Below are 55,404 nucleotides of genomic sequence, written 5' to 3'. Positions count from 1 at the left end.
CGTCCAGGTCACCTTCTACGTCCACATCGTGACGGCCTCACTGGCGCTGCTGGTGGGCCCGTTCCAGTTCTCCACCGCGCTGCGCCGCCGGTCCCCCGCCGTGCACCGCTGGACCGGCCGGGTCTACCTCCTCGCGGTCGCGGCCTCCCCGCCTACCGCCTCACCACCGCCCCGGACAGGCCCTAGCCGATGCGGGTGGGGGTGTCGAGCAGGGGGTGGCCGGTGGTGGTGAGGAGGGCGGTGAGGTCGGTGGGGCTGAGGGTGTGGGGCGCGCGGAGGTAGAGCTCGTCGACGGTGGTGTCGGGGAGGGGGTGGGGCTGGAGGGAGAGGATGGCGACGTGCCGGTCGGCGAGGGCGGTGTGGACGCGGGCCAGGTCGGCGGGGGAGCTGCGGGCGGCGGTGCGGACGCGCCACAGGGTGGTCGGCGGCGCGGGGGCGTGGGGGTGGTGGCGCTGGGACCACCAGGTGTGGAACAGGGCGGTGGCGAGGAGGACGAGGGCGGAGGCGGCGAGGACCACCGGGCCGTCGGGGCCGTTGACGACGATCTTGGCGACCAGGTCGGCCGCGGTGACCGAGACGAAGACGGCGGCGAGTTCGACGGAGTCGCGGCGCCAGCGGTGGGTTCTGGCGCCGCGCCGTCGGGCCCGGGGGAGGGTGGGCGTCGGTTGCGGCGTCTGGTGCTCCGGGTGCTCGGTGTGCTCCATGACAGCACCTTGCCCGTGCGGTGTTTCCGCTCCACGAACCCGCCGTGACCTGGTGGTTAAGGTCTTCGGGCCCGCGTTACGGCTGCAGCTCCGCGGCCGTCGCCTTGACCTCGGCGAGCAGGAGTTCCAGGTCGGCCTCGGTGGTGTCGGCGTTGAGCAGGCAGGCCCGGAGCATCTCGCGCTCGCCGAGGCGAGCCCCGGTGACGAAGACCCGGCCACGCCGCTGGACGGCGACCGGGAGCTCGCGGTTGAGGGCGTCGAGGGCGGCCTCGTCGTGCCCGGGGGTGCGGTGGCGGAACGCGACGATGGAGGTCTGCACCTCGGCCAGCAGCTCCAACTCGGCGTCGGCCTCGATCAGTTCGCCGAGGCGGCGGGCCAGGGCGGTGCAGCGGGCGATGTCGCGGGCGATGCCGTCGCGGCCCTTGTGGGCGATGGTGGCCCAGACCTTGAGCGCGCGGAACGGGCGGGTCTGCTCGGTGCCGTACTCGGAGAACCAGCCGAGCGCGCCGGCCGCCTCGTCGCGCAGGTAGGACGGGACGAGGCTGAAGGTGCCGCGCAGCTCCTCGGTGTCGCGCACCAGCGCGCAGCCGCAGTCGACCGGGACGCCCAGCCACTTGTGCGGGTCGAGGGCGAGGGAGTCGGCGCGCTCCAGACCCGCGTAGCGGTGGGCGATGGCCGGGTCGAGGACGCCGAAGGCCCCGTACGCGCCGTCGACGTGCAGCCACAGGCGCTGCTCGGCGCAGAGGTCGGCGATCGGGCCGAAGTCGTCGACCGTGCCGGTGCCGACGGTGCCGGCCGAGGCGACGACCAGGAAGGGCAGCAGTCCGGCGGCCCGGTCGCGCTCGACGGCGGCCCGCAGCCCGGCGGGGTCGAGGCGTCCGTCGGGGCCGGTGGCGACGGTGCGCAGGTGCCGGCTGCCGAGGCCGAGGAGCTCGACGGCCTTGCGGACGCAGGAGTGGGTCTCACCGGTGACGTAGCCGACCAGCGGCGGCAGGCCGGCCAGGCCGTCCTCGCGGACGTCCCACCCGGCCCGGCGGGCGGCGCGGTTCCGGGCGGCGGCCAGGCAGACGATGGTGGCCATCGAGGTGCCGGAGGTGAGCAGCCCGCCGCCGGCCGGGTGCGGGAAGCCCACCAGTTCGGCGATCCAGCGGACCACGGCGCGCTCCAGGTGGACATCGGCGTGGTCGCCGCCGGCCGAGCTGGGGTTCATCGCGGAGGCGGCGAGGGTGGCGAGGACTCCGGCGGGGGCGGGGGCGGAGTTGACCCAGCCGAAGAAGCGGGGGTGGCCGTTGCCCATCGGGTGGGGCAGGACGTCCCGCCCGATGGCGGTGAGGAGGTCGGCGAGCGGGCGGCCGTCGGCGGGCAGCGGCGCGTCGAGCAGGGCGTTGCGGGCGGCGGCGTCCATCGGCTGCCAGACCGGGCGCCCGGGCAGTTCGGCGAGGTAGTCGGAGACGAGGTCGGCGGCGGTGTGCGCGGCGGCGCGGAAGTCCTCGGTGGTCATGAAGGCGGTTCTCCAGGGGGCGGGGGAGGCGCGGCGTCCTCGGCGCACCCTGATCCGCCCGATCCTACGGAGAGGGCCCGCGCCGTGCGGCGCGGGCCCTCCAGGTGAGACGGCGGCTCGGTCCGGGTCGGACGGTGAGCAGTCCGGGTCGGACGGCCGGGTCAGTCCAGCGAGCTGGACAGGCCACTGGCGGAGCGGCAGTAGCCCTGCATCTCCTTGTTGCCGATCTTGGCGCAGAGCCGCCCGGCCGCGCCGCCGTCGGTGTAGTTGACCGTGTAGTAGCTGACCAGGCCCTCGGCACAGGCCTTGCGCTGCCAGCCGTCGGCGGCGGTGGCGCACTGCTGGGCGGCCCAGTCCTCGCGGTCGAGGTTGTACTTCATCGTCCGGGAGCCGACGCCGCGGCTGCAGTCGACCGCCCCGCCGTTGGCCTTGCCGTTGAGGCACCACTTGAGGGCGTCGGCGTAGACCTCGGGGTGGTTCGGGTAGTCGTGCGAGGAGAGGTAGAAGGTCGGGGCGTAGAAGTAGCACGCGGACTGGAACAGGGACGGCTGGTCCTTGCACGGGTACAGCGGGTCCTGGGCGAGCTTGTCGGCGGGCAGGTTCGCCTTGGCCTTCTCGTCCTCCTCGTCCGGGCCGAAGAGCTGCATGAACAGCCCCTCGGAGCAGCGGATCCGGTTCTGGTCGCTGGGGAACTTGTTGCACAGCTCGCGCGCCTTGGCGACGTCCTGCTTGGCGACGAACATGGTGCCGTGGCCGACGCCGTGGATGCACGGGCCGGCGTTCTTGGGCGCGCAGAGCTTGAGCAGGTCCACCTCGGGCTGGGCGGAGGCGTTGAGCATCTCCTCGACCGCGCCGTGCAGGTAGCCGGCCGCGCAGGTCTCGTGGGGGAAGGAGATGACCTTCTGGAAGTCCTCGTTGAAGCGCTTGACCGCCGCGTGGCCGAGCTCGTGCGCGATCGGGTGGCAGAAGCGCACGGTGTACGGCTTCTCCTTGGTGATCCTGTCGAGGTCGGCGAGCGCGACGCCGGGGTCGGTGGCGTCCATCTCGGCCATCAGCTTGTTGCGCAGCGTCGAGCGGGTCCACACCGCCGGGTCGCCGGTCGGGGTGGCGCCCGCGGCCGCCGGCGCGACGGCGGGGGCGGCGCCGGTGGTCGCGGCGCCGGCCGGGGTCGTCGCCGCGGTGGCCGCGGGCGACCAGTCGGTGACGGCGACCGACCCGAGGCCCAGGACGCCCAGGAGCAGGGCGGTGAGAATCGCGAATAGTCGCGGCTGCATGAGGTGATCCCCCGGCGGATCGAGGTGGACGGTTCGCTCCCATCCTGACGGGACGGTGGCGGGAATCCGCGTTTTCGCCCGCCATTCGGGAGGTGTCGGCGACGCTATCGCACGGTCCGACGCCCGGGCGCGGCGGGTTGGTTCCGGAAGATCACCCGAACGGCGTAGCGGCGCCGGGCCGCCGCGCCGTCCGGGGAGTGCCGCGAAGTACCGGGGCGACCGTCAGAGATCCAGCGTCACCTGGTACTCCGTCAGCCAGGTGTCCAGGTCGAGCGCGAGGTCGACGGCCAGCCGGACGGACTGCGGGTCGGTGTCCGGGGAGAGCGCGTCGGCCAGGCGCCGCCGGTCGAGCAGGTCGAGCGCCGGGGACGTCCGCTGGGCGGCGAGCTGGGCGAGTTCGGCCTGCAGCAGCGCCGGGTAGTGCGGGTCCGCGGTGACCGGGTACGGGCTCTTCACCCGGTCGGCGACGGCGTCCGGCAGCATGTCCCGGACGGCGGCGCGCAGCAGGCTCTTCTCCCGGCCGTCGAAGTGCTTCATCGCCCACGGGGTGTTGAAGACGTACTGGACCAGCCGGTGGTCGCAGAACGGCACCCGCACCTCCAGGCCGTTGGCCATGCTCATCCGGTCCTTGCGGTCGAGCAGGATGCAGACGAAGCGGGTCAGGTGGAGGTACGAGATCTCGCGCATCCGCCGTTCCAGCGGGTCGGCGTCCGGCAGGTGCGGGACTTCGGCGAGCGCCTCGTGGTAGCGGGCCCGCCGGTAGCCCGCCAGGTCGAGCCTGCCGAGCAGGCCGGCGTCGAGGATCTGTTCCCGTGGGCCGGCGCCCTCGCCGCCGATGCCGGTCAGCGAGACCGCCCAGGGGAAGTCGTCGGCGGCGATCGCCCGCGGGTCGTGGAACCAGCGGTAGCCGCCGAACAGCTCGTCCGCGGACTCGCCCGACAGGGCGACGGTGGACTGGCGGCGCACGCCCCGGAAGAGCAGCAGCAGCGAGATGTCCATGTCGCCGATACCGCCGGGCAGGTCCCGGGCGCGCAGGACGGTGGCGCGCTGGGCGAGGTCGCCGAGCTCGGCGGAGTCCAGTTCGATCACGGTGTGGTCGGCGCCGACGTGCTCGGCGAGCAGCCGGGCGTACGGGCCGTCCTGGGTCGGCCGGACCGCGTCGGCGTGGAAGTTCTCGCTCTGGCCGGTGAAGTCGACGGCGAAGGAGCGCACCGGACCGGCGCCCGCGTCGCGCAGCACCCGGGCGGCGAGGGCGGTGACGGCGCTGGAGTCCAGGCCGCCGGAGAGCAGGGAGCAGAGCGGGACGTCCGCGTCGAGCTGGCGGTGGACGATGTCCTCCAGCAGGGCCCGGACGGTGGCGACGGTGGCCTCCAGGGTGTCGGTGTGCTCGCGCGCCTCCAGCGCCCAGTAGCGGCGCATCGACAGGCCCTCGCGGCGGACCCGGACGACGTGCCCGGGCCGGACCTCGGCGATGCCCCGGTAGGGGGTGACCCCCGGGGTACGGCTGTAGGAGAACAGTTCGCGCAGCCCGTCCAGGTCGACCACCGGGCGCACCGCGGGGTGGGCGAGGATGGCCTTCACCTCGGAGCCGAAGATCACGCCGTCCGGGGTGGGGTGGTAGTGCAGGGGCTTGACGCCCATCCGGTCGCGGACCAGCAGCAGCTCCTCGCTGCGGGCGTCCCAGATCGCGAAGGCGAACATGCCGTTCAGCCGCTCGGCCAGCTGCTCGCCCCACTCCAGGTAGGCGTGCAGGACGACCTCGGTGTCGCTGCGGGTGCGGAAGCGGTGGCCGACCGCCTCCAGTTCCGCGCGCAGCTCGCGGTGGTTGTAGACCTCGCCGCTGTAGGTGAGCGCGGCCAGCAGCCGGCCGTCGTGTTCGACGGTCATCGGCTGGACGCCGCCCTTGACGTCGATCACCGCGAGGCGGCGGTGGCCGAGGGCGGCGTGTTGCTCCAGGTGGACGCCGCCGGCGTCCGGGCCGCGGCAGATCTGGGTGGCCGTCATCGCGTCGAGGACGGCGCGTTCGGCGGTGAGGTCGCGGTCGTAGGCGACCCATCCGGTGATCCCGCACATCAGCAAGCCTCCGGTCTTCCGCTACGTATGCGGAAAGTCACGCTACGTGTGGAGGGGCGCGGCTACAAGGGTGCGGCGGGAAGGGGGCGCGAGAGGTCGGGGAGGCGCGAGTGGCTGATCGTGTGAACTGAAAGTCGTAAAGTCTGCCCGAATCCGGGCAGGATCTTTGAGTCCGGCGGCCGATGCGGCCTAGGCTCCTGTCTCGTGCCGAGCTCACCCCACCCTCACGACGACCTCCTCGCCCACCTCACCCGGACCAGCCCGCTCGGGCCCCGGGAGGCGGCGCGGGTCGTGGCAGAGGTGCTGGCGTACTTCTCCGAGACCACCGAGGAGTACGTCCGCCGCCGCCACGGCGAGCTCCAGGCACGCGGACTGACGAACGAACGGATCTTCGCCCGGCTCGCCGAGGAACTCCCCGCCCGCCGCGTCGCGGCGCCCGGGCTCTCGGCCCGCCAGCTGCGCCGGATCGTCTACGGCTGAGCGCCGTCGGCGGGTCCGCCCCGCAGGTGCCAGGACGCACGAACAGCCGTCGAGCATTCACCAAGAGGAGCCCACGCATGTGCGGAATCGTGGCCTACATCGGCCCCAAGGACGCGACCCCCTTCCTGCTGGAGGGCCTGGCCCGGCTGGAGTACCGCGGCTACGACTCGGCCGGCGTCGCCGTCACCGGGCGCACCGGCGGGCTCAAGGTCCGCAAGGTCAAGGGCCGGGTCGCCGACCTGGCCGCCGCCGTCCCGGCCCGGTTCAAGGGCGGGATCGGCATCGGGCACACCCGCTGGGCCACCCACGGCGTCCCCAGCGACGCCAACGCCCACCCGCACCTGGACGGCGCCGAGCGGATCGCCGTCGTCCACAACGGCATCATCGAGAACGCCGACGAACTGCGCGCCAAGCTCACCGCCGACGGCGCCGTCTTCCGCTCCGAGACCGACACCGAGGTGCTCTCCCACCTGATCGCCGCGCACGCCGTCGAGGGCGTGGAGCTGGAGGACGCCGTGCGCGCCGCGCTCGGCAAGGTGGTCGGCACCTACGGCATCGCCGTGCTCGACGCCGAACAGCCGGACCGGATCGTGGTCGCCCGCAACGGCAGCCCGATCGTGCTCGGCCTCGGCGAGAAGGAGATGTTCGTCGCCTCCGACGTGTCCGCCCTCGTCCGCTACACCCGCCAGGTCGTCCACCTGGAGGACGGCGAGCTGGCCACCGTCCGCGCCGACGGCTTCCGCACCTTCACCGCCGACGCCCGCACCACGCACCGCCAGCCGTCCACCGTGGACTGGGAGATCGACTCCTACGACACCGGCGGCTACGAGCACTTCCTGCTCAAGGAGATCCACGAGCAGCCCGGCTCGGTCGAGCGCACGCTCAGCGGCCGGCTCGACGAGCGTTTCGCCACCGCCCACCTCGGCGGCCTCAACCTGGACGCCCGCGAACTGCGCGAGATCCGGCGGGTGAAGATCCTCGGCTGCGGATCCGCGTACTACGCCGGTGAGATGGGCGCCCAGCTGATCGAGGAGCTCTCCCGCATCCCCGCGCACAGCGAGCCCGCCTCCGAGTTCCGCTACCGCAACCCGGTGATCGAGGCGGACACCCTGTACATCGCGGTCAGCCAGTCCGGCGAGACCTACGACACGCTGGCCGCCGTCCAGGAGATCAAGCGCAAGGGCGGCCGGGTGCTCGGCGTCGTCAACACCGTGGGCAGCGCCATCGCCCGCGAGTGCGACGGCGGCATCTACCTGCACGCCGGGCCGGAGATCTCCGTCGCCTCCACCAAGGCCTTCACCTCCACCGTGGTCGCCTTCGCGCTGCTGGCCCTGCACTTCGGCCGCATCCACGACCTCTCGCCCGCCGACGGCCGCCGGATCGTCGCGGCCCTGAAGGCCCTGCCGGAGCAGATCCGCGAGGTCCTCGCGCAGGGCGACGCCATCGCCGAACTCGCCGCCCAGTACGCCGAGTCGGCGGGCATGATGTTCATCGGCCGGGTCCGCGGCTACCCGGTCGCCCGGGAGGGCGCGCAGAAGCTCAAGGAGATCTCCTACGTGCACGCCGAGGCCTACCCGGCGAGCGAGCTGAAGCACGGGCCGCTGGCGCTGATCAGCCCCGAACTGCCCACCGTCGCCCTGGTGCCGGACGACGAACTGCTCGACAAGAACCTCACCACGCTCGGCGAGATCAAGGCCCGCTCCGGCCGGGTCATCGCCATCGGCCACCGCCGCCCCGAGGACAAGCTCGCCGACCACTGCATCCTCGTCCCCAAGAGCGAGCCCGAGCTCGACCCGCTGCTCCTCAACATCCCGCTCCAACTCCTCGCCTACCACGCCGCCCTGGCCCTCAAGCGTGACGTCGACAAGCCGCGCAACCTGGCGAAGAGCGTGACGGTGGAGTAAGACTGACCGGCACATGGTGGGTCTAAGCCGCCCGCCGCAAAGCCGCGGCGGCGCCGCCCGGGAGGTCCGGGCGGCGCCGCCTGCGTCACGTGGCGGCCGTCAGCGCGCCGTCTGCGGGACGCGCTGGGCCGGGACGGTGCGCCCGGTCGGGCGGGCGGCGGCCGGGGCGGCGCCCAGGGCGGTGCCCCGGGTCTCCTCGGCCCACAGCACGCACACCAGCAGGCCGACCAGGGTGGTGCCGGCGGCGATGAGCATGGTGGGGCCGGTGCCGAGCCCGGTCAGGGAGAGCGGCAGCAGATAGGTGCCGACGGCCGCGCCGATCCGGCTCACCGAGGTCGCCACCCCCACCGCGGTCGCCCGGATCTCGGTGGGGAAGAGCTCGTTGGGGTAGGTCCAGTCGAGGACGTTGGGCCCGCCGCACAGGAAGGCGTACGCGCACAGCGCGGTCAGGGCGACGGCGGCCGGGGCGGTGGGCCACACGCCCAGCAGCGCCAGCGGGACGGCCATCAGGGCGAAGGACCAGATGATGACGGGGCGTCGGCCGCGGGTGTCGATCAGGCGCAGGGCCGGGTAGCAGCCGAGCAGGAAGACGAGGCTGATCAGCCCGGTGCCCAGGGTCTCCAGCACGGTGCCGCCCGGCATGCCGAAGGAGGAGAGGATCTGCGGGCCGAAGGTCAGCATCGCGAACAGCGGGCCGACCTGGCAGAGGAAGAACAGGCCGCAGAACAGGGTGCGGCGCCGGTAGGGCTGGGTCATCAGCAGGCGCAGCCCGCCGGGGCGGCCGCGCTCGGCCGGGTCGGGCATCAGCTCGCGGCCGTCCACCCGCACGCCGAGGTGCTTCTCGACCACGCGCACCGCGTCGCCGACCCGTCCGTTGGCGGCCAGCCAGCGCGGGGACTCCGGCGAGCCGCGGCGGATCACCAGGAAGACCACGCACAGCACCGTGGAACTCGCGAGCATCCACCGCCAGCTGCCGGGCCCGGCCAGCTCCAGGAACGCGTAGCCCACCACGTAGGCGAGCACGGAGCCGGCGTACCAGGCGACGATCTGCTGGCCGAGCAGCCGCCCGCGCTGCTTGGCGGGCAGCCACTCGGCGAGCAGGGACGTGGCGATCGGGTAGTCGGCGGCCACGGCCATGCCGAGCACGAAGCGCAGCACGGCGATCGCCCACACCGTGTCGACCCAGAAGGAGAGCACCGAGCAGGCGACCATCACGAGCAGGTCGGCGGTGTACATCACCTCCCGGCCGATCCGGTCGGTCAGCACGCCGAAGAGCGCGCCGCCGACGAACATGCCCACCAGGGCGGCGGCGCCGATCAGGCTGACCTCCGCGGTGGACAGGCCGAGGTCCGGGCGCATCCCGATCAGGGCGACGCCGACGATGCTCAGGATGTAGCCGTCGAGCAGCGGCCCACCGGAACAGGCCAGGGCCAGTCTGCGGTGGAAGGCGGTATACGGGGCGTTGTCGATGGTCTGGGACATGTGCTGGGGTCCTCCGGAGCGTACGGCGGCGGGAGGACCCGCTCACCGTGCGCCGGGTAGACGGCAGGGAAGGCGCCGTCCGTGGGACGACGCCATCACCCGGTCACACCGGGCGACCGTCCACGGTTGCCCGGTACGCGTGGGCCGCCACCGGGCCGAAGGTCGGTCGGATTCACGACCAAGGTCCCGAAGCGGACAGGCCCTCGGACCGTGTCGCCACCCCGCCCGCCCAGTCCTGCCGGGCCCTGTCGCCGCCCGGGTGCCCGTCCGCCCGCCGGGCGTGACCCTTCTCACCCGAGGGCCCCCGGGCGCCCCGATCGTGTGGCCGGCGTCACAATCGGGGCCGCGGCGCCCGCGTCCCGCTCCGGGCCCGCGCCCCGGCGTCAGGGCGTCAGGACGATCTTGCCGCTGACGGTGCCGGACTCCGCCAGCCGCAGGGCCTCGGCGGCCCGGGCGAGCGGGATCCGGGCGGCGATGCGGGCGGTGACGTCGCCGCGGTCGACGGCGGCGAACACCTGGGTGAGGTCGGAGCGCAGGCGCGCGCGGAACCGGTCCCGGCCGAGGGCGCGGCCGGCCCAGATGTTGTAGAAGCAGGCGCGGCGGCCGTTCGGCAGGGTGTTCCAGAGCCAGGTGCGGGCGAGGATCTTCAGCACGGGCCACTGCTTGGAGCCGTCGTCGTCGCGGGTGGACGCGCTGCCGTAGGCGACGAGCGTGCCGCCGGGGGCGAGCAGGTGCCAGGAGTCGATCACGCTGCGCCCGCCGACGTGGTCGAAGACGGCGTCCACCCCGCCGGGCGCCAGCTCCCGGACCCGGGCCGCCACGTCCGCGGTGCGGTAGTCGACCGGGACCACGCCGAGCTCCCGCAGGGCCTCGTGGTGCCGGGCGGACGCCGTGCCGATCACCTGCACGCCGGCCGCCCGCGCCAGCTGGACCAGGACGGATCCCACCCCGCCACTCGCGCCGTGCACCAGGATGCGCTGCCCGGCGCGGACCCGGGCCCGGCCGTGCAGCATCTGCCAGGCCGTGATGCCGTTGACCACCACGGTCTCCGCCGCTTCGGCGGTGAGGCCGTCCGGGACGGGCACGGCGTCCTCGGCGTCGACCAGGACGTGGCTGGCCCACCCGCCGACCTTCACCAGCGCTGCCACCCGCTGCCCGACCAGACCCGGGTCGACGCCCTCGCCGGTGGCCAGCACCCGGCCCACCAGGTCGTAGCCGGGAACGAACGGGAACGGCGGCTGGTCGTAGTACCGCCCGCGGCGCATCTGCTGCTCGGCGAACGAGACGCCGCTCGCCTCCATGGCGATCACGAGCTGCCCCCGGCCGGCCGTCGGCACGGCTCCGTGGCGGATCTCCAGGCCCTCCGGGGTCACGATGCCGGGCAGGACGACCTCGACCAGGCGTGCGCTGTCCATGACGCGCTCCTTTTCCGTAGATGGTGTCGCTTCAGTTAGAAGTTATAACCGTCAGGGCGAGTGAGGGTCAAGAGGGAGAGTGATAACCTCTAACGAGACGTTGATGGTGTAGTCGTGAGGGCTGGAGGCGGGCGTGGCCGCGTCGGACGCGAGGACTCCCCGGGAGCGCTACCGCGCCCAGGTGCGGGAAGAGGTCAGGAAGCACGCCTGGGAGCAGATCGCCACGGCGGGGGCCTCGGCCCTGTCCCTCAACGCCATCGCCAAACAGATGGGCCTGAGCGGCCCGGCCCTCTACCGGTACTTCGCCAGTCGCGACGAGCTGATCACCGAGCTCGTCACGGACGCCTACCGCAGCCTCGCCGACACCTTCCGGGCCCGCGCCGCGGCCGGCACCGACCTGGCCGGACTGGTGGACACCCTGCGCCGGTGGGCCCTGGACGACCCCCAGCGCTACTTCCTCGTCTACGGGACCCCGGTGCCCGGCTACCACGCGCCCCAGGAGACCACCCGGATCTCCGGCGAGATCATGGCCGTCATCCTCGACGCCTGCGCCGCCGAGGAGCCGGCCGACGAGTCACCCGGCGCGCCGCCGTCCCCGCTCGACGCCCACCTCGCCGAACACCGGGCCTGGGCCGGACAGCACCCGGCCCCGCCGTCGGCACTCCGCCTGGCCCTCGCCTTCTGGACCCGCCTGCACGGCGTGCTCTCGCTCGAACTCGCGGGCCACTTCACCGGCATGGGGCTCGATCCCGCCGAGCTCTACGCCGCCGAGGCCCGCTCCCTCACCGGTCGCTGACGGCACGACGCGGGCCTGCCGTGCCCGCCCGGGAACTCGGCCCCGGGCGGGCACGGCAGGCGTTTCGTCACGCGTCGGAGTAGCTGAGGTCGCCCACCGTCCAACTGCTCACGTCGCCGATGGCGATGCGGTACATGCCGCCGGTGTGGGGAAGCCCGAAGTCGCCCTGCAGGATCCTCGCCCGGTGGAGGTGCAGGTGCGTGGGCCGGGTGGGTGCCACGGCGGAGGACGGGGCGAAGAGGGCGGCGAAGGGCTTCAAGTGCTGCGAGGTGTGCAGGACTTCCGACACCCGCTCGAACCAGAGGGCCATCGGCGCGAGCCTGCCGGTGATGACCGCTCCGGGTACCACCACGGTCAAGGACATCTGGTTGCTGTGCTCGGACTCCACCATGGCGGCGATGTCAACGAGGAGCTCATCAGAGTTCGACATGCCCCCAGACTATTGCGCCACCGGCGGCTTCGGGGGCCGCGCGTACGGTACGGTCCGCTGGACCTCCGCCGGGCGTCCGCCCGACGCCGCGTCGGACGTCCGGCGCAGACCGTGCGCATGGTCGCGCGCACGGCCGGCGCCTGGTGCCGGGGCCCGGGCCCTGGTGTCCCGGGGGGAACCCCGGGTCAGAGCTTCCACATCTCGGCGTAGGGCGGGATGAGCCGCTCCTGCCGGGAGCCGAAGTCGACGAGGACCGCGATGTCGCTGCCGTCCTCGACGTCGACGACCCGGCCGAGGCCGTGCTTGTCGTGGGTGACCCGGTCGCCCACGGCGAACCGTTTGCGCGGCACGTCGACCGGGGCTTTGAAGGGACTGGTGGGCAGGTGGCGCCGGACTGCCGGTGATTTCGTCATCCCGATCAGTATGCTCCGAAAAACCGTGGAGCGGACCCTTCCGGAGCGCCGGAAGCCCGCCGGGGTGGCGGCGCACCGCCAACCGGCCCGCGCCCGGGTGGCCCACCCGGCCGGAAAAATTCTCCGCCCGGCCCGCGCCTGCCGCGGTCGCGCCAACTGCCCTGGGGCCGCCGCCCGTTGCCGACCGCTCCGGCGGGGCGGCGCCACCCGTGGGGGTGGGGTCCTGGAAACCTGATGCGGAATATCCACCGCGGGGAGCCCGGGCCTGCTACAGTCGATTTAGTTGCAGTAGTGGTTCCCATGAACTTTGTGTGCGCCTGCTGATGTATTGCAGGCGCATTTTTTGTTTTCCGGCTTTTCCCCGGCGGGTGCTCATCGCGGCGACTCGAAGTCCGCATGGTGCGGACCTCGTACAGTCTCTCGAAGGAGATTTTTTTATGGCTACTGGTACCGTGAAGTGGTTCAACGCGGAAAAGGGCTTCGGCTTCATCGAGCAGGAGGACGGCGGCGCTGACGTCTTCGCCCACTACTCGAACATCAACGCCAGCGGTTTCCGCGAGCTGCTCGAGGGCCAGAAGGTCGAGTTCGACGTCACGCAGGGCCAGAAGGGCCCGCAGGCGGAGAACATTCGCCCGCTGTAGTAGGTCTATGCCACGGCACTCGCCATGGCAGCGAGGGGCCCGCACCGCGCACACGCCCGGTGCGGGCCTTTCGGCCGTACCACCCCACCCCCGCCTCCGGCGGCCCCAGGCCGCTCCGGTGGCTCCGGCCCCGCGGTCCGCCGCCGGCCGCCGTTTCCGTGTGAGCCGCACTGCGCCGCCTGTGGACCGGTGCCCGCCCATCGGGCGGCTGCGCCGTCCAGGCCCCGCCCGGCCGCACCGCCCGAGCCCCGCCCGGCACATTCTCCGGCCCGTTTCTTGCGATCTCCGCGCGTCCGCGCAGTGGAGCCTCCCTCGCGACGTGCCGTCTCGAGGAAGGTTCCGTATGAACCGCCCCAATCGTCCCTCGCACCGCACCTCCCCCCGCCGATCCGCCGCTTCCGGCAGGGGTCAGGCGCGCCCCGCCCAGCGGGAGTTCGAACTCCCGGTCAGCTCCACCCCGGCCCTGCCCGCCGTCGAGTCGTTCGACGAACTGGACATGCCCGTGGCCCTGTTGAGGGTGCTGGCCCGCCAGGGCGTCACCTCGCCGTTCCCCATCCAGGCCACCACGCTGCCGAACTCGCTCGCCGGCCGTGACGTGCTCGGCCGGGGCCGGACCGGCTCCGGCAAGACCATCGCCTTCGGCCTGGCAGTCCTGGCCCGTACCGCCGCCCGTACCGCGGGTGGCAAGGCCGCCCCGGGCAGCCCGCTGGCCCTGGTGCTGGTCCCCACCCGGGAGCTCGCGCAGCAGGTCACCGAGGCGCTCACCCCCTACGCGCACGCCGTACGGCTGCGGATGGCGACCGTGGTGGGCGGCGTGTCGATCGGCCGCCAGGGCCAGGTGCTGAACCGGGGCGCCGAGGTCGTGGTGGCCACCCCCGGCCGGTTGAAGGACCTGATCCAGCGCGGCCACTGCCGACTGGACGACGTCAGTGTCGCGGTCCTGGACGAGGCCGACCAGATGGCGGACCTGGGCTTCCTGCCGCAGGTCACCGAACTGCTCGACCAGGTCTCCGCCGACTGCCAGACGCTGCTCTTCTCCGCGACCCTGGACCGCAACGTCGACCGGCTGGTGCACCGCTTCCTCAAGGACCCGGTCACCCACTCGGTGGATCCGTCGGCCGTCGCGGTCACCACCATGGAGCACCACGTGCTGCATGTGCAGAACTACGACAAGAACGAGGTGATCGCCCGGATCGCCGCCCGCGACGGCGGGGTGATCATGTTCACCGACACCCGGGACCGGGCGGACGGGCTGGTCGAGGCCCTGCTCGCGAACGGGGTGAAGGCGGCCGCCCTGCACGGCGGCAAGTCCCAGCCCCAGCGCACCCGCACCCTGGAGCAGTTCCGCACCGGTGAGGTCACCGCGCTCATCGCGACCAACGTCGCCGCCCGGGGCATCCACATCGACGGCCTCGACCTGGTCGTCAACCTGGATCCGCCGATCGACCACAAGGATTACCTGCACCGCGGCGGCCGCACCGCCCGGGCCGGCGAGTCCGGGACCGTCGTCACCCTCGTGCTGCCCAGCCAGCGCCGCCAGATGGCCCGTCTGGCGGCCACCGCGGGCCTCGCCCCCACCGCCACCCGGATCCACTCCGGCGACGACGAACTCGCCCGGCTCACGGGCGCCCGCGTGCCCACCGGCATCCCGGTCTCGATCCCCGACCCCGTCATCGAGCGCCCCCGCCGCCGCCCCAACTCCGCTGCCGGCGGCCGCCGCCGGCCCGCCGCCGCCTCCGGTGCCCGCCACCCGCGCCCGGCGCGGTCCGCCGGCCGGAGCTGATCGGGCGGCTCGGCGGAGGCGTCTTGGCCCGGTCCGGCCCCGCGCTGTCGACAGCGCGGGGCCGGACGCGTGCTCAGGACCGCTTGGGCGGCAGCACGGCCAGGGCGAGGAGGATCACCAGGACGCCGCCGCAGGCGTTCCAGAAACCGTTCTCCAGGTCGCCGATGCCGAGCGAGCGCGGCGACAGCTCGCGGCCCTTCTGGTAGACCCAGAGCACGCCGGTGACCACCGCGACCACGCCGGCCAGGAGCAGGCCCGGGCGGGACCGCACCAGCAGCGCCAGGACCGCGATCGCCGCGGCGACGGCCAGGAGCAGGAACATCGACATGCCGGTCGAGGTGGTGCGGGTGGGCGACATGCCCCGGAACAGGTCGGCGACCGGCACGGACCTCGGATCGCTCTTCGCGTACCAGGGCTGAAACGAGCTGAGCACCAGCCCGGCCGCGCCGGCCAGGGCCAACAAGCTTGCTAGGACGGTTCGCATGGGACGGGACCCCCAGTTTCCTCTTGGTCGTGTCTCTCTTGTCGGCCGATCATCATCCTGATCGGCGCCCCCGCCTGGAGCATGCCATGTCAGGCCCGCCGATCGGTGCCCAACGGTCGGATCAGCGCCACGAGTTGGACGGCGTCCGGTCGTCGGTTGCCGGCGTCCGGCGGGCGCGGAGCCGTCGGGTCAGAAGATCGAGCAGCCGGAGAGGGTGGTGAGGGTGTCCAGGGCGGTGACGGCCGCGACCGAGTTGCCGGCCTGGTCCAGGCGGGGGCCCCAGGCGCAGACCGCGGCCCGCCCGGGCAGTATGGCGAGGACGCCGCCGCCCACGCCGCTCTTGCCCGGCAGCCCGACCCGGAAGGCGAACTCGCCCGCCGCGTCGTAGGTGCCGCAGGTGAGCAGCACGGCGTTGACGCGCTTGGCCTCGCTGCGCGACATCAGCCGGGTGCCGTCGGCGCGCACCCCGTACCGGGCCAGGAAGGAGCCGGCGAGGACCAGGTCCCGGCAGCTGGCGGACACCGCGCAGTGCGCGTAGTAGTGGTCGAGGACGGTCTCGACCGGGTTCTCCAGGTTGCCGTGGCTGGCGATGAAGTGGGCCAGGGCGGCGTTGCGGTGGCCGTGGTCGGCCTCGGACGCGGCCACGACCGGATCGGTGTCGATCAGCGGGTTGCCGGACTCCCGGCGGAGGAACGCGCGGACGGCCCCGGCGGCGTCGCCCGTCATGGTCTGCAGGCGGTCGGTGACCACGAGGGCGCCGGCGTTGATGAACGGGTTGCGCGGGATGCCGTGCTCGCTCTCCAGCTGCACCAGCGAGTTGAAGGGGTTGCCGGACGGCTCCCGCCCCACCCCGCGCCAGACGGTGTCCCCGCCGTGGGCCATGGCCAGCGCCAGGGTGAAGAGCTTCGACACGCTCTGGACGGAGAACGGCCGCTCCCAGTCCCCGATTCCGTACAACTCGCCGTCGACGGTGGCCACCGCCATGCCGAACGCGTCCGGTTCCACCGTGGCGAGGGCCGGGATGTAGTCGGCGACGTGCCCCTGGCCGCTGGTCGCCCGCGCGGCCGCCGTGGCGGCGTCCAGCAGCAGCCGGTAGTCGAGGGTCTCTCCGGCGGGCATATCGTTCAACGCTGTTCCTCCATGAGCACGAGCTTCATCACGATCACGGCCGCGGCGCCGACCGTGACCTGGTCCGATGAGGATTATCCGTGCTCGCGCCGCCGGTGCTGGTCGCGCCCGGATTCGGGTGGGGGCGGGTCGGCGCGCGGCGTGACCGGGGACGTGTCATGACGGGTCGGGGTCGAAGGCCGTCAGCAGGTTGGCGACCAGGGGGTTCCGGTCGTTCCTGCGCCAGGCGACGGCGACCCGGGTGCGGGTGCCGCCGGGGGTGAGGCGGCGGAAGACGATGCCGTCGAGCCGGATGTGCCGGATGCTCGCCGGGGCGAGGGTGACGCCCAGGCCGGCTTTGACGAGGGCGCACATGGTCTGCCATTCGACGGCGTGCTGGGTGATGCGGGGGGCGAAGCCGGCGGCGGTGCACAGGCCGATGATCTGGTCGTGGAGCTGCGGGCCGACCCCGCGGGGGAGGAGGACGAAGGGGGAGTCGGCCAAGTCGGCGAGGTGGACGGTCCGTTGGGGGGCCAGGGGGTGGGCGGTCGGGAGCACCGCCACGAAGGGTTCGGTGAGGACCGTCCGGAAGTCGAGGGCGGGCTCGTCGACGGGAGGCTCCCGGAGCAGTCCGATGTCGATGGCCTGCTCGTGCAGGGCGGCCAGTTGCGGGGCGCTGGTCATCTCGTGGATGTCCAGGTGCACGTCGGGGTACCGGTGCCGGAAGGTCTGCAGCAGGCCGGGCAGGACGGTCAGGGCGAGGGAGGCGGCGAAGCCGATCCGCAGGCGGCCGGCCCGTCCGCTGCCGACGGCCCGGGCGGCGGCGAGTCCGGCGGTGAGGTCGGCGAGGGCCCGCTGGGCGGCGGGCAGCAGTTCGCGGCCGACCGGGGTGAGGGTGACGCCCGCCGGGGTGCGGTGGAACAGCGGGTGGCCGACCTTGTCCTCCAGCCGGCGGATCTGCTGGCTCAGCGGCGGCTGGGCGATGCCCAGGCGGGCGGCCGCGTCGCCGAAGTGGAGTTCCTCGGCGAGCACGAGGAAGGCGTACAGCTGCGGCAGGGGGAGTTCCGGTCGGTCCATACGCCCAGGGATATCAGGTCATGCCGTGGGGTGTATTGGACGTATGGCCGGCGCCTGCCTAGCGTTCGGCGCATGACAGAGCGACGTTCGATTCTCAGCGGTTCGACCTTCGAGGAGCAGATCGGCTACGCCCGCGCCGTGGTCGACGGCGACCGGGTGCACGTGTCCGGGACGACCGGGTTCGACTACACCACGATGACGATCTCCGAGGACGTGGTGGAGCAGGCCGAGCAGTGCCTGCGGAACATCGGGGCCGCGCTGGCGGAGGCGGGCTGCACCTTCGCGGACGTGGTGCGGGTGCGCTACCTGCTGCCGGAGCGGGCCGACTTCGAGCCGTGCTGGCCGGTCCTGCGGCGCTGCTTCGGCGAGGTCAGGCCGGCCGCGACGATGCTGGTGTGCGGCCTGGCCGACCCTCGGATGCGGATCGAGATCGAGGTCGATGCGCGCAGGAGCGACGGGTAGCGGGGTTGCCGATCGCCGGCCCACCCGGGCCAGCCGCAGGCGCACGTGGTCCCGCCGACCGCCGACCGCCGGCTTCCGGGTGCCGGCGGTCTGGTCGTGAAGTGGGCTGCGGTGGGGGCGGTGACCGTGCGTCAGGGGGCGGAGCTCGGCGCCTGGACGGGTGGGCCGGTGAGCAGGGTGCCGTCGTCGGAGTACGGCCAGCCGTTCGGCACGCAGCCGTGCAGGCCCTTGATCTGCTGCATCATCACCGGTGCCGGCGCGCCCGCGCCGGGGCAGTCGACGTGGCCGTACCCGAGGATGTGGCCGACCTCGTGGTTGACGGCGAGCGCGTGGTACAGCTCCGGCTTTCCGGCGTAGAACTCCGACAGCTCCGTCCAGCGCTTGAGGTTGATGACGACCTGGTGGCTCACGCCGCAGTTCACCCAGCCGCCGGTGTCCAGACCGTACTGGCCGCAGATCCGGTCGGTGGTCGCCGGGGTGGCCAGGTAGACGGTGAAGTCCACCGGGTCGGCGGGCATCCGCTGGAAGGACGCGGTGTTGCCGGCGGCCCAGCCGTGCTGGACGTTCCCGAGGATCGCGTCGACCTCGGCGGCGAACTGTCCGGGGCTCTCGGCGAGCCCGTTCTCCGCCCGCACCTTGTAGCGGTACAGGTGCTCGCCGGTGCCGAAGCGGGGCGAGCCGCCGGCGGCCGTGGTGAACTCCATCGGCTTCTGCCGGTCACCCGGGGCCCATGGGTGCCACCACACCAGGCCGGCGGTCACGGCGGCGACCACCACCAGGGCGAGGGCGCCGTGCCAGAGCCGCCGGCGCCGGGATCCGAGGAGGCTCTTCATCGGCCGCCCCCCCGTCGCGAGGCGGACCCTCGTCTCGGTGGCCCGGCCGGGTCGGGCGGACTCGCCGCGTATGGGGGAGTGGGGCGTCAGCGGGGACATGGCGGTGAACAGCTCCTGGACGGGGTGGGGCGGGGTCGAGTGGACGAAAGGCGCCACAGGGAGGAACGGGCGAAAGCGGGCCGCCAGTTCAGACGGCCGCCCGCCGTACCGCCGCGGCCGGTGCGGGTGATCAGGCCCGCGCCCCGGTGAGCCGGTCGGCGGCGCCCCAGTCGGGCGCGCGGCCCGGTCGGTTCCCGGAACCACTCGATGGTGCCATCCGTGCGGCGTGTCCGTGGGCCCCGGGGGTCGGTTCCGCTGCGGTGGTGCACGGTGATCACCGGCCGGGCTTGCCCGTGTCGTCCTACCTCGTCCCACTTCGTGTCAGCTCACCTCACGTCATCGGAGGCACCGCCATGTCCATCACCACCGTTCTCGCCGTCGACGGAATGAGCTGCGGCCACTGCGAGAAGACGGTCAGCGCCGGGTTGGCCGCCCTCCCCGGCGTCACCGGGGTCACCGCCGACGCGCCGACCGGCCGGGTCACGGTGGCCTCGGCGCAGCCGCTCGACGACGCCCTGGTCCGCGGCGCGGTCGACGGGGCGGGCTTCACCCTCGTCGACCGGCGCTGACCCGCGCCGGAACCGGCCACCGGGCCCGTCCGGCCCGGCTTGCCCGCCCGGTCTGCCGGGCCCGCTCCGCCCGCCCGGTCCGCGAACCGGGCGGGCCGGGCTGGGATCAGCCCATGCTCTTCGCGCCGTCCAGGGACTCCCGGATGATGTCGGCGTGGCCCGCGTGCTGGGCGGTCTCGGCGACGACGTGCATCAGCACGCGGCGGGCCGACCACTCGGCGTCGGCCTCGAACCACGGGGCCTTCGGCAGCGGCTGGGTGGCGCCCAGGTCGGGGAGGGCGGCGACCAGGTCGTCGGTGCGGCGGGCCACCTCGGCGTACTCGGCCAGGACGCCGGCGAGCGTCTCGCCGGGCAGCATGCGGAACTCGTCGGCGCGGCGGGCGAGGTCGGCCTCGGTCCAGGCGGTGAAGTCGGGCATCGCCGACGGGCCGTCCACGATGAAGTCCGCCCAGATCCGCTCGACCGAGGTCACGTGCTTGACCAGGCCGCCCAGGCACAGTGCGCTGGCGGTGGTCCGCAGGCCGGCCTGCTCGTCGGTGAGGTCGCGGGTGGTGAAGCGCAGGAAGTGCCGCTGCTTGGCCAGGGCCGTCAGCAGGTCGGCGCGCTCGCCGGTGGCGGTGTGGCTGTTCGGGGTCGTGGTGGCGGTCATGGTGCCGGCCCTTCGTTCGGTTCTTGCTCCTTCGGACAAGGTCCACGCTACGAGCCATTGCGGTCACTTTCCGGCCTGAATTCCGCGAGAATCGGAGTCATGGCGAACACCAGCACCCGGACGCTGCGACTGCTCTCCCTGCTCCAGACCCACCGCTACTGGCCGGGCGAGGAACTGGCCGACCGGCTCGGGGTCTCGATCCGCACCCTGCGCCGCGACATCGACCGGCTGCGCGAACTCGGCTACCCCGTCGAGGCGCAGCGCGGCGTCGACGGCGGCTACCAGCTCGCGGCGGGCGCGGCGCTGCCCCCGCTGGTGATCGACGACGAGGAGGCGGTGGCGCTCGCCGTGGGCCTCCAGGCCGCCGCGGAGAGTCCGGTGGAGGGCGTCGCCGAGGCCTCGGTGCGGGTGCTGGCCAAGGTGGCGCAGGTGATGCCGGCCCGGCTGCGGCGCCGGGTCGAGGCGCTGCGCGCGGTGACCGTACCCGTCGGCGAGGGCGCCGTCGCCGCCCCACCCGTCGATCCGGACCGGCTCACCGTGGTCGCGCTGGCCTGCCGGGACACCGAGCGGCTGCGCTTCTCCTACACCGCCGCCGACGGCCGGCGCGCCGAGCGGCACGTCGAACCGCACCGGCTGGTCTGCCTGTACCGCCGCTGGTACCTGGTCGCCTACGACCTCGACCGGCAGGACTGGCGCACCTTCCGGCTCGACCGGCTCAGCGCACCGCAGGGCAGCGGCGCCCGGTTCGGGCCCCGCGAGCTGCCCGCCGCCGACGCCGCCGAGTTCGTCCGGGCCGGGCTCAACGGTGTGCGCCGCCCCCACCGGGTGGCGGCGCTGGTGGATGCCCCGGCCGCGACCGTGCGGGAACGGGTCGGCCGGTGGGGCGCCGTCGAGGAGGTCGACGCCGGGCGCTGCCGGTTGGAGATGACCGCCGACTCCCTGGAGTGGCCCGCCATGGCGCTCGGCTCGCTCGGCGCGGAATTCCGCGTGCTCGGCCCGCCCGAACTGCTCGCCCTCGTCGAGGAGTGGGGCGAGCGGTTCGGGCGGGCGGCGAGGGGCGGGGTGGCGGAGTAGGACGTCGGACGGCCCGGGGCAGCGCGGGCCGGTGGCGAAGGCGTTCGCGGTGGACACCAGGATGCCCTCGCCCGCGAGGACGGCCGCGACCCGGTCGGGCCGCTGGTGCTCCGCCAGGCCGAGCCACACCAGGTACGAGGCCGGGTGCGCCGTCACGTCCAGACCGGCCAGCGCGGTACGGGCGATGCGCTGGCGGGCGGCGGCGTCCGAACGGCGGTGCCGCTCCAGGCGCGCGACCGTGCCGTCCGCGAGCCAGCCGGTGGCCAGCGCCGTGACCAGCCCGGGTGCGCCCCAGGCCGCTGCGCGCAGGCTGCGGGTCGCGGCCCGCAGCAGGCGCCCGGGCAGCACGACCGGGTCATCCGGCACGCGCCGACCGCGGTGGCCGCCTGCCTGCGGGCCGTCACCCGCGGCATCAACCTGCCGATCGACGAGGGCCTCGCCGTCGAGGCGGCCTGCTTCGCGGCCACCGTGCCCACGGACGGGGTACGGGCGGGGCTCCGGCGCTTCCTCGACCGGCCGGCTGAGGGCCCCGGAGTGTGACGGCAGCCCCCGGGTGAGGCTCAGTCCGCCCGGGGTCGCCCCGCGGAGTGTTCGGCGACGGTGTCGGCGAAGGCGCGGGCCAGCGGGGAGAGGGTGTCCCAGCGGCGGACGGCCCAGCCGGCCGTCAGGACGGGCAGTGCGGGCAGGGGCAGCAACCGCAGGCCGGGGTGGCCGGGGCCCTGCCACTGCGGCAGGGCGGGGACGACGGCGTGGCCGAGGCCGAGTTCGGCCAGGAGGATCGCGGTGTCCCAGTCCGCGACGCTGGTGTCGAAGACCGGCCGGATGCCCGACCTCCCCAGCCAGGAGTCGAGTTGGGAGCGGGACACCGAGTTCTGCGGCAGCCCGATGAGCCGGGTGTTCTGGAGGTCGGCGGGCTCGATGCGTTCCCTGGCCGCCAGGGGGTCGCCGGTGGCGACGGCGAGCACCCAGGGCAGCTCGACGACCGGGCGCTGCTCGATCCCGCGCACCGGGGCGCCGAGCGTGATCCAGGCCAGGTCCACCCGGCCGGCGGTGAGGGCCTCGAAGCAGCTGCGGCTGGAGACCTCGGTCTGGAACTCCAGGCTGACCTGCGGGAAGCGCCGGCGGTAGTCGACGACGGCGGCCGACATGAAGTGCCGGATGCTGGTGGCGCCGGTGGTGATCCGTACGGATCCGCCCTCGCCGCGGGCGAGTTCACCGATGCTGCGCAGCGCGTGGTCGATGCCGCCCAGACCGGTGGCGACGGCCGACTGGAGGAGGCGGCCGGCCTTGGTGGGTGCGACCCCCCGGGGATGGCGCTCGATCAGGGTGAGGCCCAGCTCCCGTTCGAGTCGCTTCACGTGCTGGCTGACCGCGGACTGCGTGCACGACAGGTCGCGGGCCACGGCGCTCAGTGAGCCGGCCCGGCAGACCGCGGCGAAGACGCGGAGGTCGTCGAGAGTCACGATGACCCAAGGTATCGCTTGGAGGTTCCCCAGCAAACCGGTGGATTGACTTGGGTGTTCGGCAGGATCGATCATCGTTGCAGGGCCCAGGGCGGCAACCCGTCCGTTGTCTTCGCCGCGTTCCGGACGCACAGGCGGGGACACGGCGGGTGCCGACCCGCACCGCCTGGCCGGTCGGCCGGGGTGCGGCGGACCACCTCCGGTCCGACGGCCCACTGCCGCCCCCACTGTGGTGGCCGCTCCCGCCCGTACCGGGCTGGGGCTGACCGGAGCGCGCTGCCAGGCCTGTCCGGCGGATCCTGCCGGGCCCAGGGCCTGGCGGCGTTGATCGGTTGTCTACTGCCCGCCGGTCTACTGCCGGTACCGCGACCGCGTCGCCGCTTCGGGCGGCCTCGCGCCGGACCACCGCCTCGCACCACGGAAGAAGACACACGTGATCGCCCTTGCCGTCCTCGGGTCGAATGCCAACGCCGTCCGCGCCGCGGGCAGACTCGCCGCAGTCGGCTACGCGGTCCGCACCTGGGGTGCCGGAGACAGCGGCCCCGCCGGCCACCGCCGCCTCGCCCACCCGACGCCCCGTGCGGCCGCCAGTGGGGCCCATGGGCTGCTGACCTGCATCGAGGAGCCCGACTACCTCCGCGAGGTGCTGACCCACCCCCGCACCGGCGCACTCGACACCATGGAGTTCGGCGCCTGGTGGCTCAACCTGGCCCCGGCCACCAGCGAGACCAACGAGGAACTCCGCCTGCTCGCCCGCGAGTTCTCCCTCGGCTACCGGCACACCCCGCTCCTCGGCGGCTACGGCCACCTGCTGGCGATCGGTCCCGCCGCCCATGACTACCGCGCCCGCGCCTTCTGCGACCCCATCCTCGGAGCCGTCGCGCCGCTGATCCGCCCCGACACGGCGGCCGCCCACCTCGCAGTGGCCGCACTCTCCAGGGCGCTCTCCACCGAATCCGTCCTCGGAGCGCTGGAACTGCAACTGGGCGACGTCGAGACCGCCGTACTGATGTCCGGCCGGAACCCGGCACCGTAGGGCCTGGGCAAGCAGAACAGCCCGCCGGCGGAGCCGGCGGGCTGTCGCGCGGGACCGAAGTCAGCGCGGCTTCTTGAAGCCCAGAGTCGTCGCGTCCTTCCGGGTGTAGATGGTGCCGTCCGTGTCCTTGCTGAAGTCGCCGACCTTGGCGGCCGTGCGAACGCCAGAGGATCGCCATCGCCCACCGGATGCCCACCATCGAAGCGGCGGACACCGTCGCCATGCTCTCGAACGGCACGGCCTCCGCCGCCGGAACGTACGCCGAACTCCTCCACACCCACCCGGGCTTCCAACAGCTGTGCGGGCACTGATGGATGCGGCAGGCCGCCACTGAGCAGTGGCGGCCTGCCGCGGGGCCGCCGGGTGTCAGGGGTTCGTGGTGACGGTGAAGCCCTCGGGCGCGTGGAGGGTGATGGCTCCGGTGTGGTCGATGGTGACCTCGATGGGCAGGCCCGCCACCGTCAGGCCGGTGATCTGCAGGGACTCGTACCCGGCCGGGGCCTGGGCGCGGACGCGCAGGCGGCGGTTGGGTGCGTCGGCCTCCAGGCCCAGCAGGGCCTGCAGGACCTGGACGGAGGCGGCGGCGGCCCAGGCCTGCGGGCGGCAGGACGCCGGGTAGGGGACGGGGCGGGCGTACTGGCTGCGGGGGTAGCCGGCGAACAGCTCGGGGAGGCGGTGGTCGAACGCCGCCGACGCCCGGACCAGGCCGGCCGCCAGCGGCGCGGCGGCGTCGTGCAGGCCGGCGCGGGCGAGGCCGTGGACGGCGATGGCGCTGTCGTGCGGCCAGACCGAACCGGTGTGGTAGCCGAGCGGGTTGAAGCCGGTGGCGTCGGCGTCCAGGGTGCGCAGGCCGAAGCCGCTGTCCATGCCGGGGGCGGTGAGCCGCCGGGCGACCAGGGCGCTCTCCGCCGGGTCGAGCAGGCCGGTGCCGAGGAGGTGGCCCATGTTGGAGGCCATCGAGTCGACCTTGCGCTTGTCCCCGTCGAGGGCGACCACCGGGTACGGGCCGTGCGCGTCCTCGGTCCAGAACCGGTCGCGGAAGCGCTGCCGCAGGTCCTCCGCCCACTGCCGCCAGCGGTCGGCGCCGGGCCGGCCGAAGGCGTCCAGCAGCGCGGCCGCCGCGACGGCCGCCTCGTAGGCGTAGGCCTGGACCTCGCTGAGCGCGATGGGGGCGTCGGCGATCCGGCCGTCGCGGAAGCGGATGCTGTCGGAGGAGTCCTTCCAGCCCTGGTTGGAGAGCCCCTTGCCGGAGCTGTCCACGTACTCCAGGAAGCCGTCGCCGTCCGCGTCGGCGTGGTCCGCGAGCCAGGCGAGGGCGGCCTCGGCGTGCGGCAGCAGCTCCTCGACCTGGTCCTCGGGCATGCCCCAGCGCCAGGCGTCGTGCAGCAGGGTGAGCCAGAGCGGGGTGGCGTCGGCCGTCCCGTAGTAGCAGGGCGGCAGTTGGGAGCCGGCGTCGAGGTGCTGTGCGTCGCGGCGGACCTCGTGGAGGATCTTGCCGGGCTGCTCCTCGGTGGCGGGGTCGACGGCGCGGCCCTGGCGGCGGGCCAGGGTGCGCAGCGTCCCGGCGGCGAGTTCGGTGCCGAGCGGGAGCATCATCCGGGCCGCCCAGAGGGAGTCGCGGCCGAACAGGGTGAGGAACCAGGGGGCCCCGGCGCCGAGGAAGTGGTCGGCGGGCCGCAGCGGGTCGGTGAGCAGGAGCCCGCGCAGGTCGTGGTGGGAGCGGGTGATCCAGTGCGCGAGGTGGTGGTCGCGGCCGGTGACCTCGGGGGTGCGCCAGGGGGCGGCGTCGGCGGGCGGCGCGGGGAAGAGGTCGCCGTCGCGGTGCTCGGCGGTGCATTCCAGGACGGCCTGCCAGCTTTCGCCGGGGGCGAGTTCGAGGTCGAAGCCCAGGGTGCCGGTGCCGCCGTCGGCGGTGAGGTGGTCGGGCGCCGGCCGGACGGTGAGGGCGGCGGCGAGCGGGCCGTCGTGCCAGCGCAGGCCGTTCCCGTCGGCGGTGGGCGGGACGGGCTCACCGGCACGGCCGGCCTTGACGGTGTCCATGGCGGCGAAGTCGCTCTCCGCGCGCAGCTCCAGGCGCAGGCGGGCGGTGCGGCCCCCGGCGTTGCGGACGGTGTAGCGCTCGACGAGGCGCCCGGGCCGCAGTTCCCGGCGGCGCTCCAGGGTGACGGCGGGGTCGGCGGTGAGCTCGGCCAGGCCGCGCAGCACGGTCACGAAGGAGGCCTGCCCGTCCTCGTCGTGCGTGGTGGCGACGGGGGCGTTGGGGAGCCCGGCGACGCAGGCCTCCAGGCGGGAGAGGATCCGGCGGTCGCCGTGGTAGAAGCCGTCCGCACCGCCGCCGATCCGCCCGTCCGGGCGCGAGGCGCAGAAGCTCGGGGCGGCCACGGAGAGCTGGGCGTCGTGCAGGAACGGCTGCAGGTCGATCGCTGACATGGGCTCGACATCCTCGTTTTGGGGCTTGACAGTTGCTTCCACTCGGGCGCAACCTTTCTGCCATTGGAGCGTTCCAAAAACATTAACCCCCCTGGTGGGGCCAATGGAACACCCATTTGGAACGCTCCAAGTTTTGGAGCGCTCCACCGGAAGCGCTCCGCGACGAACGCTCCACGCGAACCACCGATCGAGACCGACCCTGGGACCGCCGCCATGCCTGCAACTCCATCGACCACGCCGAAGGCGGGCGCCTCGGTGACCCTCGAAATGGTCGCCGCCCGCGCCGGCGTGGCCCGCCAGACGGTCTCCAACGCGATCAACTCCCCCGAGCTGCTCCGCCCGCAGACGCTGGAGCGGGTCCAGCGCGCGATCGACGAGCTCGGCTACCGGCCGCACCGCGCCGCGCAGGCGCTGCGCACCAGAGCCAGCAAGCTCATCGGCTACGGCATCCGCTCAAGTCAGGCGGGCGTCCCGACCCCGGTGCTCGACCAGTTCCTGCACTCGCTGTCCGAGGCCGCCGACCAGGCCGGCTACCGGGTGGTGCTGTTCGCCGTGACCCCGGGCGACGACGAGCTCACCGGCTACCAGCAGCTGCTGGACGAGCACGGCGCGGACGGCTTCGTCCTCAGCGGCACCGACCGCGGCGACCGCCGCCAGGGCTGGCTGCACGAGCGCGGCGTCCCGTTCGTCGCCTTCGGCCGGACCTGGTCCGGCCGGGACGTCGGCGACTGGGTCGACGTCGACGGCGCCGCCGGGACCTCCGCCGCCGTGCGCCACCTCGCCGCCCTGGGCCACCGGAAGATCGGCTTCCTCGGCTGGCCCAAGGGCTCCGGCGTCGGTGACGACCGCGCCCGCGGCTGGCAGAGCACCATGCGCGAGCTGGGCCTGCCCACCCGGGGCCGCCGGGTGGAGAGCCCGGACGACCCGGCCAGCGCCGCCGAGGCCGCCGAGCGGCTGCTCGCGGGCGGCGTGACCGCCGTCGTCGCGGCGAGCGACACCCTGGCGCTCGGCTGGTACCAGGCGCTGCGGCACGGCGGCCGCACCCCCGGCGCGGACGCGGCCGTCATCGGCTTCGACGACTCGCCGATCGCCCCCCTGCTCTTCCCCTCGCTGTCCAGCCTCGCCCAGCCGCTCGACGCGGTCGGCCGCGAGTGCATGCGCCTGCTCCTCAACCGGCTGAGCGACACCCGGCGCCCCACCGAGCACGTGCTGCTCGCCCCCGAACTGGTCCTACGCGAAAGCGTGTGACCCGCCGGCCGCGGGGCTGGTCCCGCGTGAACACGTGTGACCCGCCGTCCCCCCGAGCCGGTCCCGCGCCAAGGCGCGTGACCAGCCCCGCCCCGCCGGCCCCCGTCACCTCTCCTGAAAGCACCCCCACCCACCCTCGCAAGGAGATCCCGCATGGCCACCACTCGTACCCTCGCCGCGGCAGTCTGCGCGGCCGCCGTCCTCGGCGCCGCCACCGGCTGCTCCTCCTCCGGCGGCTTCGGTGACTCATCGGCCAAGCAGTCCTCCGGCGGCAACCAGAGCCTGACGGTGCTGATCGCCACCTCCGGCGACGCCGAGACGGCCGCGGTCAAGGCCGCCACCGCCGACTGGGCCAAGCAGACCGGCAACACCGTCACCGTGCAGATCGCCAGCGACATCAACCAGCAGCTCGGCCAGGCCCTGGCCGGCGGCAACCCGCCGGACCTCTTCTACGTCAACTCCGACCAGTTCGCGAACTACGCCAAGGGCGGCTCGCTGTACGCGTACGGCGACCAGATCCCCGACGCCTCGGACTTCTCCGAGCAGCTGCGCAAGGCCTTCACCTACAACGGCAAGCTCACCTGCCTGCCCAAGGACAGCTCCACCCTCGGCCTGGCGATCAACACCGCGCTCTGGCAGCAGGCCGGGCTCACCGAGGCCGACTACCCGACCACCTGGCAGCAGCTCTCCGACGCCGCCGCCAAGCTCACCAAGGACGGCGTGACCGGTCTGGTCACCGCCCCCGACTACCAGCGGCTCGGCGCCCTGATGAGGGAGGCGGGCGGCTGGATCACCAACCCCGAGCAGACCGCGATGACCGCCGACAGCCCGGCCAACAAGCAGGCCCTGGAGTACGTGCAGTCGATGATGAAGGCCGGCTCGGCCAAGTACGTCTCCGAGGTGGACACCGGCTGGGGCGGCGAGGCGCTCGGCAAGGGCAAGGCCGCGATGACCATCGAGGGCAACTGGCTCAAGGGCGCGATGGCCGCCGACTACCCGAGCGTCTCCTACAAGGTGCTCCCGCTGCCCGCCGGCCCGGCCGGCCCGGGCACCCTCGCGTTCAGCAACTGCTGGGGCGTCGCCGCCAAGAGCCAGCACCAGGCCGCCGGCGTCGACCTGGTCAAGCACCTGACGTCGGCCGACCAGCAGCTGGCCTTCGCCAAGGCCTTCGGCGTGATGCCCTCGCGCACCAGCGCGCTGGCCTCGTACGCCGAGAAGTACCCGGAGTCCAAGGGGTGGGTCGACGGCGTCGCCCACGCCCAGGCGCCGGTCACCATCGCGGGCTTCAACAAGGTGCTCACGCAGTTCAACACCGACCTGCAGTCGCTGCGGACCGGCGACCCGGCGACCATCCTGGGCACCCTCCAGCGCAACGGCGAGCAGGCCATAAAGAATGCCCAGTAAGAGCACGGGCAGCGCACCGCGCCGACGGGGCCTTCGTGAGGGGGCCTGGGGCTGGCTGTTCGTCAGCCCCATGGTCCTCGTCCTCGGCCTGTTCCTCGCGCTGCCGATCCTGATGGCGCTGTGGGTGAGCCTGCTGCACTGGGACGGCCAGTCCAACCCGTTCAGCGGCAGCGCGGACTTCGTCGGCCTGGACAACTACCGCAAGCTGTTCACCGAGGACGGGCTGGACCGCACGCTGTTCGCCACCTCGATGCGCAACACCCTGTACTACGTCGTGCTGGTCGTGCCGCTGCAGACGGGGTTGGCGCTCCTGCTCGCCATCATGGTCAACCAGCGGTTGCTGCGCGGCCGGGGCGCCCTGCGCACGGTCTTCTACTTCCCGTCCGTCACCAGCTCGGTCGCGATCTCGACGATCTTCCTCTTCCTGTTCCAGGGCAGCGGCGCCGTCAACCGGCTGCTGGGCTGGTTCGGGGTGAAGGGGCCGAACTGGTTCGCCGATCCGCGCGGCATCGTCTGGATCGTGCTGGGCTGGTTCGGGATCGACCAGCCCGCGCGGACCGGCGCGGCGGCGGGCCACGGCCCCCTGGGGCTGCCCTGGTCGGAGTGGTTCGCCGGCCCCTCGGTGGCGATGTGCACCCTCATCCTGATGGCCGTCTGGACGACCTCCGGCACCTTCATGCTGATCTTCCTCTCCGCCCTGCAGGACATCCCCCGCGAACTGGAGGAGGCCGCCGCGCTGGACGGCGTCAACCGCCGCCAACTGCTGCGCAACGTCACGCTGCCGGCGATCCGGCCGATCCTGTTCCTCGTCCTCACGCTGGGACTGATCTCCACCTGGCAGGTCTTCGACCAGGTCTACGTGATGGGCAAGGGCGCCCCCGGCAACACCACGCTCACGCCCGCCTACCTGTCCTACTCGGCCGGCTTCGACAACTCCGACTACGGGCAGGGCGCCGCCATCGCGTTCGTCCTGCTCGGCCTGATCCTGCTGCTCACAGCGGTGCAACGGTGGGTCCTGCGCGAGCGGGACGGCAGGCCGGGGCGGAGCCGCACGCCCGGTCGGGGCCCGAAGCCCGGCCGGATCCCGAAGGGAGCCCGCCGTGCGGAAGGCTGACCGGTCCACCCAGGAGAAGCCGGTCCTGGCCCGCTTCCCCGCACCCGTGCGGATCCTCGGCTACACGGCCCTGGTCGGGTTCGCGCTGCTCTACCTGCTGCCGTTCGTCCTGCAGTTGGCGACCAGCTTCAAGACCGACCCCGACGCGGCCGCCCACCCGATGTCGCTGCTCCCGGACGGCGGCACGCTCGCCGCGTACCGGCGGCTCTTCGGTTTCGCCGAGGGCGTCGAGAACGTCCCGTTCCTGCGCTGGCTGGGCAACAGCGTGGTGGTGACGGTCCTGGTCACCGCGGGCCGGGTGCTGCTGGACTCGATGGCCGGCTACGCCCTCGCCCGGCTCCGCTTCCCCGGCCGGGGCCTGCTGTTCGGCTTCGTGCTGGCGGTGCTGGCCGTGCCCGGCGTGGTGCTGCTGATCCCGAAGTTCCTGGTGCTGAAGAGCTTCGGCATGTTCGACACCTACAGCGGGATGATCCTGCCGCTGCTCGTCGACGCCGCCGGGATCTTCATCATGAAGCAGTTCTTCGAGTCGGTGCCGCGCGAGATCGAGGAGGCCGCCCGGATCGACGGGGCCGGCGTCCTGCGGATCTTCTGGTCCGTGGTCCTGCCGATGTCGCGCCCGTCGCTGATCACGCTCACCGTGCTCTCCTTCCAGGGCTCCTGGAACGAGTTCACCCACTTCCTGGTGTCCACCCAGTCCAGCGAGCACGACACCCTGACCACCGGTCTGGCGCACTTCGTCTCCGGTGGACTCGGCTCCGGGACGCAGTACCCGCTCAAGCTGACGGCGGCGCTGCTGTCCACCGTCCCCGTGGCGATCCTGTTCTTCTGCTTCCAGCGCCACTTCGTCCGCGGCGCCAACTCGGGCTCGCTCAAGGAGTGAGCCCGGCCCGCACGCCCGACCCCCTGCTGACCCTCTTGGAGAACCACGTGCCCGCCCGTATCGAGGACTACGCGCTGATCGGCGACATGCAGACCGCCGCCCTGGTCGGCAGGGACGGGGCGGTGGACTGGCTGTGCCTGCCCCGCTTCGACTCGCCGGCCGTGTTCGCCGGCCTGCTGGGGACGGACGAGCACGGCTTCTGGCGGATCGCCCCCGGTGTCGCCGCGCCCGCCCACCGGCGGCGCTACCGGGGCGACTCGCTGATCCTGGAACAGGAGTGGGACACCGCCGAGGGCACCGTGCGGGTCGTCGACTTCATGCCGCCGCGCGGCACGGCGGCCCCGCAGCTGATCCGCGTCGTCGAGGGCGTGACGGGCACCGTCCGGATGCGCTCGGCGGTGCGGATGCGCTTCTCGTACGGCCGCGTCGTGCCCTGGGTGCACAAGGTCGCGGACGGCGGGCGGACCCGCACCGTCGCCGTGGCCGGGCCCGACTCGGTCTGGCTGGACGGCGAGGCCGAGACCTACGGGCAGGACCTCACCACCTACGCCGACTTCACCGTCACCGCCGGCGAGCGGATCGCCTTCGCGCTGACCTGGCAGGCCTCCCACCTGGGCGCACCCGAGCAGCCGGACGCCGAGGAGGCGCTGGCCGCCACCGAGGGGTTCTGGCGGGACTGGGTCGCCCAGTGCACCTACCAGGGCCCCTACCGCGAGGCCGTGGTCCGCTCGCTGATCACCCTCAAGGGCCTCACCTACGCGCCCACCGGCGGCATCGTCGCCGCCCCCACCACCTCGCTGCCCGAGGACATCGGCGGCGTCCGGAACTGGGACTACCGCTACACCTGGCTGCGCGACGCCACCATCACCCTCTCCTCCCTCCTGCGCACCGGCTACCGGGACGAGGCCCGCGCCTGGCGCGAGTGGCTGCTGCGGGCCGTCGCCGGTGACCCGGAGAACCTGCAGATCATGTACGGCATCGCCGGCGAGCGGGAGTTGGTGGAGACCGAGCTGGACTGGCTGCCCGGCTACGAGGGCTCCCGGCCCGTCCGGATCGGCAACGGCGCGGCCGGGCAGCTCCAACTGGACGTCTACGGCGAGGTCGTCGAGGCCCTGCACCTGGCCCAGACCACCGGCCTGGCCCGCAACGACCACGCCCACCTGCTCCAACTGCGGCTCATCTCCTGGCTGGAGGAGCACTGGCGCGAGCCGGACGAGGGCATCTGGGAGGTCCGCGGCCCGCGCCGGCACTTCGTCCACTCCAAGGTGATGGCCTGGGTCGCCGTCGACCGGACGGTCAAGCTGCTGGAGCAGACGGCCTGCGAGGGCCCGCTGGAGCGCTGGCGAGCCCTGCGCGACGAGATCCACGAGGACGTCTGCACCCACGGCTACGACCCGGACCGCAACACCTTCACCCAGTCCTACGGCTCATCCGAGCTCGACGCCTCGCTGCTGCTCATCCCCCAGGTCGGCTTCCTGCCGCCGGACGACAAGCGCGTCATCGGCACCGTCGAGGCGATCCAGCGCGAACTGTCCACCGAGGACGGCTTCGTGCTGCGCTACCCCACCACCGGCGGGGTGGACGGCCTGCCGGGCGACGAGGGCGCGTTCCTGGCCTGCTCGTTCTGGCTGGCGGACGCCCTGGCGATGATCGGCCGGGGCGACGAGGCGCGCGAGCTGTTCGACCAGCTGCTGTCCATCCGCAACGACCTCGGGCTGCTGGCGGAGGAGTGGGACCCGCGGCTCAGGCGTCAGGTCGGCAACTTCCCGCAGGCCTTCAGCCACGTCCCGCTGATCGACACCGCCCTGCGGCTCGGCTGACGCGGCGGCGTCGGGGCCAGTGCAGTGGTCCCAGCCGGTCGGATCCGGCCGGGGAGCGGTCAGACCCCCCGGGGCTGTATGAGCGTCGCCGGAAGGTAGCCGGAGGAGACGCCCAGCTGCCAGCCGTGGGCCTGGACGGCCAGCGCGGCCAGGGCGATGGGCAGGACCGGGACGAGGCTTCGGGCGTAGGACGTCGGGGGCGTGCTCTCGCGGTGCCGGACGAGGCGGTCGGCCAGGGCCTGCTCGAAGGCGGCCTGGTCGTCGTCGAGCAGGACACGGAGCAGCTGCTGGTCCGGCGTCAGCCCGCCGACGGCGTCCAGGGCCTGGGCCGCGGCGGCGCGCTCCCCGGCGTCGGGCTTGCGCAGCGGGACCGGGCCGGGTGCGACCCAGGGCGAGATGGCCGTCGCCACGACGTAGAGGTAGGAACAGAGCGCGTCCATCTCGGCGAGGCTCGCCGGATCGGAGGTCGAGTCCAAGTCCGAGTACGGTAGGCCGTCGCGGACCGAGGGCCCGTAGTCGTCCTTCAGCAGTGGGCCGAGCATGCGGTCGCGGTCCCAGACCAGGCCGCTGATCACGCACATCGCGAAGGCGTCGACCCAGGTGGCGGCCGTGGGGGCGAAGTCCACGTCGCCCGCGAAGCGGGTCTCATCACTGGTCAGCGTCTCGCCGATGAACGGGAAGGGCACCTCGAAGTCGCCCTCGGGGAAGCAGCCGAGGGACAGGACGCCGAGTGCGCACTCGGCCGCCGTCTCCAGGATGATGCGGGCGCGGGCGCCGCCGAGCGGACGGTCCTCCAGGGTGAGCGCGCCGACGTGGTCGAGGAGTTCCTCGCCCATCTCCCGGATCGTCTTGATGGTCAGATGGCCGTAGTGGATCAGGTACCAGGAGTTGAGTGCCCGGTCCTGGATGCCGTCCAGCGCGTCGGTGATCCGCTGCTGCACGAGTTCGTGGCACGCCACGTCCATGACCTGATACCGCCTTTCCTTGATCGTCCACTGACGGAAAGCCACGCTACCAGCGACCACTGACAGTCGATCGTGCCTGCCGGGCGAGGGGCTGCGGCCGTGCGGCACCCCTCGCCCGGGCCGGTCAGAACGCCGAGTTGGCGAACCAGTGCGCGAGCAGTTCGTCGTCCCCGCGCACGTCGAGACGGGTGCAGGTGCGGTCGAGCCGGCCGTAGAGGAGCAGCAGCAGATCGGCGGCGCTCCCGCGGACGGTGGCGTCCGCGATCGGGTCCGCGGCGGCGCCGTCCGGGTCGAGCCCGAAGCCGTCGGGCCGCAGGCGGATCAGCCAGTCGCCGCCCCCGCTGCCGCCGTCGGAGGCGTTCGCGTCGGTGCGGGTGAAGCGGATGGTGCGGTCCGGGCCGCGCAGCTCGGCGGTCTTCGGGGCGAAGATCGCGGCGAAGGGCAGGTTGGTGAGGAACTCGTCGACCCCGTCGGCGGCGAGTTCCGGGTCGAACTCCGGGGTGCGCCCGAGCGCGAGCTCCGCGTCGGCGCGGTGCACCAGGGTCTCGAACAGCATCCGCCGCACCCAGAAGCGGGCGTGCTGGTCGGCGCCCCAGGCCCACATCGGGGCGTCGAGGTCGGTCTCCGCGAACGTGGCGCCGGCCTCGGCCGAGGCCTCCGCCAGCCAGGCGGGGTAGCCCTCCGGCCGGGCGGGCAGCCGCAGGTCGACCTCGCGGCTGCGGGGCGGCTGCTGGACCCGCTGCCGGAGCAGGACGGTGAACCAGCGCTGGACGCTGCCGGTGTGGCGGGCCAGGTCCTCCAGGGTCCAGTCGGGACAGCTGGGCACCGGGGTGGTCGGATCGGCGTCCTGCAGCGTGGTGACGAGGCGGGCGGTCTCCGCGGCGACGGCGGCGCCGTGGTCGATGGTGGTCATGGGTGTGCTCGCTAGGGTGTAGGGAGGTTCGGCTGGGGAGCGGGGTCAGGCGACGGGCGGGATCAGGCGAGGGGCTTGTCGACGACGGCCTTGGTGTGGCTGAAGGTCTCGATGGAGTACTCGCCGTGGTAGCGGCCCATGCCGCTCTCGCCGACGCCGCCGAACGGCAGCTCGGGCATGGCCAGATGGGAGACCGGCAGGCCGAAGGAGAGCGCGCCGGAGGAGGTCTCCTCGGTCAGCCGCCGCTTGGTCTGCGGGGACTCGGTGAAGGCGTAGAGGGCGAGCGGCTTGTCGCGCTCGTTGATGAAGGCGATCGCCGCGTCGAGGTCGGGCACGGCGACGACGGGCAGGACCGGGCCGAAGATCTCCGCCTGCATCACGGGGGCCTCGGGGGAGACGTCGGCGAGGACGGTCGGGGCGAGGTAGCGGCTCGCGCGGTCGTGGGTGCCGCCGGTGACGGTCCGGCCGTCGTCGAGCAGTGCGGTGAGCCGGTCGAAGTGGCGCTCGTTGACGATCCGTCCGTACTCGGGGGCGGTCGCCGGGTCCTCGCCGTACAACTCCCGGACGGCGTCGGCCAGTTGGGACTCCAGCGCCTTGGCGCTCGCACCGATGGCGAGGACGTAGTCGGGGGCGACGCAGGTCTGGCCGGCGTTGAGGAACTTGCCCTGGGCGATCCGCCGGGCGGTGACCGCCAGGTCGACGCCGGGTTCGACCACGACCGGGCTCTTGCCGCCGAGCTCCAGGGTGACCGGGGTGAGGTGCCGGGCGGCGGCCGCCATGACGATCCGGCCGACCGCGCCGTTGCCGGTGTAGAAGATGTGGTCGAAGCGCTGCTCCAGCAGCGCGGTGGTCTCCGGGACGGCGCCCTGGACCACCGCGACGGCCTCCGGGCCGAGGTAGCGCGGGAGCAGCCGGGCGATCGCGGCGGAGGTCGCGGGGGCGAGCTCGCTGGGCTTGAGCACGGCCGTGTTCCCGGCGGCCAGCGCGCCCACCAGCGGGGCCAGGGCGAGCTGGAGCGGGTAGTTCCACGGCGCGATGATCAGCACCACGCCGAGCGGGTCGCGCACCACCCGGGCCTCGGCCGGCCGGAAGACCTCGGGCACGGTGGCCGGCCTCGGCTGGAGCCACTGCTCCAGGTGGGCGACGGTGTGGTCGAGTTCGTTGAGGGTGAAGCCGATCTCGGTCCGGTAGGCCTCGGCGGTGCCCTTGCCGAGGTCCGCGCGCAGGGCCGCCAGGAACGCGTCCGACTGCTCGGTGAGCAGCGAGCGCAGGCCTGCCAGCTGGGCCCGGCGCCAGGCGAGCGGCCTGGTCCGGCCGGTGTCGAAGGCGGCGCGCAGCCGGGCGACGGTGACGGCGGCGGGTTCCTGGGCGGCTTCCGCGGCGGGTGTGGCGTCCGGAGCGGCGGGGGTGTGGGTCATGAGGGTCTCGGGGTCCTTCCGGGTGGCTTGAGGCCGTCGATGGTTTATGACCTCAAGCATTCTTGGACGGTAGACCTCAATGGTTGAGGATGTCAAGCAATGTGCCTATGCTCGATACCGTGCACCAGAACCCCCCGCCGGACCCGCCGGCCACGCCGATCGAGCTGATGGATCAGCTCGCCCGGGTGGCCGCGGCCTACTACCGCCACTTCGCCGCCGCCGCGGCGGGGCGCGGACTGACCCTGATGCAGGGCAAGACGCTCAGCCTGCTCACCCGGCCCCGTTCCATGCGCGCCCTCGCCGGGCTGCTCTCCTGCGACGCCTCCAACGTCACCGGCATCGTCGACCGGCTGGAGGGCCGCGACCTGGTCCGCCGCGAGCCCGACCCCGCCGACCGCCGGGTCAAGAACATCGCCCTGACCGACGAGGGCGAGCGGACCGTCCGGTCGATCCGCGCCGACCTGATGTCCGGCCTGACCGCCCTGGAGCAGCTCTCCGACCAGGACCGGACGACCCTGCGCGCGCTGCTGGACCGGGCCTTCCCCGACACGGCCGTCCCGCCGGCCTGACGCCCGCCGACGGCCGGCGGGGCTCAGAGCTTCCCGGCCTCGCGGACCTGGTGGAGGTGGACGAGCACGTCGTAGGCCTTGCCGAGGGCGAGGGTGGGCAGCGGGTCCTTCGTGAACACCGAGCCGGCCTCGTAGAGCGGGCGGACGCCGTCCAGCCAGGCGCGGGCCGCGGGCGGCGCGGTGCGCAGGTCGGCGTAGTAGTCCTGGTGGCGGACCCGGTCGAGGGTGTACTCGCTCATGTCGGGCGTGGCCGGGGGCACGGTGACCTTGTCCCAGGCGTCGCCGAGGGAGGCGGCCATGGTGAGGAAGGACCCCCGGTCGAAGGTGAACCCGATGGAGAGGTAGTCCCGGCCGAACGCGTCGCGCAGGACGGCGCCCTGCGTCCGGGCGTACATCTCGGGATCGCTGGCCAGGTAGCCGACGTGGCCGTTGTGCGCGGAGAGCAGGATCCGGTGGCCGGTGCGGCGCTGCCACCACGCGGTGTTGTCGGCCATGGCCTGGTCGCGGAGGAGTTCCGCGGCGTTCACCGAGGCCGCGTCGTCGAGGTCGAAGGTGGCGAAGGCGAAGGTCTGGGCGATGACGCGGGCGTGCTGCACGGCCCACTCGTACTCCTCACCGCCGTCGCCCCTGGCGGCGGTGACCAGGTCCAGCGCCTGCTGCGCCCTGGTGGCGTTCTGCCGCCGCTCGGCGACCGGCTTCCCCAGGTACGCGATGGTGTCGTCGAGCGGGCGCAGGCCCTCGTACAGCGCGTCGAGGCGCGGCAGAGCCCGCGGGTCGGCCTTCCGCACGTAGGAGACGACCCGGGCGAAGACCTCGTCGCCGAGCCCGGGCGCGCCGACGTCGTCGCCCATGAAGTGGACCGGGTGCTCGGGGTGATGGCGGTTGTACTCGCGCATCCAGCCGATCAGGCTCACGAACTCCTGGCGCTCCCACGGCGAGTGGGCCATTGTCTCCTCGACGATCCGCCGGGGGTCCCCCTCGCCGCCCTGGAGGTACGCGTCGATCCGCAGGCCCGCCGACCAGCTCATCTCCAGGGCGAAGGTGGTGAAGCCCTTCTCCTGGACGAGGTAGCGGAAGACCCGTTCCTTCATGGCGAAGAACTCGTGCGAGCCGTGCGTGGCCTCGCCGAGGCCGACCACCTTGGCGTCCCCGATCATCGCGCCGAGCGCCCGCAGGTCGTCGGTACGGCCGCCGGGCTCGGTCGACCGCAGCGGGTGCGCGGCCCGCTCCAACGCGCGGACCACCGTGTTCTGTCGGTTGTCCGCCGCCGGTGCGGCGGAGGCCGCCGGGGCCAGCAGGGCGGTGGTGACGGCCGCCGCCGTCGCCGCGATCAGCCCGCGTCGGCCGATCCCCTTGCTGTTCGCCATCGTCATGACCACTCCTCATCGTGGGTATCCCGAAAGGTCGGTAAGGGGATCCTCGGTCGAGGCGGGGCCGCGGCGCACTGGGGCCGGCCGCCGGGTTCGCCGGGGGGATAGCCCCCGCTTCGTGCCGGTGCGCCGAGCGGCCGCCGACTGTCGGTGCCGTCGGTTAGGGTGCGGACCGGCGGCCCGGCCACGGCAGGCCGGCGCGAGGTGAGGGGGCGTCATGACGGGCGGTACCGATGGGGTGGGGGACGGCGACGGCATCCGGTGGCTCGCGGACGCCGGGCGGTCCGTCGGCGGCGTGCTGTTCGCCCGCGGGATCCCGCCGCAGGAGCTCGCCCGCCGGATGGGCGCCGACCCGGCCGCGGCGGCCGGGCCGATCAGCGGCACCGAGGTGTGGGACCTCGACATCGAGGTGTACCGCCCGAGCGACGACGGCGACGGCGTGATCCGGGTCGGCGAGTCCGGCGGCTGGTCCTTCGCGGTCGAGTACGGCGACTCCACCGGCGGTGAACTGCTCACCGAGATAGCCCGCGACGGGGTCGAGGTGGTCCACTTCCGCCCGATGCCGGACCACCCGCCGGCGCTGCTCGACTACGCCCGCGACGGCGCCGTGCTGTGCGGGTTCGGCCTCGCCGAGGAGCGCTGGCGCTGGGGCAGGGAGCCCGACCTGCTGGTGCCCGAGCTGGTCGCCGCGGGCGTCCTGGAGCCCGACGGGATCACCCGCCGCCCCGCGGGCGAGCCGCCCGCGGCCGTCCGCCGACGCACCCTCGGTGCCGTCGAGCGCCGGTTCGGGCTGAGCCTGCCCCGGGCCGTCCTCGGCGAGCTGCGGCTGCCCGCCTACGCGGTGCGCGGCACCCCGGGGATGGAACCGCAGGGTCGCTGAGCCCCGGCGCTGGAACCACGGGGCCGCTGAGGCCGGCGGCGGAGCTGCCGGGCCGTCGAGCTGCGGCGGGTCAGGCGGCCCGGTCGAGCGGCTTGACGAGGAAGACGCAGGGATCCTCGACGTCGTGGTCCACCCCCTGCCGGTCCGTGTAGGACCAGCGGTCGACGTAGCGGACCACCGGACGGTACCCGAGCCGGGCGTACAGCGCCGCGGCCCGGGGATTGTCGTGCTCGTCGACGCCGAGACCGATCCGCCCGGCGCCTCCGGCGTGGGCCAGCCGCTCGGCATGACCGATGAGCGCGGTGCCGAAGCCGGTGCCCCGCAGCGGCTCGGCGACGGACAGGCCGTTGATCTCCGGGCAGTGCGGCACGGCGAGTCGGACCTCGGCGGCGGCGCACCCGTTCCAGCGGACCTCGCTGCTTCCGACCGGGATGCCGTCACGCCAGGCGATCAGGTAGGTGCTGCTGCCGGCCGTCTGGCGGGCGAAGCGCTGCGCGTGGAACGACGTCCGGAAGGGCGACGGCAGGTGGGCGTCCAGCAGGGCGACGTCGGCGGAGTGGCACTCGGTGATGAGCATGGTCATCAGGGTCCCGCGCCGGCCGGTCCGACGCCACGGGTTTTGGGCGCGGCGGAAGGTCAGGCCCCCGGGGCCTGTCTCGTTCGGCTCGCCCGGGCCTCCAGGTAGCGCTGCTCGGCGAGGCTGGCGGTGGCCTTCGCGGCGCGGCGGTAGTGCTCGTACGCCCCGGCCGTGTCGCCGGTCTGTTCCAGCAGGTGCGCCCGGACGGACAGCAGCCGGTGATGCCGCGCCATCCGCTCGTCACCGTCCAAGGTGGTCAGCAGGGCCAGCCCGGCCGCCGGGCCCTCGGTCTCGGCGAGTGCGATCGCCCGGTTGAGGGTGACCATCGGGTTGGGCGCGATCCGTTCCAGGATCAGGTAGAGGGCGTGCACCTGCCGCCAGTCGGTCTCCTCGGCGGTGGCCGCGTCGGCGTGCGTGGCGGCGATGGCGGACTGCAACTGGTAGGGCCCCAGCGTTCGGCCGGCCAGCGACTCCTTGACCAGTCCGAGGCCCTCGTCGATCAGCGCGCGGTCCCAGTGCTTGCGGTCCTGCTCGTCCAGCGGCACCAGGTCGCCGGCCGTCGTCGTCCGGGTCTCCCGGCGGGCGTGGGTCAGCAGCATCAGCGCGAGCAGCCCGGTCACCTCACCGTCCTCGGGCAGCTGCGCGTGCACCATCCGGGCCAGCCGGATCGCCTCGTGGGCGAGGTCGGCGCGGTGCAGCTCGGTGCCCGAGGAAGCGGTGTAGCCCTCGTTGAAGATCAGGTAGAGCACGTGCAGGACGACCCGCAGCCGCTCCTCGCGCTCCGCTCCCTCGGGCAGCGCGAACGAGCTGCCGGCCGCCTTGATGCGCTGCTTGGCCCGGCTGATCCGGGCCGCCATCGTGGCCTCCGGGACCAGGAACGCGCGGGCGATCTCGGCGGTGGTCAGGCCGCCGACCGCCCGCAGGGTCAGGGCCGTCTGGGAGGCCGCGGTGAGCGCCGGATGGCAGCACAGGAACAGCAGGACGAGCGTGTCGTCGGTGTCCGGCACGTCCTCGGGCACCACCTCGACGGCCGTCGCCGACTCCCGCTCCCGGCGCGCGTGGTCGCTGCGCAGCTGGTCGATGAGCCGCCGGGACGCGACGGTCACCAGCCACCCGCGCGGGTTGCCCGGCACCCCCTCGGCGGGCCACTGCACGGTGGCGGCGAGGACGGCCTCCTGCACGGCGTCCTCGCACCCCTCGAAGCGGCCGTACCGAGCTACCAGCGTGCCGAGGACCTGCGGCGTGAGCTCACGCAGCAGGTCCTCGAAGCCCCGTGCTGTCATGCCTCCAATTGTCCGTCGGAGAACATGACCTGCCGCACCTCGACACCCAGGCCCTCGATCGCGGCGTCCGGGATCCGCCCCGCCAGTTCGATCGCCCGCTCCTTGTTCTCGCAGTCGATCAGGTAGTAGCCGCCCAGGAACTCCTTGGACTCCAGGAACGGGCCGTCGGTCACCACCGGCTGGCCGTTGCGGACGGTCACCACGGCGGCCTGCGACGGGTCGACCAGGGCCTGCGTGCCGATCAGCTCGCCGGACGCCTTCAGCGCCTCGATGAACGTGCCGTGGCCGGCGCCGATCGCCGCCCTCTCCTCGTCGGTCAGCGCGTCGATCACGGCCGGGTTGATGTGCAGACTGATCAGGAACTTCATCGTGTGCTCCTCGTGGTTCGCGAGCCCGGCTGGGCCCTTCGACCGGCTGGTCCCTTCGACCGGCTGGTCGGAGCCGCCGCCGTCTTCTTGACATCCTCCGCCGGAACGTTCGCATGTTCTTCTCGCAGCGGCGGCATCGCCCGTCAGGTCTCCATGCTTCTGCGGCGGCCACGACGCCGGCTGGGGCCCGGTGAGCACCCGGCGCGCCTGCGTCGCGGACTTCGCGCTGTCCGCCGGCGTCCAGCACTGACCATCAGGCTCCGGCGGCGACCGTCACCGTCACCGTGAAGGTCCGCTGCCCGGGCGGGCAGACCAGCGCCTCGCCGCAGGTGGTGCGGTGCGCGGAGACGTGGGCGGTGCCGGGCGGCCCGGCCAGGAACCCGGCGGTGACCTCGCCGCAGCCGGCCCCCGGGCGGCAGGAGGGGGCGGGGGAGGTGGTGCCGCCGGTGGGGCGCAGGGTCTGCGGCGCGTCGGCGGCGGGAGCGGACCAGTAGGTGCCGGGCAGCTCGATCCGCACGACGGTGCCGGGCGCCACCCGTACGGTCGTGCCGTCGGCGTGCTCGTCGAGCCGCAGCACCGCCGGGCCCGGCGAGGAGCTCGGCGGGGCGCTCGACGGGGTGGCCGGAGGAGCGGTCGGTGGCGGGGACGAGCAGCCCGCCGCCGGGGCGAGCAGGGCGAGCAGGGCGACCGCCGCGCGGGTTCGGGTGGACACGGCTCTCCTTCCGCGGGCAGGTCCTCGGGGCGCGGTGCCGCCGGGGCGGGCCGTGGTGGCCCGCCCCGGCGGCGTCAGGGGCGTGGACGGACGGCCGTCAGGAGACGGTCACGTCGTCGTAGTAGGTGTAGGTCGGGTCGCCCGGGTAGTTGTCGTCCACGTTGGTGAGGGTGAGCGTGTAGCTGTGGCCCGGGGTGACGGTGCCGGAGGCGGACTTCCAGCCGAGGCCGTTGGTGCAGGTCTTGGCGAGCACCGTGGTCGTGGTGTTGGTGGTGTTGTCCTTGAGCGTGGCGGTCGCCCAGTCGTAGGTGACGGTGTCCGGGCAGGTGACGTCGTACCAGAAGGAGACCTTGCTGCTGCCGGTCGGTGCGGTGAAGGTCTGGTTGACCGAGGACGTGGTGGTGGGGTTGGTGGAGCCGACCATCGCGCCGTAGCCGCCGGTGTGCTTGGCGGCGCTGGTGGCGGCGGTGCTGCCGGCGCCGGTCCAGCCGCTCAGGGTGCCGGTCTCGAAGCCGCCGTTGGTGATGCCGCCGCCGCCCGTGCCGTTGACGGTCCAGCCGAAGGAGGCGGAGCCGGTGGCGCCGGTGGTGTCCTTGGCGGTCACGGTGACGCTGGAGGTGCCGGCGGTGGTCGGGGTGCCGCTGATCAGGCCGGAGGCGGAGATGGACAGGCCGGCCGGCAGGCCGCTCGCCGTGTAGCCGAGGGTCTGGCCGGAGGCGCTGTCGGTCGCCGCGACCTGCAGGCTGACGGCCGTACCGGTGGTGCTGGTCTGGGCGCCCGGGTTGGTGACGGTGACGGTGTTGCCGGTCGTGCCGCCGCCGACGATCGGGTGCGACATCTGGCAGCCGCCCGCGCCGCTGTTGAAGTCGTTGGACCAGGTCGACTGCATCGCGAAGTTGCCGGTGGCGAAGCCGACGTTCGCCGAGGCGCCCTGGCCGCTGCTGAGCCAGGCGCACTTGTCGCCGTTCTCGGCGCCGCTGCTGTCCGTCCAGCCGCCGGCCGGGTTCTGGTCGGTGATGGTCTCGGCGTACTCGTGGCCCTCGACGATGGTGACGCCGTCGAGCGTGCCGGCCGAGCCGGCGTTGACGAAGCTCTGGCCGCAGCCGGAGCCCGCGTCGGTCACGTACGGCAGGTTGGTGAACGGCAGTTCGCCGTACGGCGAGGAGACGGCGCCGCCGGTGAGCGTGGTGTCACCGGTGTAGTCGTGCCAGGCGCAGAAGTTGCCGGACGCGGTGTTGAAGCCGTCGGGGGTGGTGCCGGTGGGCGAGACGACGACGTACTGGTTGTTCCGGTTGGCCGCGGCGGTGGTGTTGCCGAAGTGGCCGGACGCCTTGACCGCCTCGGCGCCGATCTGGTTGCCGGTCGCGGAGGCGGGCGCCGCGGCGGAGGTGTCCACCCAGACGCCGGCGAGCGCGCCGCCGGTCGGGTAGGCGACGTGCGCGGAGTTGGCCGGGCAGGTCTGCGAACCCGTCGCGATGCCCTCGCAGTACTGCGTCATGACGCCGGACCAGAGCTCGTTGCCCGCGCCGATGCCCTTGAACAGCTGCTGCAGGCGCGGGGCCATGCCCTTGGCGTCGCCGCTGAGCGTGGTGTTGCCGTTGGCGTCGGTGCCGCTGGTGCCCCATTGGGAGCCCCAGAACACCAGGTAGACGTGCTCCGGTCCGGTGGTCACGCCGATGCTCGGACTGCCTGCGCCGCCACCGTAGTTGAGGTTGTTGGCGGCGGTGAGGTTCGGCGCGGCCTGGTGGCCGCGCAGCGGGACGGCGCCGTGCCGGTACGGGTGGTTCGCCGACGCCGCGGGGGTCGCGGAGCCGTCGGGCTGCGCCTGGGCGGGTGCCGCGGTGAAGCCGGCCGCCGCGAGGGCGAACGCGGCGATGCCGGTGAACGCCGCTCGTCTGGCATGACGGAACGTGGGGGTTCGGCCCATGTGAGGGTTGCCTCTCTCATGCCGACCACCCGGGAGCCGGTGGGCGCCGGGTGGTCGTGAAGGACAGGGAGAGGCCGGAGGCGGTGGGGATGCCTGGGTGACCCGCCGCACAACGGATCACCGGGGGGAAACAGGCCCGCCTCGGCCGCCGAAAGCAAAGCAGTCGCCGGAGAAGTGGGTCAACGGGCCTGACGGTAAAGGGATTCGCCCGGAGTCCCGCGTAATGGAAAAGCCCCCATGTGGCAGGGGTCGCCGGTGGGGGCGTTCAATGTCCGCACACTGTATGGAGGTTCTCGTTCACCGTATGAACCGCCGTGGCCGAAAAAGAATTTGACGGTGAGAAACAGGTAAGACTTTAGCGGCCGGCCGGGGACGCGCACAAGCGCCGGCCTCACGGGATCCGGGATGCTCCGTACGCTACCTCGTGGATCGGCGTCGACACGCTTTCGTGGGGCGTGGGGCCTCGGATCTCCGGGCTTTGACGGTCGGCGGCCGCTCCCCGGTGTCCGGGGAGCGGCCGCCGACCGTATGTGATTGAACCTCAATTGCCGTACGGCGAGTTCTGATTCAAGCGGTGAGTGCGGCGGAGCGCAGCCGGGCGGCGGATCGGGACAGCAGGAACGCCGCGAGCAGGGTGGGGCAGAAGCCGACCGCGCAGGCGACGAGGATGGCGAGCGGGGTCAGGCCGGTCGGGGACATGGCGAGGACGAGGCAGGCCAGCGGCGTGACCAGGACGGGGGAGAGGAGGAGCAGGGTCGCCCGCTTCTTCTCCCGACGGGTCCACTGCGCGGACCTCGCGACCCTGGTCGCGGCGATGACGGCGGCGGCCAGCGCGAGCGCGGGCCCGACGGCGGGGATGAGCAGGAGGGGCATCGCGAGCACCGCGAAGACCAGGGTGAGGGTGGTGCGGCCGCCGCTCTCCGGCTCGGGCCGGGCCCGGACGCCCTCCTCGTCGAGCGCGGCGTCGGCGATCCGGCGGGGGCTGCCCAGCTGCTCCAGGACCTGCCGGACGGTGGCCTCGTCGGCGAGGTCGCACGAGGCCAGCGAGATCTCGACGTGCTCGCGCAGGTCCGCCAGCAGTTCGCGGCGGCGCTCCTCGGGCAGCGGGGCGGTGTAGCGGGCGACCGCGTCCAGGTGGGCGCGGACCAGGGGGTGGGCGGTGGGCTCGTTCACGGGTTCTCTCCCGGGGCCAGGACGTGGTCGACGGTTTCGCGGAAGGCGGGCCACAGCGTGGTGAACTCCTCCAGCGCGCTGCGGCCGGCGTCGGTGAGGGTGTAGTAGCGGCGGGACGGGCCGCTGGCCGAGTCGCGCAGGAAGGTGTCGGCGAGGCCGGCCCGGCGCAGCCGGGACAGCAGCGGGTAGATGGTGCCCTGGCTGGTCGCCAGCATCGGGAACCGGCCGAGTTCCTGCAGCAGCTCCACCCCGTAGCGGGGGCCGTCTCGCAGCAGTGCCAGGACGCAGTACTCCAGCACGCCCTTGCGCAGCTGCGTCGCCACCGGCCCGTCGGCCGTACCGGCGTCGCCGTCGTGGTGTGTCATGCCAGGTACCATGCAATGCAAGATAGCATGCGACACCAGATAGCTGGGCGGCATCGAGTCCCCGGGTGCGGCGCCCGCACTCCGGCCGACGGCCGTCTCGCGTGACGGCGCCTCGTTGCGGGCCTCGTTGCGGGTCTCAGTGCGGGGCCTCGGCACGGGCCGCGCCACGGCTCCGCGCGGCCGTCGGCCGGTTGATCCCTCACCCGGACGGCGGGTGGCAGCCCGAGCGGCGCACGCCCCCCGACCGGGGCTTCCGGCGGGCGTGCCCGCGCTGCCGCCCCTAGGGTCGGTGGTGCGCTGACGGTGCCGAGCGCCGGGGCGTACGCGGCCCCGCCGTCCGCCGGGGCGCGCCCGGCAACCCGAGAGCCGGCAACCCGAGAGGTGGACCGCACCATGCACACCGTCGTTCGCGGCGTCGGCGCGCTCGGCGTGACCGCGCTGCTGCTCGCCTCCGCCACCAGCTGCCAGGGCGACGGCCAGGCCACCGCCGAGGCCGCGCCGACCTCCCCGGCCGCGGCCGGCTCGGCGAGCGGACTGGCCGCCCAGCAGCTCGACTGGCACGCCTGCCCGGCCCCCGGCCCCGCCCAGGGCGGTGGCGCCGCCGCGCCCGCCGCGAACTGGCAGTGCGCCACCCTGAAGGCACCGCTCGACCACGCCCAGCCGGACGGCAAGGCCATCGGCCTGGCCCTGATCCGGAGCCGGGCCACGGACGAGCAGCACCGGATCGGCTCGCTGCTGTTCAACTTCGGCGGCCCCGGCGCCTCCGGCGTCGCCACGCTGCCCGCGCTCGCCGCCACCTACGCCTCCCTCAACACCCGCTACGACCTGGTGAGTTTCGACCCGCGCGGAGTCGGCGCCAGCGACGGGGTGATCTGCCTGGACGACAAGGCGATGGACGCCAACGCCGCCGCCGACGGCACCCCCCAGACCCCTGCCGGGGTGAAGACGCTGGACGAGAACAACGCGCAGTTCACCGCCGCCTGCGAGCACCACTCCGGCCCGGTGCTGCCCTACGTGGACACCGAGAGCGCCGCCAGGGACATGGACCTGATGCGGCAGGTGCTCGGCGACCAGAAGCTCTTCTACTTCGGCATCAGCTACGGCACCCAGCTGGGCGGCGTCTACGCGCACCTCTTCCCGCAGCACGTCGGCCGGGTCGTGCTGGACTCCGTCGTCGACCCGACGAAGGACCCGCAGCAGTCCGCGCTCGGCCAGGCCCAGGGCTTCCAGCTCGCCCTGGAGGACTTCATGAAGGCCTGCGCGACCAAGGACGCCGGCTGCCCGACCGGCAGCGGCGGCGCCCAGGGCACCGCGACGATCACCGCGCTGCTGCAGAAGCTGGAGCAGTCGCCGCTGCCCACCAGCGACGGCCGGCAGCTCACCGAGAGTCTGGCCCTCAACGGCATCGCCGGCGCCCTGTACAGCCAGGACACCTGGCCCGTCCTGGCCGCCGGGCTCACCGAGGCGATGCAGCAGGGCACCGGCAACACGCTGCTCCAGCTCTCCGACGGGCTCCTCGGGCGCAACCAGCAGGGGCAGTACACCAACCTGAACGCCGCCAACCGGGCGATCAGCTGCGTGGACTCCCGGCAGCGCTACTCCGACCAGGACGTCCAACAGCAGCTGCCGCAGTTCCGGACCGCCTCCCCGGTGTTCGGGCCCTTCTCCGCCTGGGGGCTGACCGGCTGCACCGGCTGGCCGGTGCCGGGCAAGACCGACCACCCGGAGGTCGCCGCCGCCGGCGCGGCCCCGATCCTGGTGGTCGGCACCACCGGCGACCCGGCCACCCCGGTCGAGGGCGCCCACGCGATGGCGCAGCAGCTCGGCCCGGGCGTCGGTGTCACCGTCACCCTCCAGGGCGAGGGCCACGGCGGCTACAACACCGGCAACCCGTGCCTGAAGCGGACCGTGGACGCCTACCTGCTGAACGGCACGGTGCCCGCGGGCGGGACCACCTGCAGCTGAGAAGTGGACCACTCCAGTGCCGGCTGATTGGCTCTGGGACGTGGTCCACTCGCCCCCTAGGATCGTCGATGTGACCACCAAAGTCGACTTCTACTTCGATCCGATCTGCCCGTTCGCCTGGATCACCTCCCGGTGGATCCTGGAGGTCGAGCGCCACCGCGAGCTCGACCTCTCCTTCCGGGTGATGAGCCTGTCCGTCCTCAACGAGGGCCGCACCGACCTGCCCGAGCGCTACCAGCGCCTGATGACCACCGGCTGGGGGCCCGTCCGGGTCTGCATCGCCGCCGCCGAGCAGCACGGCGAGCACGTGCTGCGCGACCTGTACACCGAACTCGGCACCCGCCTGCACGACCAGGACCGGCCCGCCGACGAGACCGTCCTCCGGGAGGCCCTGGTCGCGGCCGGACTGCCGGAGGAGCTCGCCGACGCGGCCGACAGCACGGCGTACGACGTCGCGCTGCGCAAGAGCCACCACGAGGGCATGGACCCGGTCGGCGAGGAGGTCGGCACGCCGACCATCCACGTCGACGGCGTCGCCTTCTTCGGGCCGGTGCTGAGCGCCATCCCGCGCGGCGAGGACGCCGTCCGGGTCTTCGAGGGGGTGCGGCTGCTGGCCGGGTACCCGAAGTTCTTCGAGCTCAAGCGGACCCGGACGGACTCGCTCGACTTCTCCTGAGCGGCGGGTTCTCCTGAGGGGCGGATTCGCCCAGGGCCTGTCCGGCCGGACAGGCCCTGGCGCCAGAACCTCCCGTTCCGGCGCCTCAGGCCCGACCATGGAGAGGAAGGCCCGGCGGCGCCGGAGAGGCGGTGAGCGTGGATGATCGCACGAAGTCGGCTGAGTGCCGCCCGCCACCCGGCGACCCCGCCCCCGCCGCCGTCCTCGCCCCCGGAGCAGCCGGGCACCCCCGGCCGCCCGCCGCCGCCCCGGCCCCCCGCCCCCGCGATGCGCCGCTGGCTGCTGCCCGTCGCCGCCCTGGTGACCCTGCTCCTGCTCGTGCTGTTCTCGAACACCGGCTCGACCGGCACCCGCTACGGCTACACCGACTTCCTCAACCGGGTCGGCGCCGGCCAGGTGCAGACCGTGGACATCACCGACACCGGCGGCGTCACCGGCACGCTCAAGGACGGCACGCACTTCACCAGCCAGATCCCGACCGCCCTGAACACCTCCCAGCTCAGCGGCGAGCTCACGAACCAGCACGTGGACGTCACCGGCAGCCGCAGCGGCGGCAGCTCGATCTGGTCCACCCTGCTGCTGTTCCTGCCGCTGCTGGTCTTCGGCGGGCTGTTCCTCTGGTCCGGCCGGATGGCCGCCCGCTCGCTCGGCGGCGGCCTGAGCGCCATCGGCCGCTCCCGCGCCAAGATCATCGAGGCCGAGCGGCCCGCCACCCGCTTCGCCGACGTCGCCGGGTACGAGGGGGTCAAGCAGGAGGTCAGCGAGGTGGTCGACTTCCTGCGCAGCCCCGACCGCTACGCCGCCGCCGGCGCCAAGGGCCCGCGTGGAGTGATCATGGTCGGCCCGCCCGGCACCGGGAAGACCCTGATCGCCCGGGCCGTCGCCGGGGAGGCCGAGGTGCCCTTCCTCTCCGTGACCGGCTCCGGGTTCGTCGAGATGTTCGTCGGCGTCGGCGCCTCCCGCGTCCGCGACCTCTTCGACGAGGCCCGCAAACGCGCACCGTCCATCATCTTCATCGACGAGATCGACGCCGTCGGCGGCCGCCGTGCGGGCGGCACCCGGCTCGGCGGCAACGACGAGCGCGAGCAGACCCTCAACCAGCTGCTCTCCGAGATGGACGGCTTCGACCCGACCACCGGCATCGTCGTCATCGCCGCCACCAACCGTCCGGACGCCCTCGACCCGGCCCTGCTGCGCCCCGGCCGATTCGACCGCCAGGTCACCGTCCCGCTGCCCAACCAGGCGGAACGGGCCGCCATCCTCGCCGTCCACGTCCACGGCAAGACCCTCGCCCCCGACGCCGACCTGAACCGCATCGCCCGCGGCACCCCTGGCTTCTCCGGCGCCGACCTCGCCAACCTCCTCAACGAGGCCGCCATCAACGCCGTCCGCGCCGAACGCGCCACCCTCACGGCCGACGACCTGGACGCCGCCCGTGACCGCGTCCTGCTCGGCCGTCGGGAGTCCTCCAACGCGCTGCTGCCCGAGGAGCGCCAGGCCGTCGCCGTCCACGAGTCCGGGCACGCCCTGGCGGCCGCGCTCTGCGAACACGCCGACCCCGTCGCCAAGGTGACCATCCTCCCGGCGGGCGTCTCCCTCGGTGCGACCGAACAACTCCCCGAAGCGGAGCGGCACCTGTACAGCGAGGGCTACATGACCGACCTGCTCACCGTCCAACTCGGCGGGCGCGCGGCCGAGTTGGTGGTCTTCGGGGAAGGCTCCACCGGTGCCGCCAACGACCTCGCCAACGCCACCGGCGTGGCCACCCGGATGGTCCGGGAATTCGGGCTCTCCCCGGAACTCGGCCCGGTCGGCTACTCCACCGGCTCCGCGCACTACCTCGGCGACAACCCCGAGGACCTGCTCCGCCGCCCCTACTCCGAACAGACCCAGCGCACCGTCGACGAGGCCGTCGCCCGCCTGCTGCGCCACGCCGAGAGCCGCGCCGTCGGCCTGCTCCGCGAACACCGCCACCACCTCGACGAGCTGGCCGCCCTGCTGGTCGCCCAGGAGACCGTCGACGGCGCCGTCGTCCTCGACATCCTGAGCCACCCGGCCCCGGCCTCCTAGCCAGGGCTCGCCAGGGGGGCCACCAGGCGTTTCGGCCCTCTTGATGTTGCTGGAATCACATGCGTCCCGGGTCCTTTTCGGGTGGACACTGTCCGGTGAAGCGAGCCTCGTCCGGCCACCAAGGAGTCGTCATGCCCGAACCCCTGCCCGCCGACCTCCAGCGGGAGATCGCCCGCAGTCTGCGGGTGGCGCCCGTGGCCGACCCGGAGCGGGAGGCCGAGCGCCGGGTCGCCTTCCTCGCCGACCAGCTCCGCGCCGCCGGCGCGCGCACCCTGGTGCTCGGCATCAGCGGCGGCATCGACTCCACCACCGCCGGGCGGCTCTGCCGGCTCGCCGTCGACCGGCTGCGCGCCGCCGGGCACGCGGCCGACTTCTGCGCGATGCGGCTGCCCTACGGCACCCAGGCGGACGAGGCGGACGCCCGCCGCGCGCTCGACTTCATCCAGCCGGACCGGACCCTGACCGTCGACATCAGGCCCGCGACCGACGCCGCCTTCGACGCCCTGACGGCCGCCGGCCTCGCCTTCGCCGACCGCTCGCACGAGGACTTCGTCCGCGGCAACGTCAAGGCCCGCCAGCGGATGGTGGTCCAGTACGCGGTTGCGGGCGCCACTGGTGGCCTGGTCGTCGGCACCGACCACGCCGCCGAGGCGGCCGTCGGCTTCTTCACCAAGTACGGTGACGGCGCCGCCGACCTGATGCCTCTCGACGGTCTGACGAAGCGTCAGGTACGTTCCGTCGCCGAGGTGTTGGGAGCGCCGGCGGACCTCGTCCGGAAGACCCCCACCGCCGACCTCGAAACCCTCGCCCCGGGCCGCCCCGACGAGGACGCCCTCGGTGTGCCCTATGAGGCCCTGGACGACTTCCTGGAGGAGCGGCCGGTGAGCGAGGAGGTCTTCCACGCCGTCCTCGCGCACTACCGCCGCACCGAGCACAAGCGCCGCCCGCCCGTCACGCCCGCGTAGCGACCGACGGCCAGGCCTGACGGCACGAAGAGTTGACGCACCGTCAGGCCTGGCGGGGGGCGGCGGCCGCTGGCGACGCCGGCGGCCACCGTGGCCACGGTGGCGCCCCGGTGACGGCTTGGGCGGGCGGCTGGTTACGGTACGGGGAACAGGGCTCGACTTCGCGGGTCGAAGGGGACGGCATGGACGGGGTGACGTCGCGTCCGGTGGCCCGCCCGGTCGGCGGAGCTGGTGCGCGCCTACGACGACACCGGGACGGGCTGACCCGACCCGCAGAGGCGGGACACGGGGGACGGGTGGGATGTGCAGGGCATGCGGGACGTACGGGAGCAGGAGGACGGGATGACGCAGGACCGGCTCGCGGTGGTGTCGGGCGGCGGCACCGGGATCGGGCGGGCGATCGCCGCCCGGCTGGCCGCCGACGGGCACCGGGTGGTGATCCTGGGCCGTCGGCCGGAGGTGCTGGAGCAGGCCCGGGAGGCGATCGAACGGACCGCCGGCCCGGGCCGGATCGTGCCGCTGGCGGCAGACCTGACCGACCCGGAGGCGGTCGAGGCGGCCGCCGGGCGGATCGCCGCCCTCGGGCCGGTGGACGTGCTGGTGAACAACGCGGGCGCCATCGTGACCCCGCCCGACGGCGACGGCCTGGCCGCCCTGGCCCGGGTCTGGCGGCGGGACCTGGACGCCAACCTGCTCACCGCCGTCCTGCTCACCACCGCGCTGCAGGGACGGCTGCGCCGGCCCGGCGGGCGGCTCGTGGTGATCAGCTCGGCGGCCGCCCAGCGCGGCGGCGCGGGCCCGCACTCGGCCGGCTCGTACGCCGCCGCGAAGGCCGCCCTGCACGGCTGGGCCTTCGGCCTGGCCCGGCAGCTCGGCCCGGACGGGGTCACGGTGAACGTGCTCGCGCCCGGGTACATCGAGGACACCGAGATCTTCGGTGCCGGCTGGAGTGAGGAGTTCCACGCCGGGAAGGTCGCGGACACCCTGGTCGGCCGCGCCGGCACCCCCGCCGACGTGGCGGAGGCGGTCGCCTACCTCGCCTCACCCGCCGCCGGCTACCTGACCGGACAGGTCATCGGCCTCAACGGAGGTGCGGTGCTGGGGCGCTGACGCCATGCCGATGGCCCTGGTCGGGGCGCGAGCGGTCAGTCCCCGTCGGCGTCGGCCGCCGCGGTGGGTGTGCCGCCGGACTTGATGCCGAGCCTGGCCTCGGCGGTGGTCCAGTCGGCGGCGATGGCCTGCTGGACGGCGGCGAGGGTGGCCTGGCCCTTGCAGATCGCGGTGTGCAGGTGCGTCTCCACCGAGTCCTTGGGGTTGTTGGGGCCCTTGCCCGGGACGTGGCCGGGGGAGGGCGGCTCGACCCAGAGGTTGTGCGGGTCGTTGGGGTCGCCGCCGAGCTGCAGGCTGATCAGGTGGTCGTACTCGGCGTCGCCCATCGGTCCGGTGTAGCCGTAGGACTTGGCGTTCTCGGCCTTCTCCTTGCCGGTGATGTTCGCCGGCGGACGGATCGCCGAGGTGTAGCCGCCCGGCTTGCAGATGGTGTCGTTGATGTTGCCCTGGTCGACCGCCGGGCTGATCGCGCCGGGGGTGCAGGTCGGGTCGGGCAGTGGCTGCTTGTCCGCGGTGTAGCGGTACGTGCAGCTGCCGGGCGCGGGCTGCGGCTGGACGTCGTACGAGCTCTTCGGGCCGGGGCCGGTGACGATCGCCGCCGGGGTGGGCGCGGCTCCCGGGGCGGGTGCGACTCCCTGGGTGGGCGCGGCTCCGGGGGTGGGTGCGGCGGAGCCGTGCCCGGTCTGCCGGGCGGTGTGGCCGCCGCCGGACGAGCAGCCTGCGGCTGCGGCGAGCAGGACGGCCGAGGCTATGGCCAGGGCGGCGCGGACGGGAGCCGGCACGGGTTCCTCCAGGTCGGGGCGGTGGGGCGGGCAGGCGGCCGACGGGTCGGCCGGTTGCCGTGCGCCAGCGGACACTACCGTGTCAACGGGGCCGAAGGGGTGACACCACGTCCGGGCGCGGGAGGACCGTGCGGGGCGCGCGGAATCGTTTCCGCGACGCTTCGGGGCCGGGCGGAGCCTGGCGGGGATCGGGCGGAGGTCGACCGGAAGCGACATCGGGCGGAGCAACCCGGCACGACGCTCAGCACCACCCCCGGGCCGAAGAGCTCCCCGGGCGGCACCGCGGGGGCGGCTACTGCGCCGCGATCCAGTCCGAGACCAGCTCGTCCAACACCCCCAGCGGCAGGCTGCCGTGCCCGATCAGCTGGTGGTGGAACTCCCGGATGTCGAACCGCCCGCCCAGCGCGGCCTGCGCGCGCTCGCGGTGCCGGACGAGCTCCCGGCGGCCGATCAGGTACGCGGTGGCCTGGCCGGGCCAGGCGATGTAGCGGTCGATCTCGTTGCGGACGTTGGCCTCGGTGGTGGCCGTGTTGTCCCGCATGAAGGCGATCGCCCGCTCCCGCGACCAGCCGTAGTGGTGCAGGCCGGTGTCCACGACCAGGCGCACGGCCCGCAGCGCGTCGAGCGACAGCATGCCGAAACGGGAGAGGTCGGAGCTGTACAGCCCCATCTCGTCCGCCAGCCGCTCGGTGTACAGGCCCCAGCCCTCGACGTGGGCGGTCAGCTGGCTGTTCGGCCGGCGCCGGAACTCCGGCAGGTGGTGCAGCGTCTGGGCGACGGCGATCTGGAGGTGGTGGCCGGGCACGCTCTCGTGGAAGGCGATCGCCTCGTACTCGTACCGGAACCGGGTCTGCGGGCGCAGGGTGTTGATCCAGTGGGTGCCGGGCAGGCCGCCCGGGCCGGGCGGCTGGTAGTAGGCCAGCGGCGCGGTCTCCGCCTCGATCGGGTCGATCTCCCGGGTCACGCAGTCGACGATCGGGTAGCTGCGGAAGTAGTCGGCCGAGGCGCGGCGGGCGCGTTCCAGCGCGTCGTCGACCAGGGCGATGATCTCCCCGGCGCTGTCGAAGCGCAGCGTGCGGTCCTCGCGCAGCGCGGCGAGCACGGCCTCGGGGCCGGTGATGCCGAGCACCTTGCCGCCCAGCTCGGCGAACTCCTCGCGCAGCACCGCCAGGGTGTCCAGGCCGATCCGGTGGACCTCCTCCGGGGTGAGCCCGGGCCGGGTGAAGCGGGTCACGGCGTCGGCGTAGCCCTCGACGCCGCCGGGCACGTGGCAGACCCCGGCCTCGTCGTCCGGCCGGGCGTCCGCGGACAGCCGCTGGGCCAGCCCGGCCCGGTAGCGGGCCACGGCCGGGCGGACGCCGTCGCGCACGATCACCCCGGCCCGCTCGGCCTCCGGGCGGCCCTGCAGCGGGCGCAGCAGTTGGTCGTCGGCGGGGCCGGTGGCCAGGTAGGCGTCCAGCTGGGTGATGGCGGCGTCGACGCCGCTGCGCAGCGGCCGGCGGCCGGCGGCAGCCGTGTCCAGGAAGCGCTGCAGGACGGCGTCGAAGTAGCCGGGCAGGCCGGCGAGGCGCTCCAGGTAGGAGTCGGCGCCCTCGTGGTCGACGGAGGTCATGATGAGGGAGGTGAAGGCCTCGTTCTGTGGTGCGGTGATGGTCGCCGAGACGCTGAAGTCGGCCAGCCCGTGGGTGATCTGACCGGTGCCGTTGTCGATCAGCCGCCCGAGCACGCGGTGGGTGACCTGGTCGTCGCCGGTCAGCGCGTCCACCGGCAGCGCTGCCAGCCGCGCCCGGAAGCCCGCCAGTACCTCCCGGTGGCGCAGCGCGGCCTCGCGGGACGGGTCGGGCACCTCGTGGGCGTAGCCCTCGACCCCGCTGAGCGTCGCGTCGAACGGGGCGTAGGAGTTCTCGGCGGCGAAGAACTCCGTCGCGAGTGCGGCGAGTGCGGCAGATGTGGCGGATGCGGCGGGGGTGGCCGGCGCGGTGGGTCCGTCTTGGTGCGGCTGGTCGGTCATCGGTCGCTCCCGGGTCCGGTGTGGTCAGTGCGACGAGGGTTCCCTGGGGCGCCCCGGTTGCGCCGATTATTCGGAGTCGGCGGCGACGCGGTCAATACACGGAGCGCTCGATCCATGGAGCGGTCGATCCACGGAGCGGTCAATACGCGGCGCTGGGGCAGGAGTTCCCCCCTGCCCCCAGCGGCACGTCGCCGACCCGCCGTCAGCGGTAGCCCTCCGGGGCGGCCGGCCTGCCCGCGTCCTGTACCTCGACCAGGTAGCGCCAGCAGTCCGGCCGGCTGCCGTCGCGGTCGGTGAAGCCGTACTCCCGGGCCAGCTGCCCGCTGGACAGCGACTGCCCGTTCCACCGGGAGACCCCGGGGTCGGCGGCGAGGGCGGCGACCGCCCGGCCGACGAAGTACGGCGTCTCGGAGATGCCGAAGTGCGGCTCCCGGGCCACGGCGTCGCGCCAGTTCTCCTCGGTGACGCCGAAGTGCTCCAGCATGATCTCGGAGCGCATCCACCCGGGGGTGAGCGCCAGGGCGGTGGCGCCGCGGGGGCCCAGCTCGTGGCCGAGGGAGAAGGCCATCCGCAGCACGGAGGCCTTGGCGAGGTCGTAGAAGAAGGAGTTCCGGTAGGTGGCGCCGTTGTACTCGGCGGTGCCGTCGGTCATCTCGACGA

Annotated in this window: 53 protein-coding genes (2 of these 53 running past the window's edge); 24 read left to right on the top strand and 29 right to left on the bottom strand. The window is 73.5% G+C overall.

The features are described from left to right. A protein-coding gene (locus tag P3T27_RS26235; protein WP_280682668.1) for a DUF2306 domain-containing protein crosses the window boundary here: on the top strand, positions 1-232 show its 3' portion. The gene continues 197 nt to the left of window position 1, outside the view; the window shows 232 of its 429 coding nt (coding positions 198-429); its start codon lies off the left edge, out of view; it ends in the stop codon at positions 230-232. Here P3T27_RS26235 and P3T27_RS26230 read toward each other — a convergent pair. The 4 genes from P3T27_RS26230 to asnB form a co-directional block, all read right to left on the bottom strand. After that, the gene (locus tag P3T27_RS26230; protein WP_348534135.1) at positions 183-704 is read right to left on the bottom strand and encodes a hypothetical protein; all 522 of its coding nucleotides are present in this window, start codon (positions 702-704) and stop codon (positions 183-185) included. The two genes, P3T27_RS26235 and P3T27_RS26230, sit on opposite strands and share 50 nt — an antisense overlap. Before the next feature lie 76 nt (positions 705-780). After that, complete coding sequence (locus P3T27_RS26225) at positions 781-2,205, bottom strand: pyridoxal-dependent decarboxylase (RefSeq protein WP_280682667.1); 1,425 nt, start codon at positions 2,203-2,205, stop codon at positions 781-783. A 161-nt stretch (positions 2,206-2,366) separates the two neighbouring features. Next, complete coding sequence (locus P3T27_RS26220; protein WP_280682665.1) at positions 2,367-3,479, bottom strand: hypothetical protein; 1,113 nt, start codon at positions 3,477-3,479, stop codon at positions 2,367-2,369. A 222-nt stretch (positions 3,480-3,701) separates the two neighbouring features. Further along, positions 3,702-5,552 (bottom strand): asparagine synthase (glutamine-hydrolyzing), encoded by a 1,851-nt coding sequence (gene asnB, locus P3T27_RS26215; protein ID WP_280682663.1) that lies wholly within the window; start codon positions 5,550-5,552, stop codon positions 3,702-3,704. Positions 5,553-5,756: 204 nt separating this feature from the next. Between asnB and P3T27_RS26210 the strand changes: the two genes are divergently transcribed. Both P3T27_RS26210 and glmS read left to right on the top strand, forming a co-directional pair. Next, positions 5,757-6,032, top strand: a complete 276-nt coding sequence (locus tag P3T27_RS26210; protein WP_280682661.1) for a hypothetical protein — start codon at positions 5,757-5,759, stop codon at positions 6,030-6,032. 77 nt (positions 6,033-6,109) lie between these two features. After that, entirely contained in the window at positions 6,110-7,936 is a 1,827-nt protein-coding gene (glmS, locus tag P3T27_RS26205; protein WP_280682659.1) for a glutamine--fructose-6-phosphate transaminase (isomerizing), read from the top strand. 99 nt (positions 7,937-8,035) lie between these two features. Here glmS and P3T27_RS26200 read toward each other — a convergent pair whose 3' ends face one another. Both P3T27_RS26200 and P3T27_RS26195 read right to left on the bottom strand, forming a co-directional pair. Next, the gene (locus tag P3T27_RS26200; RefSeq protein ID WP_280682658.1) at positions 8,036-9,418 is read right to left on the bottom strand and encodes an MFS transporter; all 1,383 of its coding nucleotides are present in this window, start codon (positions 9,416-9,418) and stop codon (positions 8,036-8,038) included. A 383-nt stretch (positions 9,419-9,801) separates the two neighbouring features. Further along, positions 9,802-10,833, bottom strand: coding sequence for a medium chain dehydrogenase/reductase family protein (locus P3T27_RS26195; RefSeq protein ID WP_280682656.1), 1,032 nt, complete (start codon positions 10,831-10,833; stop codon positions 9,802-9,804). Between the two features lie 133 nt (positions 10,834-10,966). Here P3T27_RS26195 and P3T27_RS26190 point away from each other — a divergent pair, with 133 nt between their 5' ends. Next, a complete protein-coding gene (locus P3T27_RS26190) occupies positions 10,967-11,629 on the top strand; it encodes a TetR/AcrR family transcriptional regulator (RefSeq protein WP_280682654.1) in 663 nt (220 codons plus the stop codon). A gap of 67 nt (positions 11,630-11,696) precedes the next feature. On the opposite strand, the gene P3T27_RS26185 is transcribed toward P3T27_RS26190, so the two are convergent. Then, entirely contained in the window at positions 11,697-12,059 is a 363-nt protein-coding gene (locus tag P3T27_RS26185; RefSeq protein WP_280682652.1) for a hypothetical protein, read from the bottom strand. Between the two features lie 185 nt (positions 12,060-12,244). Next, positions 12,245-12,472, bottom strand: coding sequence for a hypothetical protein (locus tag P3T27_RS26180; RefSeq protein ID WP_280682650.1), 228 nt, complete (start codon positions 12,470-12,472; stop codon positions 12,245-12,247). Between the two features lie 437 nt (positions 12,473-12,909). On the opposite strand from P3T27_RS26180, the gene P3T27_RS26175 reads away from it, so the two are divergent. Beyond that, positions 12,910-13,113 carry a cold-shock protein gene (locus P3T27_RS26175; protein WP_280682648.1) on the top strand — a complete coding sequence of 68 codons (204 nt, stop codon included), beginning with the start codon at positions 12,910-12,912 and terminating at the stop codon, positions 13,111-13,113. A gap of 343 nt (positions 13,114-13,456) precedes the next feature. Next, positions 13,457-14,896: a DEAD/DEAH box helicase gene (locus P3T27_RS26170; protein WP_280682646.1), complete on the top strand. Its 1,440-nt coding sequence runs from the start codon at positions 13,457-13,459 to the stop codon at positions 14,894-14,896. Between the two features lie 73 nt (positions 14,897-14,969). On the opposite strand, the gene P3T27_RS26165 is transcribed toward P3T27_RS26170, so the two are convergent. The 3 genes from P3T27_RS26165 to P3T27_RS26155 form a co-directional block, all read right to left on the bottom strand. After that, positions 14,970-15,380: a hypothetical protein gene (locus P3T27_RS26165; protein WP_280682645.1), complete on the bottom strand. Its 411-nt coding sequence runs from the start codon at positions 15,378-15,380 to the stop codon at positions 14,970-14,972. 189 nt (positions 15,381-15,569) lie between these two features. Then, entirely contained in the window at positions 15,570-16,499 is a 930-nt protein-coding gene (locus P3T27_RS26160; protein ID WP_280682732.1) for a glutaminase, read from the bottom strand. 165 nt (positions 16,500-16,664) lie between these two features. Then, the gene (locus tag P3T27_RS26155) at positions 16,665-17,564 is read right to left on the bottom strand and encodes a LysR family transcriptional regulator (RefSeq protein ID WP_280682643.1); all 900 of its coding nucleotides are present in this window, start codon (positions 17,562-17,564) and stop codon (positions 16,665-16,667) included. Positions 17,565-17,636: 72 nt separating this feature from the next. Here P3T27_RS26155 and P3T27_RS26150 point away from each other — a divergent pair, with 72 nt between their 5' ends. Continuing rightward, on the top strand, positions 17,637-18,026 hold the full coding sequence (locus tag P3T27_RS26150) for a RidA family protein (RefSeq protein WP_280682640.1): 390 nt from the start codon (positions 17,637-17,639) through the stop codon (positions 18,024-18,026). Positions 18,027-18,157: 131 nt separating this feature from the next. Here P3T27_RS26150 and P3T27_RS26145 read toward each other — a convergent pair whose 3' ends face one another. Then, the gene (locus P3T27_RS26145) at positions 18,158-18,859 is read right to left on the bottom strand and encodes a DUF3152 domain-containing protein (RefSeq protein WP_280682638.1); all 702 of its coding nucleotides are present in this window, start codon (positions 18,857-18,859) and stop codon (positions 18,158-18,160) included. Between the two features lie 452 nt (positions 18,860-19,311). On the opposite strand from P3T27_RS26145, the gene P3T27_RS26140 reads away from it, so the two are divergent. After that, positions 19,312-19,527 carry a heavy-metal-associated domain-containing protein gene (locus P3T27_RS26140; protein WP_280682636.1) on the top strand — a complete coding sequence of 72 codons (216 nt, stop codon included), beginning with the start codon at positions 19,312-19,314 and terminating at the stop codon, positions 19,525-19,527. A 106-nt stretch (positions 19,528-19,633) separates the two neighbouring features. On the opposite strand, the gene P3T27_RS26135 is transcribed toward P3T27_RS26140, so the two are convergent. After that, on the bottom strand, positions 19,634-20,176 hold the full coding sequence (locus P3T27_RS26135) for a DinB family protein (RefSeq protein ID WP_280682634.1): 543 nt from the start codon (positions 20,174-20,176) through the stop codon (positions 19,634-19,636). A 99-nt stretch (positions 20,177-20,275) separates the two neighbouring features. Here P3T27_RS26135 and P3T27_RS26130 point away from each other — a divergent pair, with 99 nt between their 5' ends. Both P3T27_RS26130 and P3T27_RS26125 read left to right on the top strand, forming a co-directional pair. Next, entirely contained in the window at positions 20,276-21,250 is a 975-nt protein-coding gene (locus P3T27_RS26130; protein ID WP_280682632.1) for a YafY family protein, read from the top strand. A gap of 144 nt (positions 21,251-21,394) precedes the next feature. Then, entirely contained in the window at positions 21,395-21,790 is a 396-nt protein-coding gene (locus P3T27_RS26125; RefSeq protein ID WP_280682630.1) for a hypothetical protein, read from the top strand. 20 nt (positions 21,791-21,810) lie between these two features. Here the strand turns inward: P3T27_RS26125 and P3T27_RS26120 are convergent, their stop codons facing one another. Next, positions 21,811-22,713 carry a LysR family transcriptional regulator gene (locus P3T27_RS26120; protein WP_280682628.1) on the bottom strand — a complete coding sequence of 301 codons (903 nt, stop codon included), beginning with the start codon at positions 22,711-22,713 and terminating at the stop codon, positions 21,811-21,813. Positions 22,714-23,146: 433 nt separating this feature from the next. Between P3T27_RS26120 and P3T27_RS26115 the strand changes: the two genes are divergently transcribed. Further along, positions 23,147-23,749: a hypothetical protein gene (locus P3T27_RS26115; RefSeq protein ID WP_280682627.1), complete on the top strand. Its 603-nt coding sequence runs from the start codon at positions 23,147-23,149 to the stop codon at positions 23,747-23,749. Positions 23,750-23,937: 188 nt separating this feature from the next. Next, positions 23,938-24,060, top strand: a complete 123-nt coding sequence (locus P3T27_RS26110; protein ID WP_280682625.1) for a hypothetical protein — start codon at positions 23,938-23,940, stop codon at positions 24,058-24,060. A gap of 55 nt (positions 24,061-24,115) precedes the next feature. Here the strand turns inward: P3T27_RS26110 and P3T27_RS26105 are convergent, their stop codons facing one another. Next, complete coding sequence (locus tag P3T27_RS26105) at positions 24,116-26,179, bottom strand: glycogen debranching N-terminal domain-containing protein (RefSeq protein WP_280682623.1); 2,064 nt, start codon at positions 26,177-26,179, stop codon at positions 24,116-24,118. Positions 26,180-26,392: 213 nt separating this feature from the next. On the opposite strand from P3T27_RS26105, the gene P3T27_RS26100 reads away from it, so the two are divergent. The 5 genes from P3T27_RS26100 to P3T27_RS26080 all read left to right on the top strand — a co-directional run bounded on the left by P3T27_RS26100 (position 26,393) and on the right by P3T27_RS26080 (position 32,645). Continuing rightward, on the top strand, positions 26,393-27,427 hold the full coding sequence (locus P3T27_RS26100; RefSeq protein WP_280682621.1) for a LacI family DNA-binding transcriptional regulator: 1,035 nt from the start codon (positions 26,393-26,395) through the stop codon (positions 27,425-27,427). Positions 27,428-27,580: 153 nt separating this feature from the next. After that, positions 27,581-28,831, top strand: coding sequence for an extracellular solute-binding protein (locus P3T27_RS26095; protein WP_280682620.1), 1,251 nt, complete (start codon positions 27,581-27,583; stop codon positions 28,829-28,831). After that, complete coding sequence (locus P3T27_RS26090) at positions 28,821-29,945, top strand: sugar ABC transporter permease (protein ID WP_280682618.1); 1,125 nt, start codon at positions 28,821-28,823, stop codon at positions 29,943-29,945. Before P3T27_RS26095 ends, P3T27_RS26090 begins: the two co-directional genes overlap by 11 nt. Further along, a complete protein-coding gene (locus tag P3T27_RS26085) occupies positions 29,932-30,825 on the top strand; it encodes a carbohydrate ABC transporter permease (RefSeq protein ID WP_280682616.1) in 894 nt (297 codons plus the stop codon). The genes P3T27_RS26090 and P3T27_RS26085 overlap by 14 nt, the downstream gene beginning before the upstream one ends. 47 nt (positions 30,826-30,872) lie before the next feature. After that, on the top strand, positions 30,873-32,645 hold the full coding sequence (locus P3T27_RS26080) for a glycoside hydrolase family 15 protein (protein WP_280682614.1): 1,773 nt from the start codon (positions 30,873-30,875) through the stop codon (positions 32,643-32,645). A gap of 59 nt (positions 32,646-32,704) precedes the next feature. Here P3T27_RS26080 and P3T27_RS26075 read toward each other — a convergent pair whose 3' ends face one another. The 3 genes from P3T27_RS26075 to P3T27_RS26065 form a co-directional block, all read right to left on the bottom strand. Next, a complete protein-coding gene (locus P3T27_RS26075) occupies positions 32,705-33,610 on the bottom strand; it encodes an immunity 49 family protein (protein ID WP_280682613.1) in 906 nt (301 codons plus the stop codon). 124 nt (positions 33,611-33,734) lie between these two features. Next, entirely contained in the window at positions 33,735-34,523 is a 789-nt protein-coding gene (locus tag P3T27_RS26070) for a maleylpyruvate isomerase family mycothiol-dependent enzyme (RefSeq protein WP_280682611.1), read from the bottom strand. A gap of 62 nt (positions 34,524-34,585) precedes the next feature. Then, entirely contained in the window at positions 34,586-35,941 is a 1,356-nt protein-coding gene (locus tag P3T27_RS26065) for an aldehyde dehydrogenase family protein (RefSeq protein ID WP_280682609.1), read from the bottom strand. A 119-nt stretch (positions 35,942-36,060) separates the two neighbouring features. Here P3T27_RS26065 and P3T27_RS26060 point away from each other — a divergent pair, with 119 nt between their 5' ends. Beyond that, on the top strand, positions 36,061-36,510 hold the full coding sequence (locus P3T27_RS26060) for a MarR family transcriptional regulator (RefSeq protein WP_348534134.1): 450 nt from the start codon (positions 36,061-36,063) through the stop codon (positions 36,508-36,510). A 23-nt stretch (positions 36,511-36,533) separates the two neighbouring features. Here P3T27_RS26060 and P3T27_RS26055 read toward each other — a convergent pair whose 3' ends face one another. Next, complete coding sequence (locus tag P3T27_RS26055) at positions 36,534-37,883, bottom strand: erythromycin esterase family protein (protein WP_280682607.1); 1,350 nt, start codon at positions 37,881-37,883, stop codon at positions 36,534-36,536. A gap of 214 nt (positions 37,884-38,097) precedes the next feature. Here P3T27_RS26055 and P3T27_RS26050 point away from each other — a divergent pair, with 214 nt between their 5' ends. After that, on the top strand, positions 38,098-38,760 hold the full coding sequence (locus tag P3T27_RS26050) for a DUF6461 domain-containing protein (protein ID WP_280682606.1): 663 nt from the start codon (positions 38,098-38,100) through the stop codon (positions 38,758-38,760). 70 nt (positions 38,761-38,830) lie between these two features. Here the strand turns inward: P3T27_RS26050 and P3T27_RS26045 are convergent, their stop codons facing one another. The 7 genes from P3T27_RS26045 to P3T27_RS26015 form a co-directional block, all read right to left on the bottom strand. Next, entirely contained in the window at positions 38,831-39,337 is a 507-nt protein-coding gene (locus P3T27_RS26045) for a GNAT family N-acetyltransferase (protein ID WP_280682604.1), read from the bottom strand. A gap of 59 nt (positions 39,338-39,396) precedes the next feature. Further along, entirely contained in the window at positions 39,397-40,620 is a 1,224-nt protein-coding gene (locus P3T27_RS26040) for a DUF6596 domain-containing protein (RefSeq protein WP_280682603.1), read from the bottom strand. Then, positions 40,617-40,988, bottom strand: a complete 372-nt coding sequence (locus P3T27_RS26035; RefSeq protein WP_280682601.1) for a YciI family protein — start codon at positions 40,986-40,988, stop codon at positions 40,617-40,619. Before P3T27_RS26035 ends, P3T27_RS26040 begins: the two co-directional genes overlap by 4 nt. Positions 40,989-41,241: 253 nt before the next feature. Further along, positions 41,242-41,700, bottom strand: coding sequence for a hypothetical protein (locus P3T27_RS26030; protein WP_280682599.1), 459 nt, complete (start codon positions 41,698-41,700; stop codon positions 41,242-41,244). Positions 41,701-41,797: 97 nt separating this feature from the next. Continuing rightward, on the bottom strand, positions 41,798-43,627 hold the full coding sequence (locus tag P3T27_RS26025; protein ID WP_280682597.1) for an Ig domain-containing protein: 1,830 nt from the start codon (positions 43,625-43,627) through the stop codon (positions 41,798-41,800). 567 nt (positions 43,628-44,194) lie between these two features. Further along, positions 44,195-44,800, bottom strand: a complete 606-nt coding sequence (locus P3T27_RS26020; RefSeq protein WP_280682595.1) for a hypothetical protein — start codon at positions 44,798-44,800, stop codon at positions 44,195-44,197. After that, positions 44,797-45,165 (bottom strand): PadR family transcriptional regulator, encoded by a 369-nt coding sequence (locus tag P3T27_RS26015; RefSeq protein ID WP_280682593.1) that lies wholly within the window; start codon positions 45,163-45,165, stop codon positions 44,797-44,799. Before P3T27_RS26015 ends, P3T27_RS26020 begins: the two co-directional genes overlap by 4 nt. Positions 45,166-45,558: 393 nt before the next feature. Here P3T27_RS26015 and P3T27_RS26010 point away from each other — a divergent pair, with 393 nt between their 5' ends. The 5 genes from P3T27_RS26010 to P3T27_RS25990 all read left to right on the top strand — a co-directional run bounded on the left by P3T27_RS26010 (position 45,559) and on the right by P3T27_RS25990 (position 51,951). Continuing rightward, positions 45,559-47,130 (top strand): alpha/beta hydrolase, encoded by a 1,572-nt coding sequence (locus tag P3T27_RS26010; protein ID WP_280682588.1) that lies wholly within the window; start codon positions 45,559-45,561, stop codon positions 47,128-47,130. A gap of 70 nt (positions 47,131-47,200) precedes the next feature. Further along, positions 47,201-47,806, top strand: coding sequence for a DsbA family protein (locus P3T27_RS26005; protein ID WP_280682586.1), 606 nt, complete (start codon positions 47,201-47,203; stop codon positions 47,804-47,806). 141 nt (positions 47,807-47,947) lie between these two features. Further along, positions 47,948-49,876, top strand: coding sequence for an ATP-dependent zinc metalloprotease FtsH (gene ftsH, locus P3T27_RS26000; RefSeq protein ID WP_280682584.1), 1,929 nt, complete (start codon positions 47,948-47,950; stop codon positions 49,874-49,876). 131 nt (positions 49,877-50,007) lie between these two features. Further along, the gene (nadE, locus tag P3T27_RS25995; RefSeq protein WP_280682582.1) at positions 50,008-50,841 is read left to right on the top strand and encodes an ammonia-dependent NAD(+) synthetase; all 834 of its coding nucleotides are present in this window, start codon (positions 50,008-50,010) and stop codon (positions 50,839-50,841) included. 312 nt (positions 50,842-51,153) lie between these two features. Next, a complete protein-coding gene (locus P3T27_RS25990) occupies positions 51,154-51,951 on the top strand; it encodes an SDR family oxidoreductase (protein ID WP_280682580.1) in 798 nt (265 codons plus the stop codon). 35 nt (positions 51,952-51,986) lie between these two features. On the opposite strand, the gene P3T27_RS25985 is transcribed toward P3T27_RS25990, so the two are convergent. From P3T27_RS25985 to P3T27_RS25975, 3 genes are all read right to left on the bottom strand, one after another. Continuing rightward, on the bottom strand, positions 51,987-52,733 hold the full coding sequence (locus P3T27_RS25985; protein ID WP_280682578.1) for a hypothetical protein: 747 nt from the start codon (positions 52,731-52,733) through the stop codon (positions 51,987-51,989). Between the two features lie 292 nt (positions 52,734-53,025). Further along, positions 53,026-54,744 (bottom strand): DUF885 domain-containing protein, encoded by a 1,719-nt coding sequence (locus tag P3T27_RS25980; protein ID WP_280682576.1) that lies wholly within the window; start codon positions 54,742-54,744, stop codon positions 53,026-53,028. A gap of 202 nt (positions 54,745-54,946) precedes the next feature. After that, a protein-coding gene (locus P3T27_RS25975; protein ID WP_280682575.1) for an SDR family oxidoreductase crosses the window boundary here: on the bottom strand, positions 54,947-55,404 show its end. 466 nt of this gene lie beyond the right edge of the window; only the last 458 of its 924 coding nucleotides appear in the window; the start codon falls outside the window, past its right edge; its stop codon occupies positions 54,947-54,949.

The organism is Kitasatospora sp. MAA19 (assembly GCF_029894125.1).
Classification (GTDB): Bacteria; Actinomycetota; Actinomycetes; order Streptomycetales; family Streptomycetaceae; genus Kitasatospora.
The sequence above is the reverse complement of the archived record's forward strand: the minus strand, read 5'-3'. Positions and strand labels throughout refer to the sequence as shown.

Coding starts and splice junctions, on each gene's coding strand:
- P3T27_RS26230 (WP_348534135.1), bottom strand. CDS start 704: ATGGAGCACACCGAGCACCCGGAGCACCAGACGCCGCAACCGACGCCC.
- P3T27_RS26225 (WP_280682667.1), bottom strand. CDS start 2,205: ATGACCACCGAGGACTTCCGCGCCGCCGCGCACACCGCCGCCGACCTC.
- P3T27_RS26220 (WP_280682665.1), bottom strand. CDS start 3,479: ATGCAGCCGCGACTATTCGCGATTCTCACCGCCCTGCTCCTGGGCGTC.
- asnB (WP_280682663.1), bottom strand. CDS start 5,552: ATGTGCGGGATCACCGGATGGGTCGCCTACGACCGCGACCTCACCGCC.
- glmS (WP_280682659.1), top strand. CDS start 6,110: ATGTGCGGAATCGTGGCCTACATCGGCCCCAAGGACGCGACCCCCTTC.
- P3T27_RS26200 (WP_280682658.1), bottom strand. CDS start 9,418: ATGTCCCAGACCATCGACAACGCCCCGTATACCGCCTTCCACCGCAGA.
- P3T27_RS26195 (WP_280682656.1), bottom strand. CDS start 10,833: ATGGACAGCGCACGCCTGGTCGAGGTCGTCCTGCCCGGCATCGTGACC.
- P3T27_RS26185 (WP_280682652.1), bottom strand. CDS start 12,059: ATGTCGAACTCTGATGAGCTCCTCGTTGACATCGCCGCCATGGTGGAG.
- P3T27_RS26180 (WP_280682650.1), bottom strand. CDS start 12,472: ATGACGAAATCACCGGCAGTCCGGCGCCACCTGCCCACCAGTCCCTTC.
- P3T27_RS26175 (WP_280682648.1), top strand. CDS start 12,910: ATGGCTACTGGTACCGTGAAGTGGTTCAACGCGGAAAAGGGCTTCGGC.
- P3T27_RS26170 (WP_280682646.1), top strand. CDS start 13,457: ATGAACCGCCCCAATCGTCCCTCGCACCGCACCTCCCCCCGCCGATCC.
- P3T27_RS26165 (WP_280682645.1), bottom strand. CDS start 15,380: ATGCGAACCGTCCTAGCAAGCTTGTTGGCCCTGGCCGGCGCGGCCGGG.
- P3T27_RS26160 (WP_280682732.1), bottom strand. CDS start 16,499: ATGCCCGCCGGAGAGACCCTCGACTACCGGCTGCTGCTGGACGCCGCC.
- P3T27_RS26155 (WP_280682643.1), bottom strand. CDS start 17,564: ATGGACCGACCGGAACTCCCCCTGCCGCAGCTGTACGCCTTCCTCGTG.
- P3T27_RS26150 (WP_280682640.1), top strand. CDS start 17,637: ATGACAGAGCGACGTTCGATTCTCAGCGGTTCGACCTTCGAGGAGCAG.
- P3T27_RS26145 (WP_280682638.1), bottom strand. CDS start 18,859: ATGAAGAGCCTCCTCGGATCCCGGCGCCGGCGGCTCTGGCACGGCGCC.
- P3T27_RS26140 (WP_280682636.1), top strand. CDS start 19,312: ATGTCCATCACCACCGTTCTCGCCGTCGACGGAATGAGCTGCGGCCAC.
- P3T27_RS26135 (WP_280682634.1), bottom strand. CDS start 20,176: ATGACCGCCACCACGACCCCGAACAGCCACACCGCCACCGGCGAGCGC.
- P3T27_RS26130 (WP_280682632.1), top strand. CDS start 20,276: ATGGCGAACACCAGCACCCGGACGCTGCGACTGCTCTCCCTGCTCCAG.
- P3T27_RS26110 (WP_280682625.1), top strand. CDS start 23,938: ATGCCCACCATCGAAGCGGCGGACACCGTCGCCATGCTCTCGAACGGC.
- P3T27_RS26105 (WP_280682623.1), bottom strand. CDS start 26,179: ATGTCAGCGATCGACCTGCAGCCGTTCCTGCACGACGCCCAGCTCTCC.
- P3T27_RS26100 (WP_280682621.1), top strand. CDS start 26,393: ATGCCTGCAACTCCATCGACCACGCCGAAGGCGGGCGCCTCGGTGACC.
- P3T27_RS26095 (WP_280682620.1), top strand. CDS start 27,581: ATGGCCACCACTCGTACCCTCGCCGCGGCAGTCTGCGCGGCCGCCGTC.
- P3T27_RS26090 (WP_280682618.1), top strand. CDS start 28,821: ATGCCCAGTAAGAGCACGGGCAGCGCACCGCGCCGACGGGGCCTTCGT.
- P3T27_RS26075 (WP_280682613.1), bottom strand. CDS start 33,610: ATGGACGTGGCGTGCCACGAACTCGTGCAGCAGCGGATCACCGACGCG.
- P3T27_RS26070 (WP_280682611.1), bottom strand. CDS start 34,523: ATGACCACCATCGACCACGGCGCCGCCGTCGCCGCGGAGACCGCCCGC.
- P3T27_RS26065 (WP_280682609.1), bottom strand. CDS start 35,941: ATGACCCACACCCCCGCCGCTCCGGACGCCACACCCGCCGCGGAAGCC.
- P3T27_RS26055 (WP_280682607.1), bottom strand. CDS start 37,883: ATGACGATGGCGAACAGCAAGGGGATCGGCCGACGCGGGCTGATCGCG.
- P3T27_RS26050 (WP_280682606.1), top strand. CDS start 38,098: ATGACGGGCGGTACCGATGGGGTGGGGGACGGCGACGGCATCCGGTGG.
- P3T27_RS26045 (WP_280682604.1), bottom strand. CDS start 39,337: ATGCTCATCACCGAGTGCCACTCCGCCGACGTCGCCCTGCTGGACGCC.
- P3T27_RS26040 (WP_280682603.1), bottom strand. CDS start 40,620: ATGACAGCACGGGGCTTCGAGGACCTGCTGCGTGAGCTCACGCCGCAG.
- P3T27_RS26035 (WP_280682601.1), bottom strand. CDS start 40,988: ATGAAGTTCCTGATCAGTCTGCACATCAACCCGGCCGTGATCGACGCG.
- P3T27_RS26025 (WP_280682597.1), bottom strand. CDS start 43,627: ATGGGCCGAACCCCCACGTTCCGTCATGCCAGACGAGCGGCGTTCACC.
- P3T27_RS26015 (WP_280682593.1), bottom strand. CDS start 45,165: ATGACACACCACGACGGCGACGCCGGTACGGCCGACGGGCCGGTGGCG.
- P3T27_RS26010 (WP_280682588.1), top strand. CDS start 45,559: ATGCACACCGTCGTTCGCGGCGTCGGCGCGCTCGGCGTGACCGCGCTG.
- ftsH (WP_280682584.1), top strand. CDS start 47,948: ATGATCGCACGAAGTCGGCTGAGTGCCGCCCGCCACCCGGCGACCCCG.
- nadE (WP_280682582.1), top strand. CDS start 50,008: ATGCCCGAACCCCTGCCCGCCGACCTCCAGCGGGAGATCGCCCGCAGT.
- P3T27_RS25990 (WP_280682580.1), top strand. CDS start 51,154: ATGCGGGACGTACGGGAGCAGGAGGACGGGATGACGCAGGACCGGCTC.
- P3T27_RS25980 (WP_280682576.1), bottom strand. CDS start 54,744: ATGACCGACCAGCCGCACCAAGACGGACCCACCGCGCCGGCCACCCCC.